This window comes from Streptomyces sp. NPDC096105 (assembly GCF_044763335.1).
GTDB lineage: Bacteria > Actinomycetota > Actinomycetes > Streptomycetales > Streptomycetaceae > Streptomyces.
In genome coordinates this window covers 336,980-393,113 of sequence record NZ_JBIWGC010000003.1, presented here as the reverse complement: position 1 = coordinate 393,113, position 56,134 = coordinate 336,980, and the positions used below count along the sequence as shown (strand labels likewise).

Genomic DNA, 56,134 nt, shown 5'->3' with positions numbered 1-56,134 from the left:
CGCTCCGGGTCCGCCCGCGGCACCTCGCCCTCGTACCCGGCCACCCCGACCAGCCGCAGCGCCCGCGCGGCCGCCACGGCGTCGGCGACGGCCGCGCACTCCGCCTCGGTCCGCACCCCGGTGCGCGCGCCCTCGCCGGCGGCCAGCTCGACCACCACGTCCACCGGCCGGGACGTCCCGTCCAGCGCCGCGTCCATCAGCTCCACCCCGCGCACGGAGTCCACGTAGCAGACGAACCGGAACGCGGGATCGGCGTCCTGCTCGGCGGCGATCCACCGCAGCGCCGCCGGGTCGACCAGCTCGTTGGCCAGGAACACCCGCTCGATCCCGAACTCCCGTGCCACCCGCACCTGGTGCGGCACCGCCAGCGTGATCCCCCACGCCCCCCGCTCGATCTGGCGGTGGAAGAGCCGCGGCGCCATGGAGGTCTTGCCGTGCGGCGCGAAGGCGAGCCCGTGCCGCTCGGCGTACGTCTCCAGCGCCGCCAGGTTGTGCTCCAGACGCTCGGCGGACAGCGCGAGCACGGGGGTCGTGAAACCCCCCGTGAAGAGGTTCCGGCACTGCGCGGCCAGCTCGCCCACGGTGAGGTCCGCGGCGTCCGGCGGGAGGCCCTTGAAACGGTGGCCGACCCGTTCCTCGGCGAGGCGGGCGAGAGCATCGAGGACCATGGAGCCTCCCTGATCAGCGGTGTTGCACTGGTTGCAACACTCGTTGCGTATATCGCTCACCGCTGTCTAACATCTCCGCCACACGCGGTCAACGGACACCGCACCCCCGCCCCGACGAGGAGCCCCGCCATCGTGACCGTCACCGGAAACGGCAACGCCCCCGACGTCGTGGACGTCGTCGCGCTCGGCGAGTCCATGGTGACGTTCCTGCCGTCCCGGCCCGGCCCCCTCGCCGACGTCCCCTCCTTCCACCGGTCGATCGGCGGCGCGGAGTCCAACGTGGCGTGCGCGCTCGCGGCGGCGGGCCACACCACCCGGTGGGTCAGCCGGGTCGGCGCCGACGGCTTCGGCGACCACCTCCTCGCCGCGATCGGCGGCCACGGCGTCGACGTGTCGTACGTCCGCCGCGACCCGGACCGCCCCACCGGCGTCTACTTCCGCACGGCCGGCGACAGGGCGGGCGCCTCGCACGAGGTCGCCTACTACCGGGCGGGCTCGGCGGCGTCGGCGATGACGCCGGCCGGCGTGGACCTGGACGCCGTACGCGCCGGACGCGTCCTGCACCTCTCCGGCATCACGGCGGCGCTCTCGCCCGGCTGCCTGGACCTGCTGCGGGAGCTGACGTCCCCGCACCCGGGGCGCCCCTTGATCTCCTTCGACGTGAACCACCGCCCGGGCCTGCGGCGGGACGGGTACGGCCCCGAGGTCCTGCTGGACCTGGCCCGCTCGGCAGACGTCGTCTTCGTCGGCGAGGACGAGGCGGAGGAAGCCTGGGGCATCACAGGCGGCCCGGCCGCCGTCCGGGAAGCCCTCCCCGAACCGGACACCCTGGTGGTGAAACAGGGCGCGGAGGGAGCGGTCGCCTTCTGCCCCTCCGCGGGCGCCGGGGGCGCCCCCTCCGGGGGAGGCGCCCCGCAGGCGCCGGGCTGCGACGACATCCCCCGCCCCGCCGCAACGGCCCCCGCCCTGAAAGTCGACGTGGTCGCGACGACCGGCGCAGGCGACGCCTTCGCGGCAGGCTTCCTCTCGGCCGCCTTGCGCGGCCTGCCGCTGAAAGCACGGCTCCGCCACGGCCACCTCATGGCGGCAGCCGCCCTCACCGCCCCCGGCGACCTCGCCGCGCCCCCCGGCCGCGCCCTCGCCGACCGCCTCGCCGCCCTCGACGACACCGCGTGGGGGACACTGCGACTCGGCCCCGGCTGGACAGCAGCCGACGCAGAGGCCGTAGAGGAGGCACGCACCCCATGAGCCAGACCGTAGACCGCGCCCTGAGCATCCTTCCGCTGCTCGCGGAGGGCCCCGCCGACCTCGGCCAGGTCGCCGACCGCCTCGGCGTGCACAAGTCCACGGCCCTCCGCCTCCTGCGCACCCTCCACGAACACGGCATGGTCTACCGCCAGTCCGACCAGCGCTACCGCCTCGGCGCGCGCCTCTTCGCCCTCGCGCAGGAGGCGATGGAGAACCTCGACGTCCGCGAGATCGCCCATTCCCACCTCGTCCGCCTCAACGAGACCTGCGGACACACCGTCCACCTCGCCGTGTACGAGGAGAACGAGGTCCTCTACATCGACAAGGTGGAGAGCCGCTACCCGGTGCGGATGTACTCCCGGATCGGCAAGCCCGTCGCCATCACCGTCGCCGCCGTGGCCAAGCTGCTCCTCGCCGACCTGCCCGAACCCGAGCGCCGCGCCCTCGCGGAGCAGCTCGACTACCCCATGTACACGCCCCGTTCGACACCCCACGCGGCCGCGTTCCTCCAGGAGCTGGCCAAGGTGCGCGAACAGGGCTGGGCCACCGACCTCGGCGGCCACGAGGAGTCCATCAACTGCGTCGCCGCGCCGATCCGCGGCGCCGACGGCCGGGTGGTCGCCGCGATGTCGGTCTCCGCGCCGAACGTCGTCGTCACCGCCGACGAACTCCTCACCCTGCTCCCGCTGGTGCGCCGCACCGCGGACGCCATCAGCGGCGAGTACTCCGGCCGGACCCCGGCAGAACCGAAGTGAAGGACACCCTCGCATGACCGAGAAAGTCGCGCTGACCCCGAAGACCCACACCACCCCGCCCGCGCAGTTCTCGCACGGCGTCCGCAAGGGCAACATCCTGCAGGTCGCCGGCCAGGTCGGGTTCCTGCCCGCCGAGGAGGGCAAGCCGCCCACGCCGGCCGGCCCCACCCTGCGCGAGCAGACCCTCCAGACCCTCGCCAACGTCAAGGCGATCCTCGAGGAGGGCGGCGCGAGCTGGGACGACGTGATGATGATCCGCGTCTACCTGACCGACGTGGACCACTTCGCCGAGATGAACGAGATCTACAACGCCTACTTCGAGGAGCAGGGCCTCACCCAGCCGCCCGCCGCCCGTACGACCGTCTACGTCGGTCTCCCCGCCGGCCTCCTCATCGAGATCGACGCGCTCGCCGTCCTCGGCTGAGCCGCCCCCTTCCGCAGCACACCCGCATGCCGCACGGCACGGCGTCCCGCACCCCGCGGGCGCCGTGCCGCGATCCCCCCTGCCCGAAAGCCCCATGCCCTTACCCAGAGGACCTCCGTATGTCCCACCCGTCCCTCCCGCTCGCCGCCTCCGCCCCGGCGGAGACGCCACCGCACACCGGAGGACTGCTCCTCCTCGTCGACGGCACCGCGGGTCTGCTCACCGTCGCCGCCCTCGGCATCGCGCTGCTGCTCTTCCTGATCATCAAGGTCCGGCTCCAGCCGTTCGTGGCGCTGCTCGGCGTCTCCATAGCCGTCGGCCTGCTGGCGGGCCTGTCGGTCACCGAACTCTTCGGCACGGTCCAGCGGTCGGACGCGGTGTCCACCATCGAGTCCGGTATGGGCGGCATCCTCGGCCATGTCGCGATCATCATCGGCCTGGGCACCATGCTCGGCGCGATCCTCGAAGTCAGCGGCGGCGCCGAGGTCCTCGCGGGCCGGCTGCTCGGGCTGTTCGGCGAGAAGCGGGCGCCCCTCGCGATGGGCCTGACGGGCCTCATCTTCGGCATCCCGGTCTTCTTCGACGTCGGCATCTTCGTCCTCGCGCCGATCGTCTACGCCGCCGCCAAGCGCTCGGGCAAGTCCGTCCTGCTGTACTGCCTGCCCCTGCTCGCCGGTCTCTCCGTCACCCACGCCTTCCTGCCCCCGCACCCGGGCCCGGTGGCCGCCGCCGGACTGCTGCACGTGGACCTCGGCTGGGTCATCCTCATGGGCGTCGTCTGCGGACTGCCCGCCGTCGTCGCCGCGTGGGTCTACTCCGCCTGGATCGGCAAGCGGATCTTCGTCCCCGTGCCGCAGGACATGGTCGAGGCCGCCCAGGAGGCCAGGGACGCCGTCGTCGCCGAGCAGCGCGCCTCCGGCGTCGAGCCGCGCGAGACTCCGGTGCCGCTCGGCACGGTCCTCGGCATCATCGGCACGCCGCTCCTCCTCATCCTCGCCGCGACCTTCTCCTCCATCGCGCTGGACGAGTCCACCCTGCGCTCGGTCATCGAGTTCTTCGGCCACCCGTTCGTGGCGCTCACCCTCGCCCTGTTCCTCGCCTACTACCTGCTGGGCGTCCGGCGCGGCTGGTCCCGCAAGTCCCTGGAGACCGTCTCCACGTCCTCCCTCAAGCCGGTCGGCAACATCCTGCTGGTGGTCGGCGCGGGCGGCGTCTTCGGCGCGGTCCTCAAGGGCAGCGGGGTCGCCCAGGCGCTGTCCGACACCTTCAACGACGTCGGCCTGCCGGTGATCGTGCTGTCGTACCTGATCTCCGTGGTGCTGCGGGTCGCGCAGGGCTCGGCGACGGTGGCGATCGTGACGACGGCGGGCATCGTGGCGCCGCTGCTGTCCGAGGGCGACCACTCGCAGGCGTTCGTGGCGCTCGTCATCATGGCCATTTCGGCGGGCTCGATCTTCGCCTCGCACGTGAACGACGGCGGGTTCTGGATGGTCGCCAAGTACTTCGGCATCAGCGAGCGGGACACCCTCAAGACGTGGACCGTGCTGGAGAGCGTGCTGTCCGTCGCCGGCTTCGTCGTCGCGGCGGCGCTGAGCCTGGTCGTGTGAGCCCGGAGGGGCCCGGTGGAGGGGCGGCGTCCGTGTAGGCGTCTGATAACGAAGTCGGGGCTGGCTGTGACGCGCACAGGATTGTCGACCATACTCCTGCGGTGTGGAGCAGCGCATAGGTTCGAGCAGCAGCAAGCCCCTGGAGGGCGCCGGGTTCGACCCGGCCTTCGTCCCCGGGCTCACCGCGCCCGCGACCGGCCGCGAGGAGGACGCGAAGGACACGAACGCGGCCGCCGAAGGCGTCCCGGGGACCGGGGAGTCGGAGAAGTCCGCCGGATCCCCGGCCGCCGAGTCCGCCGAGTCCGCCGAGTCCGCCGAGTCCGCCGGGGTCGCCGAGTCCGCCGAGGACACCGGGGGCGACGAGCCGGAGCCCGTCCCCGACGGCCCCGTCTTCGAGGCGTCCGACCGCCGTGCCGCCATCGTCGCCGACCACCGTGGCGTGCGGCTGAAGCTGGACGACCAGGAGTGCGAGTTCCGCTGGGACGAGATCGGCGCGGTGGAGACGGAGACGGCCCGCTTCGGCAAGCGGTACACCGTCACCGTCCACACCCCCGACCGGCGTTGGTACCCCATCGAGATCGACGCCGACTCACGCCGCCGGTTCGACGAGTGGGACGCCGCCCTGGACGAGGTCCTCGACGCGTACTTCGACGACGGCGCCGAGGGGACGGCCGGGTCCGGGGCGAGCGACGAGCCGGAGAAGGACAGGGCCGGGGCGGCCGACCGCGCCTAGCCGCAGTACTGGCCCTCCTTGCCGATCACCCGGTACATGCAGTCGGCGTTCTCCAGGAGCTGGAGGACGGCGTCGCGGTTGCGGGACGTCTCCCGCTCGATGACCTCGTCGGGCGGGTAGAAGCCGCCGCCCGACGCCGACCTCGGGTACATCTCGAAGGTGTAGCCGAAGATCTTGTGGGCGCCCCAGAGGTAGTCGTCGATCGACCCGTCGGTGATGTACAGGTCGCTGGACTGCTGGGCCGTGTAGCCGTTGCTGGCGGCCATCTTCTGGCCGACGGCCTTGAAGGCCGCGTGGTCGTCGGCCGTCATGCCGGTGGTGGTGTCGGCGTAGGTGTAGCCGAAGGGCCAGAGCACCAGCTCGCTGTAGGTGTGGAAGTCGATGCCGGCCTTGATCTGCTGCACCCCGCCGACGACCCGGCTGCGCACGAAGTCGGCGACCACCTTCACCTCGGGCGCGGACTCGGGCGCCGAACCCCGGTACGTGTCCGAGGACGTGCTGCCCGACGACCCGCCGCAGCAGCCCCAGCGGTAGTTCCAGTTGCGGTTCAGGTCCGTGCCGACGGCCGTGGAACCGGAGTTGGGCTGGCGGTTCTTGCGCCAGGAGCGGTAGGAGCCGGTGGCGATGTCGTACTCGCCGCCGTCCGGATTGAGGTCGGGGACGATCCAGATCTCCCGCTGCTGCACCATCCGGGTGATCCGGGCGTCGGTGCCGTAGCCGGCGCCGAGCTCGCGCAGCAGGTACAGCGCCATCTCGACGGTGAGGTGCTCGCGGGCGTGCTGGTGGTGGGTGAACAGGACCTCGGGCTCGGCCTCGTCGGTGCCGACGTTGTCGCTGACCTTGACGGCGACGATGTCCCGGCCCTGGTAGGACTTCCCGATCACCCGCTTGCTCATGATCGACGGGTACGCCGCGATCCGCTGGTCGATCTCCGCGGTCATCTCGGCGTAGTTGTGGTAGCGGGAGTCGGCCGAGGGGAAGTCGAACAGGCGCAGGCCGTCGGCGGCCGTCGAGCGGTCCGGGGCCGCGCCCAGCGGGGTGACCTCGTAACCCTGGCGGCGCAGTGCGCGGATCTGGTCCGCGCGGCCGGAGACGACCACGGTCTCCTCGTCGGCCTCGTCCACGGTGACGCCGGCCCGCTGGATCGCCGTGCGGGTGACGGGGGTGGTGCGCTGGTGGATCTCGTACTGGCGGATGTCGTCCGCCGAGGGGGCCGCCGGGCGTGCCCCGTCGGCGCCGGCCGGGGCGGCCGCCGTGAGCGACAGGGGCGCGGCCAGGGCGAGGGCGAGGAGTGCGGCGAGCGCGGCGGGGCGTCTGCCGCGGGAACGGAGTCGCATGAATGCTCCTTGTGGGGAGGTGGGGTGGTGCACGGCGACGTGCGGTGCGGTCATCGTCGAGAGATGGCATGATCAGGTCAAGGGTGCGAAGTCGCCGCGCGGCCAGGTGGAACCGGTGAAGATCCCGGCACGCCCTCTTGCCGGACCGGCACCCGTCCGCTTTCTTGACCCCATGGCGGACACCACGGGAAACACCCAGGACACCGGGGCGAAGGCCGGGCCCGGCCCCCACTCGCGCACGTCCAGTTGGCGCCACATCGGCCCCGGCATCGTCGTCGCCGCGACCGGCGTGGGCGCCGGCGACCTCGTGGCCACCCTCATCGCCGGCAGCAACTTCGGCTACACCCTGCTGTGGGCCGCGGTCGTCGGCTGCCTGGTGAAGATCTCCCTCGCGGAGGCCTGCGGACGGTGGCACCTGTCCACCGGACGCACCCTGTTCGACGGCTGGGCCGGCCTCGGCCGCTGGACCACCTGGTTCTTCGCCGTCTACGCCGTCATCTGGGGCTTCGTCTACGGCGCGGCCGCCATGTCGTCCAGCGCGCTGCCGCTCCAGGCGCTGTTCCCGGGCGTAATGGGCCTCAAGTACTGGGGCATCGCCTGCGGACTGGTGGGTCTGGCCTTCGTCTGGTTCAACAAGTACGCGGTGTTCGAGAAGGTCATGACCGTCCTGGTGGGCGTCATGTTCGTGGTGACCGTCTACCTGGCGTTCCGCGTCACCCCCAACCTGGGCGACGCCTTCGCCGGACTCCTCCCCGTGCTGCCCGACGAGGAGGACTCCGTCCTCAACACCCTCGGCCTGATCGGCGGCGTCGGCGGCACCATCACGCTGGCCGCCTACGGCTACTGGGTCAACGCCAAGGGCTGGACCGGCACCGGCTGGATGAAGGTCATGCGGCTGGACAACCGGGTCGCCTACCTCACCACCGGCGTCTTCGTCGTCGCGATGCTCTTCGTCGGCGCGGAGCTGCTGCACTCGGCCGGCATCGCCATCTCCAGCGGCGACCAGGGGCTGATCCAGCTCGGCGACATCCTGGAGGACCGGTACGGAGCGACCACCGGCACGCTGTTCCTGGTCGGCTTCTTCGCCGCCTCCTTCACCTCCCTGATCGGCGTCTGGCACGGCGTGAGCCTGATGTTCGCCGACTTCCTGGCCCGGCAGCGCGGCGAGCGGCAGGCGCGCGCCGACGAGCTGGCCTCCGGGCGCCGGGAACGCTCCTGGACCTTCCGCGCCTACCTGCTGTGGCTCACCTTCCCGCCGATGATCCTGCTGTTCCAGGACGAGCCGTTCCGCCTGATCATCATCTACGGCGTCCTCGGTGCGGCCTTCATGCCGTTCCTCGCCCTCACCCTGCTGTGGCTCCTCAACTCCTCCCGTACCCCGCGCGAATGGCGCAGCGGCCCCCTGAGCAACGGCATGCTGGCGGCCGCGGGCCTGCTCTTCCTGGTCCTGGCCGTCAAGCAGATCTGGGACCAGCCGTGGTCGGAGTTCTTCTGAGGCGACGGCCGGCCCGCCTCACGCCCCCGCGTCCCACTCCGTGCTCAGCGCGATCTCCCGCAGCTGCCCGAGGGTGAGCGCGGGGGCGTCACGAGTGGCGTCCTCGTGCTGGGCGGCCGTGTTGAAGGCGCTGACCACGACCCGCAGCCCGTCGGGACGCAGGGTGTCGGCGGTCCACATGACGACGCCCGCGCCGCCCTTCTCCCCGGGCGACTTCCGGGTGGTGACCAGGGTGCCGTCGGGCCGCGTCCCGGCGTCCCCGAAGAGAGCGCCGGCCACGTCGCCCATGCCGGGCTGCACGTTGATCTGGACGAGGCTCCCGCCCTTGCCGTCGTCGACGACGAGGTGGGCGTACCCGCTCTCCTGTCCGCCCTCGGCGATCACGGTGAGCCCGTCGGGCAGCAGACCGGCGAGCGTGTCGGCGATCGCCCTGCCCGGCATCCCCGCCGGAGGCGCCTGGCCGGTGACCGACGGCTTCGGGCTCCTCGGCATGGCGTCCACCACCCGCCGCCACACGTCGGCGGTGACGACCTCCTTCAACTGCTCGACGGTCAGCGGTGGCCGCGGGCGGGAGACCGGGGCGTCCTTCTGCGCCGGCGCGTTCCACTCGCTCAAGGACACGTGGTGCCCCTGGGGCGTGACCAGCTCGGCGTTCCACCACCTGGTCTCCACCCGCCGGTCCGGGTACTCGTAGCCGCGGAACAGCATCAGCCGGGAGCCGTCGGGCAGCTTGGCGGAGGTGCAGTCGTCGTGGGGGACGAGCGCCTCGTCCGGGCAGTTCGCCAGCTCGCGGGCCTGCTCGCTGCCGGGCTCCACCCGGTCCAGACTCAGGCCGACGGCCGCCGCGCCCCCGCCGTCGTCGAACACCACCCGCGCGTGCGGGGGCATCAGCGACTCCGTGCCCTGGGCCTCCTCCTCGAGGTACGTGCCCCTCGGCAGCAGCTCCTTGAGCGAGCGCAGGACGTCGTCGCCCGAGAAGGCCGTGGCGGGCGAGGGGCTCGCGGCCGAGGGGCTCGCGGTCGTGGCCGGGCCGGCGGCCGCGGAGGTCCGCCGGGGGTCAGCCGCGTCGGACGGCAGGAGCAGCGCCCCGCCCACGCCGACCAGGGCGACGCCGGCCGCCCCGCCCAGCACGGCCGTCCGCCGCAGCTGGGTCCGGCGCCCGCGCGCCCGGCCCCCGGTGACGAGGGCGGCGGGGTCGTCGGTGCGGAAGCTGTGGCCGGTGTCGCGCAGAGCTGCGGCGAACCGGTCCTCGAAGAGGTCGTGGTGCTGGTTCTCGGGCATGACGGACCACCCTTTCCGCGGGTGTGAGGCGTGAGGTCTGAGGTGGGGAGCCGGAAGCCGGAGGGAGGGCCGGGCGGCCGGGGTCAGGGGCGGGCGTACTCGTGGACGTCCTCACCCAGCAGCTCCCGCAGCCGGCCGAGCGCGCGGACGCACCGCGTGCGCACGGCCGCCGAGCTGACGTTCAGCACGTCGGCGGTCTGCTCCACCGAGCGGTCCTCCCAGTAGCGCAGGACGACGACGGCCCGGTCCTTGGCGGGCAGCCGGGCGAGCGCGGCCATCAGCGTCAGCCGCAGCGGCGCGTCCCCGTCGGCGGCGCCAGGCAGGTCGGGGAACGTGTCGGTCGCCCGCTCCCGGCTGCTGCGCAGCCGCCGGTGGGCGAGGAAGGTCCGGGTGAGCACGGTCTGCGCGTACGCGGCCGGGTTCTCGGCCCGGGACACGCGCCCCCAGCGGACGTACAGCCGGCCGAAGGTCTCCTGCACGAGGTCCTCGGCGAGGTGGGTGTCCCCGGCCGTCAGCAGGCATGCGGACCGGTACAGGTGTCCTGCCCGTGCGGAGGCGAACTCCGCGTAGTCCGCCGTGCGCTGCTGTCGCATTCCGCCGCCCCCGTCGCGCTCCCCGAACCGTTCCCACCTCATTGATGCGGTGGGCCCCGGGAAATGTTTCATGTGGCGCCGGACACAGCCCGCGCCGCCCGTTGTCAGCGGCCGCTGTCAGGATGACCGCGTCATCGGCGCGCACGGCCGCCGGCCTTCTGGGGAGCCGCCATGGGCATGATCGGGGAGTACGCGCGCCTGACGGCCGCCGAGTTCGGGCGCCGGCCGGCGCCCCGGACTGGGCGTACCAGCGTGTCCAGGACCTGATCGAGCGGGAGGGGGACGAGGAACCGCCGGGGGACCGGGCGCGCCGCTTCGACACGGACAAGAGGTGACACGCCCTCGACCTCCTGCTCCGCCGCACCGGCTTCCCCGTGGACGTCGTCCTCGGCGAGGAGGAGAGGACCGGAGCTACGGACCGCCCCGCTGCCTCACCCCGGAACAGGTCCGCACCGCCGCCGAGGCCCTCGCCGCCACGCCTCCCGCCCGGCTGACCGAGGGCGTCACCCCGTCCGGCCTGGCCGCGGCCGGGGTGACGCCCCACGATCGTCCGGGAGCGCGGGGAGCCGCTGGACGAGGTGACCGCCCACTACGACGCCCTGGCGACGTACCTGCGCGCGGCGGCCCGCGACGGGGACGGCGTCCTCGTCCGGATCGGCTGAGCGCGCGGACGCCGCCGCCCCTGCCCGGTGAGCCGGACAGGGGCGGTCGGGGTGGAGACAGGGTCGGTCACGGCAGGGCGTGGACGTGCGGGCCCACCGCGTTGGACCAGGCGTTGCCGGCCGTCGCGTCCCAGTTGGTGGACCAGGTCATCGCGCCGCGCAGGTCCGGGTAGGTCTTCGACGGCTTGAAGGAGCCGCAGTTGGTGCCGCGGGTCAGGCAGTCCAGGGCGGCGTTCACCACGGACGGCGCCACGTAGCCGCTGCCCGCGCCCCGCGTCGAGGCCGGCAGGCCGAGGCCCACCTGCGACGGGTCGAGGCCGTTCTCCAGCTGGATGCAGGCCAGCGCGGTGAGGAAGTCCACCGAGCCCTGGCTGTAGACCTTGCCGTCGCAGCCCAGCATGGAACCGCTGTTGTAGTACTGCATGTTGACGACCGTGAGGATGTCCTTCACGTTCAGCGCGGTCCGGAAGTAGGAGTTGGACGTCGACTGCATGTCGATGGTCTGCGGCGCCATCGTCAGGATCATCGACGGGCCCGCCTTCGCGGACAGCGCCCGCAGCGCCTGCGTCATGTAGGTCGCGTTGAGGCCGTTCTCCAGGTCGATGTCCACGCCGTCGAAGCCGTACTCCCGCATCAGCGCGTACACCGAGTTCGCGAAGTTCGTCGCGGAGGCCGAGTCGTTCACCGAGACGGTGCCCTTCTCGCCGCCCACCGAGATGATGACCTTCTTGCCGGCCGCCTGCTTGGCCCGGACGTCCGCCTTGAACTGGTCGACGGTGTAGCCGTCCAGACCCGCCGAGTCCAGGGTGAAGGTGACGGCGCCCGGGGTGCCGGTGGCGTCGGCGAAGGCGACCGCGATGATGTCGTACTGGTCCGGGACGTCCGAGATCCGCTGCACGGTCGCGCCGTTGTCGAAGTTCTGCCAGTAGCCGGTCACCGCGTGCCGGGGCAGGTCACCGCCCCCGCCGCCGCCGTTCTCCCGCGTCCGCACGGACACCGCCGCCGACTTCGCCGACTCGCCCGCCGCGTTGGTCGCCGCGACCTGGAAGGAGTACGACGTGGCGGCCGCCAGCCCGGTCACCGTCGCCGAGGTGCCGGTCACGGCGGTCACCCGGGCGCCGTCGCGGTAGACGGTGTAGCCGGTCGCGCCGGACACCGCGTTCCACGCCAGCGTCACCGAGGCCGCCGTCGTGCCGGAGACGGTCAGCCCGCCCGGCGTGCCCGGGACCGACGGCTCCGGGTCACCGCCGCCGCCCCCGTCGGGGCCGAGGACGGACACGTCGTCGACGTAGTAGGGCTGCTGGCCGTACCAGCCGTGCGTGTAGACCGTCACCGACGTGGTGCCGGCGCCCGTGGAGAAGCTGGTCGACAGCTGCTTCCAGCTGGTCGAGTCCGGCGTCCAGGTGGACACGTCCGTGGTGCCGGTGCCGGTCACGCCCAGGTAGGCGTACCCGCCCCGCACCCACCCGGACAGCCGGTACGTGGAGTCGGGCCGCACCGCGACCGTCTGGGAACAGCGGGCGTTGTCCTGCCCGGCGGGTGTGGCCTTCAGCGCGGCCGAACCGCCGTGCACCGGGGAGGGGACGACGCTGCCGCTGTTCGCGGAGCAGGTCCAGCCGCTCAGGCCCGACTCGAAGCCGGCGTTCTTCGCGTTGTTGACGTCGGCCGCGGTCGCCTGGCCCGCGCCGGCGAGCGGGAGGGCGAGGGCCATGGCGGAGACGAGGGCGGCCGCCCAGGGGCGTCTGCCGCGTCCGGACGTGCGTGGTGCGCGGTCCACTTGGGGCCTCCGGTGGGGGAGTTGGGGAGGGGAAGCGACGGTGGCCACCGTTGATGCCCCACACCGTGGTCCAGACCAATCGCCTTGTCAATAGGTCCAGACCGGAAACGGGGGCGTCCGTCCGCGCGTAGGGCGGCGGGCGGATGGGAAGCGTGGCCCGGAGGACCCGGGGCGGGTCCGGCGTCAAGCCGGTGCACGGAACCCACACCGTCGGTGTCGTGCCGAGACCGGCGAGATGATCGGCCTGTCCCGTTTTGGTGCACTGTGTGCCCGGGAGTTGCCGGCCGGCTGCTCAAAGGCTGTTCTCCGGCCACAGACCCGCGGATACAGTGCTGAGGTAGTCACGCAGTGAAGTCACGAGGGTGCGCCGGAGTAACACCCGGTGGGCCGACGGGCATGGGGAGATCGGGGAGCCGCGCGTGCCAACCGCCATTGCCGTGACCGGCGCCGACATGGCGCTGCCGGCGCAGGACGAACGGACCCTGCCCGCCGTCGTGCTGCGCGACGTCGGCACCCGCCCGCTCGACCAGGTGCTGGCCGAACTCCAGGCCGTCGTCGAGCTGCACGGCCATGTCGTCGTCGTGTGCTCCCCGGCCACCCCCGCCCCCGTGCTGCGGCGGCTGCACACCCTGCGCTCCCTCCTGGAGAGCGACCGGATAGCCCTGTTCCGCCCCGACCTGCCGCCGCTCGCCGTGGCCGTGCTGGCCCGCCAGTTGCGCCAGCTCGCCTCCTGCGACATCGGACCCGGCGTACTGGCCTCGGCCGGCCGTCTGCTCACCCACTACCTCCACGCCGGGGCGCTGCTGGGCTCCGTCGCCCGCCTCGACCGGGTGCCCGTCGACCTCAAGCAGCACGCCAAGTCCTGGATGCCCGGCAGCCAGTTCGCCGTCCTCGCCCACCCGCAGCCGCAGCTCGTCCGTCTCGGCCCCGGCACCGCGCTGGACGGACCCGAGTTCGGCACCTGGATGCTCGTCGCCCGCGGCCAGCTCCCGTCCGACTGGGTCACCACCACCCTCGCGCCCGCCTGGCGGGTGCAGGGCCTGCGCGAGGCCCCGCTGCCCGCCGAGTCGGGCACCTGGTGGGGCACCGGCAAGCTCGTCGAGTTCTGCACCTACCTGCCCGACCTGTCCGTGCTCTACCAACTGGTCACGTCCGTGCGGCGCGGCACCTGCCACTGGTGCGGCATCGACGTCATCGGCGACCGCTGCGTGTTCTGCTCGGCCACCCCGCCCGCCCCCGAGGGCAGACCGGCCCTCACCCGGGGCACCTGACCCGTCCGCCCACCGCACGAGCCCGCACCGCCCCGCCCGACCGCCCCACCCCAACGAGGTTGCACGGTTCATGAACTCCCGTCAGCGCCGCGGCGTGATACTCATCCTCCTGTCGGTCCTGTGCGCCCTCGGCGCGTTCGCCGGCGTGCTCTCCGTCATCGACGACGTGCGCTCCAAGGTCGGCCCCGAGGTCGCCGCGTACCGCCTGAAGACCGACATCGCGCCCTACACCACGCTCGGCGCCGACCAGTTCGAGCGGATCGAGATGCCCGAGCGGTGGCTGTCGGAGAACGCCGTCACCGACCTCGACGACCTCCGCGGCAAGATCGCCGTCACCACCCTGCGCAAGGGGTCGCTGTTGCAGAACGACATGATCGTGGACCGGCCCGCCCTCCAGCCGGGGCAGCAGGAGGTCGCCATCATGATCGACGCGGCGACCGGCGTGGCCGGCAAGATCACCCCCGGTTCCACGGTCAACGTGTACGCCACCTTCGAGGGACAGCGCGAGGGCGACCCCGACCAGTCGAAGATCATCGTCACGGGCGCCAAGGTCCTCGACGTGGGCCGGCTCACCGCCCTCCAGCCGGACGAGGACGACCGCCGCGGGCCCGCCGACGCCGTCCCGATCACCTTCGCGCTGTCCCCCCTCGACGCCCAGCGCATCACCTACGCCGAGTCGTTCGCCCAGCGGGTGCGGCTCGCGCTGGTCGGCCCCGGGGGCGGCACCGGCGTCCCCGAGAAGGACCGGACGTACGAACTCGCGCAGGACAAGTGAGAGGCCCGCATGTCCACCAGGATCCTCCCGGCAGCCGGCGACGCGGACGCGGTCCGGTCCCTCACCACACTGCTCAGCCAGCTCCCCGACGCCGAGCCGCTGGTCCCGGTGACCGACTCCACGCAGCTCGCCGACACCCTCTCCCGGCTGGCCGCCGAGTCCCTCGACGAACTGCCCGAGGTGGTCGTCGTCCACGAGGGGATCGGCCCCGTCCCCGCGCTGGAACTCATCCGCGAGGTCGCCCTCCGCTTCCCCGCCGTCGGCGTCGTCCTCGTCACCTCCGACGCGAGCCCCGGCCTCTTCCAGGCCGCCATGGACCACGGCGCCCGCGGCCTGGTCGCCCTCCCGCTCGGCTACGAGGAACTCGCCAGCCGGGTCCAGGCGGTCGCCCAGTGGTCGGCCGGCGTACGACGCCACCTGGGCGCCGCCGGCGACCCGTTCACCGGCGCGGGAGGCACCGTCGTCACCGTCAGCGGCGCCAAGGGCGGGGTCGGCGCCACCCTCACCGCCGTGCAGCTCGCGCTCGCCGCCCAGACCTCCGGACGGGCCACCGCCCTGGTCGACATGGACTTGCAGACCGGGGACGTCGCCTCCTACCTGGACGTCCAGTTCCGCCGGTCCGTCGTCGACCTGGCCGCGATCAACGACATCTCCCCGCGCGTCCTCGCCGACGCCGTCTTCCGCCACGACAGCGGCCTCGCCCTGCTCCTCGCCCCCGCCGAGGGCGAACGCGGCGAGGAGGTCACCGACCGGGCCGCCCGCCACATCGTCAGCGCCCTGCGCTCCCGCTACGAGGTCGTCGTCATCGACTGCGGCGCCCAGCTCGGCGGGGCGGGCGCGGCGGCCGTGGAGATGGCCGACCGGGCCCTCCTGGTCACCACCCCCGACGTCATCGCCGTACGGGGCGCCAAGCGGACGGTGCGGATGTGGGACCGGCTGCAGATCCGCAAGGCGGAGGAGACCACGGTCGTCGTCAACCGGCACACCCGGTCCACGGAGATCCAGCCGCCGCTCATCGCGCGGATCACCGGCACCGCGGTCGCCGCCACCACGGTCCCCGCCCACTTCAAGGAGCTCCAGGGCGTCGTGGACGCCGGGCGCGTGCACGAGCTGGAGGCCAAGAGCACCGTGAAGCGGGCGATGTGGGCGCTGGCCGGCGAACTCGGCCTGGTGCGGGCCGCGGAGACCGTCCACAAGGGCGGACGGCTGCGCGGCGACCGGGGCGCGGTCAGTTTCCGGCGGCGCAGGGACGGCACGGGATGAGCGGCGGCGGGCGGGCTGCGGGGACGACGGGACGCCGGCGGCCGGCCGCCGGCGCGGGACGGCCGTACGGCGACCGGGGACGGCCGTACGGCGACCGGGGACGGCCGTACGGCGACCGGGGGCAGGTCACCGTCGAGTTCCTCGGCATGACCCCGACGATCCTCGTCACGCTGGTCGTGCTGTGGCAGCTCGTGCTGGTCGGCTACACCTTCACGCTCGCCGGGAACGCCGCCGACGAGGCGGCGCGGGCCGGGACCGCCGCGTCCCCCGGCGCACGTCAGGGCGCCTGCCAGGAGGCCGGCCTGGACAAGCTGTCCGGGGCCTGGGGGAGCGGCGCGACGGTGACCTGCGCGACGGGCGGCGGCATGGTCACCGCCGACGTGAAGCTCACCGTGCCGATCCTCTTCCCCGGCACCCTGTCGTTCCCGTTCGACGTGACCGGTCACGCGGGCGCGGTCGAGGAGGAGACGGACTGACATGCCGTACCGACGCACTGACACGGCGTACCGGCACACCGACGGCCGCCGCCGCGATCACGGGCAGGTGGCGATCGAGTACCTGGGGTTCCTGCCGATCCTGCTGCTCGTGGCGATGGCCGGGGTGCAGCTCGGCCTGATCGCCTACACCGCCCAGCAGGCGGGCACCGCCGCCCGCGCGGGCGCCCGCAGCGCCTCCCTGGACCAGGGCGCCCAGACCGCCTGCGCGGCAGCCGTCAGCTCCTGGCTGGCCGACGGCACCTCCTGCGGCACGGCGGGGGGCGGCGACGAGGTCACCGTCACCGCCCGGATCGACATCCCGTCGATCGTGCCCGGCTGGGACTTCGGGTCGGCGGGGAGGAGCGCCACGATGCCCGTGGACCACTGAACCGAGCGGTGGCCGGCCGGACGACGACCGGAACGACCGACGACCGCCGACCGAGGGCCGCGTCGGACGGCGGCCGGGGACCGGCACGACCGACGGCGAACGACGACGACCGACGACCGACGACGAGGACCGGGAAGCGGACGGGGACCGGGACAAGGACGAGGAGCGAGCGACTCATGAGCCTGCGGGCACGCATCAACTCCCCCGAGGAGAGGACCGGACGGGGCGAGGACGGCCACCTCGTCGCGTCCTACCGCGCCAAGCTCCTGGAGGAGATCGACCTCGCGGAGATGAGCGCGCTGTCCCCGGCCGAGCGCCGGGCCCGGCTGGAACGCGTCCTCGGCCACATCATCAGCCGCGAGGGCCCCGTCCTGTCGACGGTCGAACGCTCCCAGCTGATCCGCCGGGTCGTCGACGAGGCCCTCGGCCTCGGCATCCTGGAACCGCTGCTGGAGGACCCGTCCGTCACCGAGATCATGGTGAACGGCCCGGACGCCATCTTCGTCGAGCGCGGCGGCCGGGTGGAGCAGCTGCCGCTGCGGTTCGCCTCCAACGACCAGCTCATGCAGACGATCGAACGCATCGTGTCCACCGTGAACCGCCGCGTCGACGAGTCCAACCCCATGGTCGACGCCCGGCTGCCGTCCGGCGAGCGCGTCAACGTGATCATCCCGCCGCTGTCCCTGACCGGCGCGGTCCTCACCATCCGCCGCTTCCCGCGCTCCTTCACCCTCCAGGAGCTGATCGGCCTCGGCTCGCTCGACGAACCCATGCTGTACCTGCTGGCCGGACTGGTGCAGGCCCGTTTCAACATCATCGTGTCCGGCGCCACCGGCACCGGAAAGACGACCCTGCTCAACGCCCTGTCCGGGCTGATCCCCGAGGGCGAACGCATCATCACCATCGAGGACTCCGCCGAACTCCAGCTCCAGCAGCCGCACGTCATCCGCCTGGAGTCCCGCCCGCCCAACGTCGAGGGCAAGGGCCGCGTCACCATCCGCGACCTGGTGCGCAACTCCCTGCGCATGCGGCCCGACCGCATCGTCGTCGGCGAGGTCCGCGGCGGCGAGTCCCTGGACATGCTCCAGGCCATGTCCACCGGCCACGACGGCTCCCTCGCCACCGTCCACGCCAACAGCGCCGAGGACGCCCTCACCCGGCTGCAGACCCTCGCCTCCATGTCCGACGTGGAGATCCCCTTCGTCGCCCTGCACGACCAGATCAACAGCGCCGTCGACGTGATCGTCCAGCTCACCCGGTTCGCCGACGGCGCCCGCCGCATCACCGAGATCGCCCTGCTGGAGAGCCACGGCGGGGAGCCGTACCGGCTGGCCACGGCCGCCCGCTTCGACGCGCTCCCGATGACCTCCGACGGCCGCGTCCACGGCTCCTACGTCCACCATCCCCTGCCCCGGCGGACCGCCGACCGCCTCTACATGGCGGGCCAGCCCGTCCCGCAGGCGTTCGGCATCGCCCACCACGCCGACCAGCTCGCCACCCGAGAAGCCAGGTAGGTACCACCCCCATGGAGCTGCAGAACCTGATCACGCTGACCACCGGCGTCACCCTACTGACCTGCGTCCTCGCGGTCGCCGGCGTGCACTTCTACGCGGCCGGCCGGGCGCAGCGGCAGGCGCTGGTGGACCGGCTGTCGGCCACCGGGGAGCTCCCGTCCGCCGGACGCCGGCGTCGCTTCCCCACGCTGGACCGCAGGCTGCGCCGTACCCGCCTCGGCCGCAAGCTGGAGCTCCGCCTGCTCGCCACCGGCCTGGACGTCACGCCCGGCGAGTTCTTCGTGGCGATGCTCGCCGCCGTCGCCGGGCTGTGGCTGGTCGGCCAGGCCGCCCTCGCCCCCTTCTTCGGCCCCATCGCGGGACTGCTCGGCGTCTGGGCGGCCGTGCAGTTCCTCAACTGGCAGCGGCAGAAGCGCATCGAGCGGTTCATCAACCAGCTTCCCGAGCTGGCCCGCATCCTCGCCAACGCCACGCAGGCGGGCCTCGCCCTGCGCACCGCCATCGGCATCGCCGCCGAGGAGCTGGAGGCCCCGGCCGGCGAGGAACTGGCCAAGGTGGCCAACCAGCTCGCGATGGGCGCCTCGATGGAGGACGCCCTCGGCGAACTGTCCGACCGGCTCCCCTCCCGCGAACTCGTCGTCCTCGTCACCACGCTGGTGCTGTCCCACCGGGCGGGCGGCCAGGTCGTGAGCGCCCTGCGGAACCTCACCGAGACGCTGGAGGAACGCAAGGAGACCCGGCGCGAGGTCCGCACCCAGCTCTCCCAGGTCAGCCTGACCTCGTACGCCGTGCCCGTGCTCGGCGTCGGCTCGCTGTTCCTGATGAACGGCGTGAAGGACGGCGCCCTGGAGCGCATGACCGGCTCACCGGCCGGACAGATCGCCGTCCTCGTCGCCTTCGGCCTGTACGCCGTCGGCTTCCTGCTCATCCGCCGCCTGTCCCGCATCGACGTCTGAGCCGGGAAGGGGACGACGACATGGCACTGCTGCTCGCCGCGCTCATGGCCCTCGCCGTGTGCGGCATCTTCGCCGGCATCCGCATGTACCGGGCGGAGGCGAAACTCCCCGGCGACCTGATGCTCGCCCTGGAGGTCGGCTCCACCCGCACCGGCGCGGTCGACTCCCTCATCGACCGCATGGGCATGCGCTACGCCCCCGCCGTGCTGCGCCTCATGGGCCCGACGCTGGTCGCCAAGTACCGCCGCAAGATCGACCTGGCGGGCAACCCCGGCGGTCTCACCATCCACCGCTACGCCGCCCGCCGCGCCGTCTACGGCGCCCTCGGCGGCTTCGGCTTCCTGGTGTTCCTGATGCGCGGCCAGCTCCTCGTGGCCCTGCTCCTGCTCGCGTTCGGCGCGTTCTGGACGGAGGTCGGCATCTGGTCGGCGATCCGCGTCCGCAGGGACGTCATCGAGCGCACCCTGCCCGACTTCCTGGACGTCCTCGCGGTCGTGGTCAGCGCCGGCCTCGGCTTCCGTCAGGCCCTGGAGCGCGTCGCGTCCCAGTACGAGGGCCCCTGGGCGGACGAACTGCGCATCACCCTGCGCCAGATGGACCTCGGGATGAGCCGCAGGCAGGCCTTCGCCGAGCTGCGCCGGCGCAACGACTCCGAGCAGGTCGCCATGTTCGTCACCGCGCTCCAGCAGGGCGAGGAGCTGGGCGCGCCGATCGTCGACACGCTGGTGGCGCTCGCCAAGGACATGCGCCGCACGGACGCGCAGCACGCCCGCCGCAAGGCGGCCCGCGCGGTCCCCAAGGCCACCATGATGATCACCACCTTCATGGTTCCGGCCACGATGATCCTCCTCGGAGCCGGCCTGATCCTCGGCTCCGGCACCGACTTCGGCTCGCTCACGGGCGAGTGACGTGGGGCGGGGTGCGATGACGACGACGAGGTCACGAACGTGGCGGCGAGGGCGCCGCCGTCCGGCTCAGCGGCGGGCGGGGACGCCGGCAGCGGTGCGCGCCCGGACCCCGCAGGGACTCACGGGAACACCCCCGGTCCCCGGCCCCGCCCGGTGGTACGCGCCCGCGCCCGCGGCTCCCCAAGAGCCGGCCGTCCCACCGGTCACGGACACCCAGCTCCAGGTGAACGCCCTCCAGGCGCTCTGCCGCCAGGCCTTCGGCTTCCGGCTCGCGATGATCGCCGTCGCCGCCCCGTCCGCCCTCCTCAACGCGGGCCCCGGCTGGGGCGTACGCCTGGTCGGCATCGCGGTCGTCGTCACCTTCATGGTGTCGTACGCCCTCTTCCGCGACTGGGAGCGCTTCGGGCCCCTCCTCCTGCGCCACCCCACCCTCCTCGCGGCCGACACCCTCTTCGGCGCCCTGCTGCTGGTCTCCGCCGGCCCCGACACCACCCTCGCCTACGTCAGCGTCTGCACCCCGCTGCTCGCGGGCCTCATCTACGGCTGGCGCGGCGCCGCCGTCTTCGCCTCGCTCCAGGGCCTGATCCTGCTGCTGGTCCACGCGGCGCTGGACAACCCGCACACGGAACCCGCCGAGACACTGATCCTGCCCGGCCTGTGCGTGATCGCGGGGGCGGTCGGTTCCAGCCTGCGCAAGCTGATGCTCCACCTCGGCGAGGCGACCCGCGCCCTGGCCGCCGTCCGGGCCCGGCTCGCCGTCACCGAGGCGGTCAGCGCCGAACGCGCGCGGCTGGCACGGGAGATGCACGACTCGGTCGCCAAGACGCTGCACGGGGTCGCCCTCGCGGCGGACGGCCTGGCCTGCTCGGCAGGCGCGGCCCGCATGGACCCGGCCCTGGTCAGACGCCAGGCGGGACTCGTGGCCCGGTCCGCGCGGAGGGCCGCGGCCGAGTCGCGCGAGCTGCTGACGGACCTGCGGAGGGAGGGGGACCCGGGCCGGGAGGTGGACGTCCTGTCCGAACTGGCGTGCGCGGTGCGGGGTTTCAGGGAACGCGGTGAGGTGCCGGTGTCGTACGGGAGGACAGGTGAAGCACCCGCCCCGCCCGTCCCCCCGACGGTGGCCCGCCAGCTCCTCTCCATCACCTCGGAGGCGCTGGAGAACGCCCACCGCCACGCACGGGCGAGCAGCATCGACGTCCGGGCCGGTGTCCAGGGCGACCTGCTGACCGTCACCGTCCGCGACGACGGCACCGGCCTCCCCGCCGACACCGACCTCGCCCGCTTACGCCGCTCGGGCCACTTCGGCCTGGTCGGCATGGCGGAACGGGCGGCCTCGGTCGGCGCACGCATCAGCTTCGGGCGGGGCGAACGGGGACGCGGCACGGAGGTCCGCCTGGAACTGCCGCTCGCGGCGGTGACGACGAGCAGTGTCCTTGGAGGCCCGCCATGACCGGTGAACCGAACCCCTTCGGGGAGGTTCCGCCCCCGGAGCCCGTCCGCGTGGTCGTGGCCGACGACAACCCCGTGGTCCGCGCGGGGCTGGCGGCGCTCCTCACCGGCCGCGAGAACGTCGAGGTGGTGGCGGAGGCGGCGGACGGCAGGGAGGCGTACGGGGCGACGCTCGCCCACGGTCCCGACGTGGTGCTCCTGGACGTCCGCATGCCAGGGGTGGACGGCCTCGCGGCCCTCCCGCACCTGGTGCCGCTGACGGCGGTCCTGATGCTGACGTACAGCGGGGAGTCGGACATCGTCCACGAGGCACTGCGGCGAGGCGCGAACGGGTACTTGGTGCACGGTGAGTTCACGCCCGACGAGCTGGTGGCGGCGGTACGGGACGCCCGGCGAGGGAGACCGCACCTGACGCCGACGGCGGCGGACACATTGCTTGCGCAACTGCGTGCGGGGAGCGCGGGAAGTGCCGTACCCGTGGCTGGTTCTGGCGGGAGTTGGTCCACCGAAGGGCGTACTTCTATGGAAAACCTTTCGCAGCTGCAACCGGATGTGGCACAGTCGGTGTCTGACAGGTCGGCATACGGGCTGAGCGCGAGGGAGGCGGAGATCATGGAGCTCATCGCGTCCGGCATGACCAACCAGCAGATCGCCGCCACCTGCTTCATCAGCGAGAAGACGGTCAAGAACCACATCAACCGCATCTTCGCGAAGCTGCACAGCACGAGCCGTTCCGAGGCCATCGCGAAGTGGCTGGGGACGGGGCGTAATTCGGCCGAGGAGGGGGTTGGCCGGTGGTGAGGCGCACGCGCACAATGCGATGGGCCCGCATTTGGGTCCGGAATTGGGCCTCGGGACCCTTCAGGGGCCTCGCCGCCCACGCGTACGGTGCCGAGGTCGACAGCGGCCCCGGGACCCAGGCCGCCACCGCGTCAGCCGGAGGGGAACACCATGGGCAACTGGATCAACACGACGGTCAGGCACCTCCAGTCCCGAGCGGCCCGTCGCGACGACCGGGGCCAGACGGCGGTGGAGTACCTGGGCATCATCGCGGTGGTGGTGGCCATTGTGCTGGCGATCACGGGGACGAATATCGGACAGACGATTTACGACGCCATCGTGAACAAGATCGACGAGCTGGTCGGCTGACCCGCCGTTGCTCTTCGACTGACGCAGGGCAGGCATTCCCCATCTACATCACGGTGGTGGGAGGCCTGCTCTTCCTGGCGTTCGCCTACCTGGCAGTCGGTCAAGCCGCAGCGAACAGAAACGGTGCCCAGACCGCCGCCGATGCGGCGGCACTCGCGGCCGCTCAGGAAAGGCGGGACCAACTGTCCGGGGCGTGGGTGGAGAACCTTCTCGACCCTGAAAAGTGGCAGGACATCTTCGACGGCATGGCGGAGGGGCTGACGCCGTCCTGCTGGCGGGCCGAGCAACTGGCCGCCAGTAACGAGGCCACGGTCCTGAGCTGCAATGCGGACGGTCTCCTCAGCTACACGGTCGAAGTGCAGACGAACAAGACAGTCGGGGACTCCATCGTGCCCGGCACCGAGACGAAGAAGTCACGGGCGACGGCCACCGCGGTGATCGAGCCGCGCTGCGGCTTTGAGCTCCCCACTGAGGAAGAGGAATCGGACGCAGAGGAAGAGCTCCCCACGCTCAGCTGCAAGGGCGGGGTCGACTGGGAGCTGGTCCCTGAGACGCCCGAGGATCTGCTGCCGAAGCCCGAGGATCTCTTCGACGTGCATCTGGCCGACTGACAGGCAAACGACGAGTGACTGAGGATGCAGGGTATGAGCGTTCGGTTCACAACGAAGGCCCGGACGGGGGCCATCGCGCTGGTTGTTGCGGCCGGACTGGCCCTCGGTCTCACCGGCTGCGGCGGAGGCGGTGACGGTGACGGTGAGGACGGAAAGCCGAAGACGTCGGCCTCTGCTTCGAAGGGTAACGCCCCCAACCCGAGTACCCAGGAGGGAACCGATGAGGCCCTGACGGAACTCCGCGGTGAGGGTGGTTTGATCCTCAAGATCACGTCGGCGACGAGAGATGCAGGTGGCTTCGTCACCGTGAGCGGGGAGTTGAAGAACGACAGCTCCGAGCCCGCGCGTGTCTCGCTCCGGGCCGCGGGAGTCGAGACGGAGATCCTCAGGCACGGGCCGTCGCTCGGCGGTGCCACGCTCGTCGACAGCGCGAGCAAGAAGCGCTACTACGTTCTGCGGGACACCGAGGGGCGTCCGCTCACCACGACGAACATGCCGCGTCTGAAGGCCGGCGAGTCGATCCCGGTGTTCATGCAGTTCCCGGCCCCACCGGCCAACTCGTCGGAGGTCACCTTCCAGTTGCCGACGTTCGCCAGCGGCACCATCCAGATCTCTGGGTGAGGCAGAGGATGACACACACGCGCCTTCTTCTCATCGGCACGCTGGCCACCCTGCTGGCCACCGGTCCGGCCGTGGCCCACGCCGACGACGGACCGAGCGTCCCCCCGGGCACGGAAGCCAGCGCCTCCGCGCCCGTGGAGCTGGACTCCAACGACCCCGACCTGAAGCTCCCGGACGGTGCCACCCTCGCGGAGCCGAAGGTGCTGGACATCAAGTCCGTCGTCGAGGACCAGAGCGGGGACGAGCGACGCGAGGACACGAACACGGATGTGAAGTTCGCCCTCCAGGCGGAAGTCCTCTTCGGCAAGGACAGCGCCAAGATCTCCGCACAGGCGAGGGCCCGCATCAGCGTCATCGCGAACGAGATCAAGACGCAGAACGCGACCCGCATCCGCGTCTTCGGCTTCACGGACGACCTGGGCTCGTCCGCCCACGGCGACGTGTTGTCCCGCAAGCGGGCCAACGCGGTGCACGGCATCCTCGAACAGGAGTTGAGCGACGCGAACATCACGTACGAGGTGCGCGGTTACGGCGAGGACTACCCGATCGCCGACAACTCGACGGAGGCCGGCCGGAAGAAGAACCGAAGGGTGGAGATCTCCTTCCCGCGAGGAGAGAACTAAGACGACTCAACCACCCTCTTGCCCCGCCACCTCCACCACGGCCCCCACGACCAGCCCCCACCGCTCCATCGCCCCCGCCTCGGCCTCGATCACATGCCGTGCCCGGACGCGTGGCCGCCCCAGCCGTCCGGGCGGCATGGTGCGCACGGCGAGGACGCGGAGCCGGCGGTCCAGGTAGGCGACGTCGATGGGCATGCGCATACGGAAGGTGTGGATGCTGTTCGCGGGGGAGAGCAACAGAGCGCCCTCCAGGCTGTCCCGCCCCAGCAGTCCCCGGGTCCGCGCCCGATAGGAGGCGGCGATCTCCAACGGCACGCGTGCGCTGACGGCTCCGTGCCGCTCCCGCACGACCAACTCCCCACGCCCGTCCCGCCACCGCACGACCGTGCCTCCCCTCACTCCCGGCGAACGTACCCCGCAGCTGGATAACGTGACCCCACGAAAGCGACGCCTCGCCCCACCGGGAGCTTCCTTGAATTGCCGTTCCGCCTTCCTCACGACCCTTGCGGTGACCACAGCCCTGACTCTGACCGCGTGCGGAAGCGACGACACCGACGCCTCGGTGAAGGGCAGCGACAAGCAGACAGAAGACGGGTCGGCCTCCCCGGCCCCGGCACCGACCGCCTCGGCTTCGAGCGGGCGCCCGACCATCACGTTCCCGTCCGACGCGAAGAACATTTTCGAGTACGAGAAGACGGGGGATGTGGCAAAGGACGCGGCGCTGCGTGACAGCACGCTGAGCGTGAACGCCGTGGACGAGGCCATTTTCAAGGGGTCGACGGATACCGAGGCCCTGGGCTTCTACAACGTGGACCGGGCGTTGAGCGGCGCGATCGACTTTGTGCTCCGGTACATCAAGGCGAACGACACATGGGTCGGGGAGACCCGGTACTTCGACTACGAGGTGAAGCTTTCCGGTGACAACAAGGCATACGTCACCTATTGCTCGGATGAGAGCAAGTCCTTCTTGAAGAACAGGAAGACCGGCAAGGTGGACGACAACCCGGCGACAGCCGACAGTTATGTGCTCTACCGCGCCGCACTCGCCAGGAACACCGAAAACGTCTGGCAGACGACGGACGTCGTCTCCGACCGAGGCAGCGAAAAGTGCCAGCCGTGAAATCACCCTGCCGGGAGCCGAACGTGAACCGCCGTCCCACCCTGCTCGCAGCGCTTGCGCTGACCGCCGCCACGGCCCTGACGTTGTCCGCGTGCGGAAGCGACGACGACAAGGCCGCGGGTGCTGACACCGGAGGCGGCAAACAGCCGGCGTCCCCGAGCACGTCGGCCGCCTCGCCCACGCAGCGCCCCCAGATCGAGCTGCCGGCGGACCTCAAGCTGACTTTCGAGGGCGGCGAGACGGGGGACCCCGTCAAGGACGCGATCCTCGCGGACAGCGCGGAACGCATGCGCGCCGTCGACGCGGTGATCACCGGGACGGACCCCGAGGGCAAGGCGCTCGCCTTCTACAACACGGGCGAAGCGCTGGAGGCCGCGCGGGACTGGGTCGACCAGTTCGAGGAGGCCGGGGCCACCCTGACGGGCGAGGCCCGCTACTACGACCGCGAAGTGACGTTGAAGGGCGAGGATTCCGCTGCCCTGGTTTTCTGTGCGGACGAGAGCAAGGGCTTCAGCAAGGACAAGGAGACCAACGAAGTCCACAAGACGCCGGTCACCAGGAACAGTTACGTGCTGTACCACACGAGGCTCGACAAGAACACCGAAGGCGTCTGGCAGACGTCCCAGATCATCTCGACCAGGGGCGCGGCTCAATGCCAGCCGTAGATAACGTGACCCCGTCAAAGCGACGCCTCGCCCCACCGGGAGCTTCCTTGAACCGCCGTTCCGCCTTCCTCACGACCCTTGCCGTGATCGCAGCCGTGCCCTTGACCGGGTGCGGCGGCGAGGGCACCGACGCTCCGGCGAAGGGCAGCGACAAGGCGGCGGAAGTTGAGGAACCGACTCCACCGGCAACGTCGGCGGCTCCGGCGTCGGACGGCCGCCCGGAGATCAAACTTCCCGACGACCTCTCCTACACCTTCGACTGGCCGAAGACCGGTGACAAGGAGAAGGACGCGGTTCTGTCGGACAGTGAGCAGTCCATCAAGGCGGTGGACTTGGCGATCGTCAACCAGAACGCGCTCGACGAGGCGTACCTCTACTACTACGAGGGCGAAGCCGCCGCCACCACGCAGCAATTCGTCCAGAACTACGTGGACCACAAGGCCAGCCTCACTGGCTCCTACCGCTTCTACGTGCCCGAAGTGAACGTCGACCAGGATGGCACGGCATCCCTCAGCTACTGCGAGGACCAGGGCAGGGCTTATGCGAAGTACCTCAAGACCGGCAAGGTCGAGAAGACCGAGGTGACGGCCAAGAGCTACGTGGTCTACCACACGTTGTTGAAGAAGGACGAAGCCAAGGGCGTGTGGGTGGTCCAGAAGATCGCCTCGCAGGCCGGAAGCGCCAGGTGTCAGTCCTGACGTAGAGCGGCCGTGTCCCAATTCGGTATTGGCTGTGTTGCAGTTGACCCGTTCGCTCTGGTGCCGCACTGCGTGCGCTGGGTAGCGTTGGCGCGCTGATGTAGACGCCTCGCCCCACCGGGAGCCGACTGTGAACCGCCGTCCTACCCTGCTCGCAGCGCTCGCGCTGACCGCCACCGCGGCCCTGACGCTGTCCGCGTGCGGAAGCGACGACGACTCTCCCGCGAAGGACAGCGACAAGATCGCGGGAGCCGACACAGGCGACAAGAAGTCGGCGTCGCCGAGTGCTTCGACTTCCGCTTCGGCGGATCGACCGAAGATTCAGCTGCCGTCGGACGTGACTTACAAGTTCGAGTGGCCGAAAACGGGTGACGAGGACAAGGACGCCATCCTTAGCGACTCGGAGCAGCGGATCAAAGCTGTTGACATGGCCATCGCAGAGCAGGACCCGCTCCACGAGGCCTACCGTTTCTACACCGAGGGAACGGCTGCCGCGGGCAGCGAGGAGTTCATTCAGGAGTTCGTCGACCACAAGGCCCGCACGACAGGCTTCACACGCTTTTACGATGCGAGCGTGACGGTCAACAAGGACGGTACAGCCGCGCTGGTGTACTGCGAGGACCAGGGCAAGGCGTTCAACAAGTTCCTCGAGACCGGCAAGATCAACGTGACACCGGTGACCAAGAACTCCTACGTCATCTATGCAGCCACGCTGCGCAAGAACAAGAACGGTGTGTGGGTAACTGAGCGTCTGACCTCGCAGAGGGGGAGCGAGAAGTGTCAGCCTTGATCAAGGGCAAGCATCTGCTGATAGCCGGGGGACTCGCCACTGCGATTCTCGCCGGCACCACGCCCGCGTACGCCGAGACGGGGTTCGGCGGAAGTACGAACGGAGGCGGGGACGCCAACCTCAGCGACGACGGCACCCTCTCCGTCTCCGCCGGAGGCGTCCGTTTCGACCACTCCAAGAACGGCAAGGGCGGCAAGGTCGGCGCGCTCACGTCGAGTACCTCGTGGTCGCCTCCGCCCTGCTGGTACGCGCCCAAGTACTCCCCGGAGGAACTGCAGGCCTACCTGGAGCCGATCTGGGAGGCCGGGTCGACCGGGCACGAGTGGGACAACGAGCAGCGGAAGAAGTACACGGACCCCGACGACCCCGAGAAGGACTTCAACAAGCACAAGTCCGGCAAGGGCTACTGGTGGGGCTCGTACGTCGACAAGAGCTTCCCGCCGGGCTGGGACTCCTGCAAGAGGGACTACTTCTGGGTGGACCAGGGCGACCCGCCGCCCGCGAACATCGAGAACGCCGTCACGCCCGAGCTCCTCGCCGAACTCGCCTACTCCGAGATCCGCGTCCCCGGCACCGAGGTGACCCTCGCCCCCGCGCAGGCGACCAAGGTGAACCTCCCGACCTGGTCGTGGCTGGACGGCGCCGAGTTCCAGCCGGTGTCGGTCACCGCGTCCGTGCCGGAGATCGGCATCTACGCGACCGCCACGGCGGAGCCGGTCTCGCTGAAGATCCAGCCCGGCACTCCGGACGCCGAGACGTACCCCGCCTCCGGCGTCTGCGAGATCGACAACGGCCGCATCGGTGAGCCCTACGCCAAGGGCAAGGCGAACCGGACGCCCCCGTGCGGCGTGAAGTACCTCCGTTCCTCGGGCGACGGCACCTTCCCGCTGCAGGCGACGGTCACGTGGGAGGTCCACTGGACCGGCTCCGGTGGCGCGGGCGGCGACCTGCCCGACGGTGAGTTCGGAGCGACCCAGGACGTCGTCGTCCAGGAGATCCAGGCCGTCAACCGCTGACCACACCCCCACGTGCGGGCTCGCCCCGGCAAAGGTTTGCCGGGGCGGGCCGGCGTGGGTAGGTACACCCGCATGACCACGACACTCGGTGCGGTGTTCCGCCCCCAGCTCGCCCCCGAGCGGCTTCGCTCCGTCGTGCGGGCGGCCGACACAGCCGGGCTCGACGAGCTCTGGCTGTGGGAGGACTGCTTCCGGGAGGGCGGCATCTCCACCGGCGCCGCCGCCCTCGCGTGGAGCGAGCGCCTGCGCGTCGGCATCGGGCTGTTGCCCGTCCCGCTGCGGAACGTCGCCGTCACCGCCATGGAGGCCGCCTCCCTGCACCGGATGTTCCCGGGCCGGCCGGTCCTCGGTGTCGGGCACGGCGTGCAGGACTGGATGGGGCAGGTCGGCGCGCGCGCCGCGTCGCCCCTCACCCTGCTCCGGGAGCATCTGCTCGCCCTCCGCGCCCTGCTGGCCGGCGAGACGGTCACGGCCAAGGGCCGGTACGTCACCCTCGACGGCGTCGCGCTCGACTGGCCCCCGCCCGGCCCCGTCGACGTCCTGGCCGGCGGTATGGGCCCCCGTACCGTACGGCTCACCGGGGAGGCCGCCGACGGCACCATCCTCACCGCCGACACCTCCGCCGACGGCGTCCGGCAGGCACGCCGGCTCATCGAGGAGGGACGGGTCGCGGCGGGGCGTGACCCGGCCGGTCACCGGGTCGTCGTCTATCTGCTGACCGCGACCGGCGACGGCGCGCGCGAGCGGCTGCGGGCCGAGCTGGTCGCCGAGGGGCACGGCGCCGACGCCGAGCTCGGGGTTGCCGGGGACGCCCGCGCCGTCGCCGAGGCTGTGCGGCGGCTGGCCGAGGCGGGCGCCGACTCGGTCGTCCTCCAGCCGACCGGCGACGAACCCGACCCGGAGGGCTTCGTGCGCTTCGCCGCAGAGGAGGTACGGCCCCTCGTGGTATGAACCCACGGGCGCGCGGGGCGGGGCGGCGCGGGGCGGGGCGGGAAAAGCGCGCGACGGCCGGCCCCGCGTTCGGGCATCCTCGCCACATGCCCCGTCCCCGGCCCCGGCCACGACCCCGTACCCGCCCCCGCACGTTCGACGAACTCCTCGCCGAGGGCGCCTCCGTGCCCACCGAGGGGTGGGACTTCTCCTGGTTCGAGGGGCGCGCCGTCGAGGCGCGTCCCTCCTGGGGGTACGCCACCACCCTGGCCGGCCGGCTGGGCTCGGTGGACGGGCCCGTGCTCGACGTGCAGACCGGCGGGGGAGAGGTCCTCGCGTTCGCCCTCGGCCGGGCTCGGGGACGGCCCCCGCTCGTCGTCGCCACCGAGGGCTGGCCGCCCAACGTCCGCAAGGCCGCGCGGACGCTCCGGCCGTACGGCGCCGCCCTCGTCGCGGCGGCCGAGGCCGCGCCGCTGCCGTTCGCCGACGGTTCGTTCTCCCTCGTCGTCAGTCGGCACCCCGTCCGGCCGCACTGGCACGAGATCGCCCGGGTGCTCGAGCCCGGCGGCGCCTACCTCGCCCAGCACGTGGGGCCCGCCAGCGCCTTCGAACTCGTCGACTTCTTCCTCGGTCCGCAGCCCGAGGAGAGCCGTACCGCGCGCGATCCGGAGCGGGAGCGGCGGGACGCCGAGGCGGCCGGGCTCGAGGTCGTGGAGCTGCGGGCCGAGCGGCTGCGCATGGAGTTCTTCGACATCGCCGCGGTGGTGCACTTCCTGCGCAAGGTGATCTGGATGGTCCCCGGCTTCACCGTCGAGGAGTACCGGCCGAGGCTGCGGGAGCTGCACGAGCGGATCGAGGCCGAGGGCTCCTTCGCGGCCCACAGCTCGCGTCACCTCGTCGAGGCGCGCAGGCCGGGCGGTCCGGGCGGTGCGGAGGCCGCCGCATCCGGTCGACGCGCGTAGTTGCCGCATCGTTATGGGTGGGGGTCTGGTTCCGGCAACGGCCCATCACTTAGGTTCGGACCAAGTTGATTCGCGTCAGCAAAGCTGCGCGGAAGGGTCACCGCGCAGTGGAGGGGGCTGCGCGGCGCCCGCACCACCCGCATCGCCCGTCTCTCCTTTTCCGTCGCCCGCCTCCCCTCCCGTCGCCCCGCCTCCCCTCCCGTCGCCCCGCCTCCGGGTCAAGCCGGAGCCGCCGCCGGGGTCACCCGTCGGGGGGACAGCCGGAAGAGTGACCGGAAAGGTGCGGGGTTGGTGTCACACCCTGCACAGAGTCCCCACAGCGCTCCCTCAGCGCTCGTTCTCCGCGTGTTTTCGCTGGGTTCCGGCCAGGAGAGACCCCTGAAACGGCCCCTCCGAGGGCATCCAGGCGTCGCCGGGCGGTTCCGGAGAGTAGTTGTGCCGCGCCGATGCACGCAGCATCACTTACGAAGGGTTATGGTGGAAACCCCCCCTCGGGCCGGTCCGTCTCCCCCCCACGGACCGGCCCGTTTCTCTTGCCCGCCGTCTCGCGCCGGCGCACCCCGCCCGCGACGGCTCCCTCGGGCTCCTCCGGCTCCTCCGGCTCCTTCCGGCCTCTTCGCCCCCTCCGCGGTCTCCTCCGGCCCCTCCCGCAGCCCGCTGGCCAGAGTCCCGGCATGTCGAACGAGCATCCGACACCGTCCCCTCAGCAGCCTCCTGGCGGCCCCGGCCCCTACGGACCGCCGCCCGCTCAGCCCCTGGGGGCAGTCGCCCGGCCCGGCGTACCCGTCGTGTCCGTACCCGTCGTACCCCTCCTCCTCCACGCCCCCCGGCCCCCGGCCGCCGTACCCCGCGCAGCCCGGAGCCCCGTCGCCCTACGGCCAACCCGTCGCCCAGCCGTACGCGCAGCCCGGCGCCCACCCCTACGGCCACCCCGGCGCTCACCCCTACGGATGGCCCGGCGTCGCGCCTTGGCCGGGGAGCGCCGGGCCCGTCGGCATGCCCGGCCCCGTCCGCGCCGCGCAGATCGTGATCTTCGTGACGTTCGGCATCGCCGTGCTGCTGACCGTCCTGGTCGCCGCCGGTGCGGGAGCGGAGGAGGCGGGGCGGTTCTTCAGCACGTACCTGATGACCGCCGTGCTGTTCGTGCTGGCGTTCCGGTTCCCGAAGGCGGGCAGCGGCGTGCGCGTGGCCTCGTTGGCGCTGGCCTCCGCGCAGATCCTCTTCGCGCTCGGCGCGGCGGGACGGGGTGTCCCGCTCGGCATCCTGCCGCTCGGTTCCGCCGTCGCCGTCCTGGTGCTGCTCTGCGGGAAGCCCGCGCAGTACTGGTTCCGGCGGCACCAGGCAAACGGCGTGCCACCGCAGTACAGCTGACAAAGCGCCCCACCCCGGACGTTGGGGACCCCCGCCCCGGCGGGGGTACGCTTCGCCTCTGGGGACCGCCATCCGGGCAGGGACCGCCCGCGGCCGAGACCGGGCCGCTTGCCGCGCGACGCGGCGGGGTGCCGCGCCTGTCCGATCCGCACGGAGGGGCTGACGATCACGTGAACCTGCGCGACAAGCTGCGGAGCCTGCTGGTCAGGCTGTACGCACGCCGGGTGGAAGGTCACCTGGACACCGCTCAGGTGCCCAAGCACATCGGCGTCATCATGGACGGCAACCGCCGCTGGGCGAAGGCCGCGGGGTCCAGCACCGTGCACGGCCACCGGGCCGGCGCCGACAAGATCGAGGAGTTCCTCGGCTGGTGCAGCGAGACGGACGTCGAGGTGGTCACCCTGTGGCTGCTGTCGACGGACAACTTCGACCGGCCCGAGGAGGAACTCGTCCCGCTCCTCGGCATCATCGAGGACGTGGTGCGCACGCTCGCCGCCGACGGCCGCTGGCGGGTCCACCACGTGGGCACCCTCGATCTGCTGCCCTCCGGGATGCAGACCGTCCTGAAGGAGGCCGAGGCGGCCACCGCGCACGTCGACGGGATAGTCGTCAACGTGGCCATCGGGTACGGCGGACGCCAGGAGATCGCCGACGCCGTGCGCTCCATGCTCCTCGAGGCCCACGACAAGGGCGTTTCGATGGATGAGCTCGCCGAGTCCGTGGACGTCGACATGATCGGACGTCACCTCTACACCAAGGCGCAGCCCGATCCGGACCTCGTCATCCGCACCAGCGGCGAACAGCGGCTGTCCGGATTCATGCTGTGGCAGACGGCCCATTCGGAGTACTACTTCTGCGAGGTCTTCTGGCCGGCCTTCCGCAAGGTGGACTTCCTGCGCGCGCTGCGCGACTACGCCGCACGCCACCGGCGCTTCGGCGGCTGACCGCCGTACCCGCCGTACCCGCTCCACCGGGCGCCACCGCGTACGGTCATCGCGCGCCGGCGCGTATCACCCCGCATCACCCTGACACGCCCCCCCACCACTTCCGCACCATCCTTGGGTCACCGGGCGTCACGCGCCGTTCACCTGCGTGCCGTCAGGGGTCGTGGCATGGCGGCGCTTGTTCAAGGGCATAACTGAGTCAGGTCGACGCCCGAACCACGGGTGTCGTATCTCAGCGGACGGCACGGGTGCCGTCCGCCCGGGAGGCCCTTTGCACCAGCCCGACCGTGCGGTCACGGCACGGAAGAAGCGGCGGAGGGCCGGTTCTCGGCCCGCTGTGCATCGCGGCCGTCGACCGGTCCAGCTCCGCCTCGTCGCTCCCCGACCTCATCCGAGGGGGTTCGTCCTTCCGTGGTGACCAGCGCAAAGCGCCACAAGCCCGACCGGCGCACCTACGTTCTCGACACCAGCGTCCTGCTGGCCGACCCCCATGCCCCGTCCCGCTTCGACGAGCACGAGGTCGTGCTCCCCGTCGTCGTGGTGACCGAGCTGGAGGCCAAGCGGAACCATCCCGAGCTCGGCTACTTCGCCCGCCAGGCCCTGCGCCTGCTGGACGACTACCGGGTGCGGTACGGCCGTCTCGACGCCCCCATCCCGACCGGGGACCTCGGCGGAACCCTGCGGGTCGAGCTCAACCACTCGGACCCCAGCGTGCTGCCCAGCGGCTACCGCCTGGGGGACAACGACTCCCGCATCCTCGCGGTCGCCCGCAATCTGCAGGCCGAGGGGTTCGACGTCACCGTGGTGTCGAAGGACCTCCCGCTCAGGATCAAGGCGTCCTCCGTCGGCCTCCTCGCCGAGGAGTACCGCGCGGAGCTCGCCATCACCGACTCCTCCGGCTGGACCGGAATGTCCGAGCTGACCCTGCCCGGCGAGCAGGTGGACATCCTCTTCGAGGAAGGCCACGTGTACGTGCCCGAGGCCGCGGACCTGCCCGTGCACACCGGTCTGACCATCCAGTCCGAGCGCGGTAAGGCCCTCGGCCGGGTCACCGCCGAGGGCAACGTCCGCCTGGTGCGCGGCGACCGGGAGGCGTTCGGCATCAAGGGCCGCAGCGCCGAGCAGCGGATCGCGCTCGACCTGCTGCTCGACCCGGATGTCGGGATCGTGTCCATGGGCGGCCGGGCCGGCACCGGCAAGTCGGCGCTCGCGCTGTGCGCGGGCCTGGAGGCCGTGCTGGAGCGGCGGCAGCACCAGAAGGTGATGGTCTTCCGGCCGCTGTACGCGGTGGGCGGACAGGAGCTGGGCTATCTGCCCGGCACCGAGGCCGAGAAGATGAGCCCCTGGGCCCAGGCCGTGTTCGACACGCTGTCGGCGGTCACCAGCCGGGAGGTCATCGAGGAGGTCACCGCGCGCGGCATGCTGGAGGTCCTGCCGCTCACCCACATCCGGGGCCGCTCGCTGCACGACGCGTTCGTCATCGTGGACGAGGCCCAGTCCCTCGAGCGGAACGTCCTGTTGACCGTTCTGTCCCGGATCGGGGCCAATTCCCGGGTCGTCCTGACGCACGACGTGGCGCAGCGGGACAACCTGCGGGTCGGCCGGTACGACGGTGTGGTCGCCGTCGTCGAGAAACTGAAGGGGCATCCGCTGTTCGCCCACGTGACCCTGAACCGGTCCGAGAGGTCCCAGATCGCGGCCCTCGTGACCGAAATGCTCGAAGACGGTCACATCTGACCCTCGCGTCCCGACGCGAGTCGGTGACGCGGTAGTTGGCGCCGTCCGGGAAAGGCGTAGAGCCTAGCCGGGCGGCGTCGGCGCGTGTGCGGCTTTCCGGTGATCCCTGGGGGCGAACGACATGTGAGCTTTCACACGCGACAGAGAATTGCCTCGCGCCACTCGGTTACGGCAGAGTCTCACTCCTGTCAGGCCCCGCATACGACACAGTTGTGCCCCTCGGGGGTGCCCCCCGGGCCGTCAAGGCGGCGGGGGAGGCACACAACCGCACAGGAACACCCTTTCAACTCCATAGCGTCGTCGTATGCCGCCCGAGCACCACGCGGCGCTCCTGCCGAAGGAGTTGCCCACCGGGCCCGTGCCTTCCGTGACCCGTAGTTGGGGAGGCCAGTGTCAGGGGCACGATTGCGTCCGCGAGGGTCACCGAAGCGGGCGATGCTGGAAGGAAACCGTGTGAGCCGGATCTCGGTCCGGGGATTCGCAGTGGCCTCGGCCACGGCGGTCACCGCTGTCGGAAGCGTCGTCGGCGTTGCCTCGGGCAGCACCGCAGCGCAGAACAACGACGCCGAAGCGACGGCAGCCGGCACCACGCTGCTCGCGGACATCCCCGCGGGGGAGCAGGCGCAGGTGCAGACCGCGTCGCTGACGCAGCAGGCCCAGACGATGGCCATCGCCGCGGACGCGACCGCCAAGAAGGACGCGGAGGAGGCAGCCCGCAAGGCCGCCGCCAAGACCGCGATCGCGAAGAAGAAGGCAGCCGAGAAGGCCGAGCAGGCCAAGCGCGACGCCCAGGAGCGCGAGCAGGCCGAGAAGGCCGCCAGCCGTTCCGCCGCGCGTGACGCGTCCTCCTTCGCGGTCCAGGCCTCCTACTCGGTCGCCGAGGTCCAGGCCATGGCCCGCCAGATGGTGCCCGCCGACCAGTTCCAGTGCTTCAGCAACATCGTGGAGCGCGAGTCCACCTGGAACTACCAGGCCACCAACCCCTCCTCCGGCGCCTACGGCCTCGTGCAGGCCCTGCCGGGCTCCAAGATGGCCTCCGCCGGCGCCGACTGGCAGACCAACCCGGCCACCCAGATCAAGTGGGGCCTCAACTACATGGACAGCCGCTACGGCAGCCCGTGCGGCGCCTGGGAGTTCTGGCAGGCCAACCACTGGTACTAGGTCCGCGGACCCGTCCGTCGCCACGAGGCGCGCTCGACTCCGGCACAGCCCCGCACCGTCCTACGGTGCGGGGCTTTCGCCCTGTACCGTCTGACCGACGGCTCCAGGGGGACTGGTGGGGAGAAACGGGGGAAGAGGACGGATCATGTCGCGACTGCCAGGGTGGCTCGGCCGGGTCGGAGCCGGACTGACGAAGGTCGGCAAGCGGCTGGAGGAGCGCCGCGCCGAAGTCACGGGCGAGCGGGGGCCGGACGACGACTTCGCGCGCCCCGCCGCCGACCCTGACCGGCCGCCCCCGCCTCCTGAGTACACCCAGGTCGTCCTCCCGGTGCGCCCCGACCCGGCGCAGGCCGTGCCCTGGGGCGTCCGGGTCGCCGCCGAGGCCGGCTGGCGCCTGCTGGTGCTCGCGGGCACCGTCTGGGTGCTGATGCGCATCATCAGCGCCGTCCAACTGGTGGTGCTGGCGTTCGTCGCCTCGCTGCTCATCACCGCGCTGCTCCAGCCCACGGTCGCCCGGCTGCGGCGGCTCGGGGTGCCGCGCGGACCGGCCACCGTGCTGACCGCGCTGTTCGGCTTCGTCGTCATGGGACTCATCGGCTGGTTCGTGACCTGGCAGGTCATGGAGAACATCGACACCCTCGCCGACCAGATCCAGGACGGCATCGACGAACTGCGCAACTGGCTGCTCAACAGCCCGTTCCACGTCACCGACAAGCAGATCAACGAGATCGCCAAGAACCTGCGCGAGGCGGTCGGCGCCAACACCGAGCAGATCACCTCGGCGGGCCTGGAGGGCGTGACGGTCGTCGTCGAGGCGCTCACCGGCCTGCTGCTGGCGCTCTTCTCGACGCTGTTCCTGCTCTACGACGGCAAGCGGATCTGGCAGTGGTCGCTCAAGCTGGTCCCGGCCGTGGCCCGTCCGGGCGTCGCCGGTGCCGGCCCGGTCGCCTGGCGCACGCTCACCGCGTACGTGCGCGGCACGGTGGTCGTGGCACTGATCGACGCCATCTTCATCGGCCTCGGCATCTACTTCCTCGACGTGCCGCTGGCGGTGCCGCTCGCCGTCTTCATCTTCCTGTTCTCGTTCATCCCCCTCGTGGGCGCGGTGGTGTCCGGCGCGCTGGCCGTGGTCGTCGCGCTGGTCACCCAGGGCGTGTTCACCGGTGTGATGACGCTCGTGGTGGTGCTGGCGGTCCAGCAGATCGAGGGCCACATCCTGCAGCCGTTCATCCTCGGGCGCGCGGTGCGGGTCCATCCGCTCGCGGTGGTGCTGGCCGTCGCCACCGGCGGCCTCGTCGCGGGCATCGGGGGCGCGGTGGTCGCCGTGCCGCTCGTCGCGGTCGCCAACACCGTCGTGGGCTATCTGCGGGCGTACTCCCACGAGGCGGCCCTCGTGCAGTCGCCCCGGCCGCGTGGCGCCACGGCCATGTCCGCGCCGGACGCCCCGCCCCCGGCGCATCCCGAACCGCTGCCCACGGAAGCGGAGTCCGACCGGCCCCAGGGACCCGCGGACTGACGTCCGTTCCGCGCGGGGTCCCGGAACGGCGACGGGCCCGTCCACCCCCGGAGGGTGGACGGGCCCGTGGCACGCGGGTGACGGGGCGGACGCGGAGGCGTTACTCCGCGAGCACCGCCTCGGCGTCGAGGGTCGCGGCGACGGCCTGGACCACCGCGGCGATCTTGAACGCCTCCTGGATGACGTCACGGTCCACGCCGGCCTTGCGCAGCACCTGCTCGTGCGAGTCCAGGCACATGCCGCAGCCGTTGATCGCGGACACGGCGAAGGACCAGTACTCGAAGTCGACCTTGTCGACGCCCGGGTTGCCGATGACGTTCATCCGCAGGCCGGCCCGCAGGTTGCCGTACTCGTGGTCCGACAGCAGGTGGCGGGTGCGGTAGAAGACGTTGTTCATCGCCATCACCGCGGCGGCGGCCTTGGCGGCCGTGTACGCCTCCGGCGACAGGTTCGCCTTCGCCTCCGGCTCCAGCTCGCGCAGCACGATCGGGGAGCGCGAGGCGATGGCGGTCGCCAGCACCGTGCCCCAGAGCTGCTGGGCGGACAGGTCGGAGTTGCCGATGACCGAACCCAGGTTGAGCTTCAGGTCCTTGGCGTAGTCCGGTATGCGGGACTTCAGGGAGTCGAGGGACACGTCAGCTCACTCCCCGGCCAGCAGCGCGACCGGGTCCAGGGTCTCGTCGCCCTTGGACCAGTTGCACGGGCAGAGCTCGTCGGTCTGCAGGGCGTCCAGGACCCGCAGGACCTCCTTCGGGTTACGGCCGACGGAGCCGGCGGTCACCATGGAGAACTGGATCTCGTTGTTCTGGTCCACGATGAACACGGCGCGCTTGGCATAGCCGTCCTCGCCCTCGATGCCGAGGGCGCGCATCAGCTCGTGCTTCGGGTCCGCCATCATCGGGAACGGCAGGTCGCGCAGGTCGTCGTGGTCCTTGCGCCAGGCGTGGTGGACGAACTCCGAGTCACCGGAGAAGCCGAGCACCTGGGCGTCGCGGTCGGCGAACTCGTCGTTCAGCTTGCCGAACGCGGCGATCTCGGTCGGGCACACGAAGGTGAAGTCCTTGGGCCACGCGAACACGACCTTCCACTTGCCCTCGTAGGTCTTGTGGTCGATCGTCTCGAACTCCTTGCCCTTCTCCAGCGAGACACAGGCGGTCAGTTCGAACTCGGGGAACTTGTCACCGACAGTGAGCACAGGCTCTCCTTGCAGCGAAGAAACACCCCGATTATGGGTGTTTCCCAACGGTTGGACCGAGTTGATGTTGGCACAGAGTGCATTGATCAAAGAAATAGCTACACTCGGTCGTGTTGATCGGAGGGACCTATCAGTGACTGTGGGTGATCGGCGTCGGCAGCCGAGCCTGGCGCAGCTCCGGGCGTTCGCGGCGGTGGCCGAGCATCTGCACTTCCGCGACGCGGCCGCGGCCCTGGGGATGAGTCAGCCCGCGCTGTCCGGCGCGCTGTCGGCGCTGGAGGAGACGCTCGGCATGACGCTCGTGGAGCGTACGACACGCAGGGTGCTGCTCACCCCGGCCGGGGAGCGGCTCGCCGCCCGCGCCAAGGGCGTGCTCGCGGAGGTCGGCGCGCTCATGGAGGAGACGGACGCGCTGCGGGCGCCGTTCACCGGGGCGCTGCGGCTCGGCGTCATCCCGACCGTCGCGCCGTATCTGCTGCCCACGGTGCTCCGGCTGGTCCACGACCGCTATCCGCGCCTCGACCTCCAGGTGCACGAGGAGCACACCGCCAGCCTGCTCGACGGGCTGGCCGCGGGCCGGCTCGACCTGCTGCTGCTCGCCGTGCCCCTCGGGGTCCCCGGGGTGACCGAACTGCCGTTGTTCGACGAGGACTTCGTTCTGGTCACCCCGCCCGGTCACCCGCTCGGCGGACGCTGCGGCATCCCCCGCACGGTGCTGCGCGAGCTGAACCTGCTGCTGCTCGACGAGGGGCACTGCCTGCGCGACCAGGCCCTCGACATCTGCCGCGAGGCCGGCAGCGCGGGGGTGGCCGCCACCACCACGGCGGCCGGACTGTCCACGCTGGTGCAGCTCGTGGCGGGCGGGCTCGGCGTCACGCTGCTGCCGCACACCGCCGTCGAGGTGGAGACCAGCCGCGCCGACCGCCTCCTCACCGCGCGCTTCGCCGACCCCGCCCCGAAACGCCGCATCGCCCTCGCCATGCGCACGGGCGCGGCGAGGGCGGCGGAGTACGAACAGCTTGCGGTCGCGCTGCGCGAGGCGCTGCGCGACCTGCCGGTCCGCACGGTGGAGGACCGGCGTCCCGTCACTCGGTCCGCAGACCGTCCGGGCGCATCATCCGTAGCAGCGGCGGCAGGCTGAGCAGGGTGACCAGGGCGACCACGCCCGCGCCGACACCCGTCATCCCGAGCACGGTTCCCCAGTCCACCCGGACCGGAGTCGCGGTCATCCGCAGCAGCACCGCGCCGAGGGCCGTGCCCACCAGCGCGGAGAGCGCGAGGCCCAGACCGATCGGGACCGCCGTCTGCCACAGCACCGACAGACTCAGCGTGCGGCGCCGGGTGCCGAACGCGACCAGGGCCGACAGCAGCTTGCGGCGCTCCCGCAACTGCTCCAGCTGCGAGACCAGCAGGCTCACCCCGATGAGCACCAGCACGGCGGTGGCGCCGACGAACAGGCCGGTGCGGAGGGAGTCGAACCGGGCGGTGCGCTCGGTGGCGACCCAGGTGGAGGCGTGGGCCAGCGGGTCGACGGCGGCGGCCGTGTTGCGCACCAGTTCCTGCACGTCGGGCACCGACTCGTCGATGGCGAGCCACAGCCTTCCGGACACCCGCTTCCCGACGTCGGGCGTCACGGCGCCCGGCGTCAGCAGGAAGCCGCTGCTCAGCATCCCGGTGGGGTCCTGCACGGAGACGGCGCGCTTCACGCCCCGGGGCACGGTCCAGAGGGCGTCGCCCCGCGTACCGGGCGTGCTGCCCTGGTCCAGGTGCAGTGCGCGGCCCGGCTTGTTCAGGACCTGGGTGTCCGTGTCGTAGTCGGCGCCGGTCAGCGCGAAGACGTCACCGTCCGCGCAGCCGGTCAGCTTCGCGACCATGCGCAGGGCCTCGCAGTCGCCGACGGTCAGCTGGGCGCCGCGGCCCGGTTCCTCGGAGTCGGCGGGCTTCTCGTGGAGGTATCCGTAGGAGAGCGCGTGGACGTCGCGCACGCCCTCGGTCTTCTCGAAGTCCGCCGCGGCCGGGGCCACCGGGACGCCGTCGGGCAGGTCGACCTGCATCTGCGCGCGGGAGACGTCCTGTCCCGTGTCGCGGGTGTACTGGTCGTCGATGCCGGCGAACAGCATCTGCAGGGCGATCGCGCCGGCCACCGCCACGGCGATGCCGTTGACCATGCGGGCCGCCGTGCCGCTGCTCAGCTGGAGCCGGCGCACGGCGAGCTGCCAGGCCAGACCGCCCGCGCCGAGCCGGGCGACCACCGTCTCCACGACCCACGGCAGCAGGGCGGTGATGCCGACGAGGAGGCACAGCACACCGCCGACGACCAGGTACTGGTTGAAGTCGCCGTGGTCGCGGCCCTGGCCGGTCATCGGAAGGAGCATGCCGATCCCGGCGAGCGGCAGCAGCAGCCGCCACCACAGCCGGCGGCGGGCCGGCCGTGCCGTGCGGACCACGCCCAGCGGCTCGATCACCACGCCGCGCAGCGCGAACAGGGTGACCAGCACCGCGGCGGCCGGGACCGCGACCGCGACCAGCAGCACCAGCAGCGGCGAGGGGTCGAGGTCGCTCGGGAAGACGCTGACGTGGAACAGCTCGACGGACCCCGCGAACTCGCGTCCGGCCAGGAAGAACCCGGTGCCGAGGACCAGCCCGAGCACCGCGCCGGCGAGCGCCTCGCCCGCGGCGATCCTCCGGGTCATCCGGCTGTCGGAGCCGACCAGCCGCAGCGCGGCGAGCCTGCGGTCGCGCCGCTCGCCGCCGAACCGCACGGCGGTGGCGATGAACACGGCGACCGGTACCAGCAGCACCACGAAGACGACCAGCGTCAGCATCACGAGGACCGGGTCCGGCGGCTCGGCCGATTCGGTCCCGTTCGTGCCGAAGGCGTCGATCCGCATGACCAACGGGTGGTCCAGCTGTTCGGCGAGGCCGGTGCCGCCCGCGTACCAGGCGAGTTCCTGGGAGCCGATCAGCCCCGGCTTGCCGATGGTGCCCACGATGTCGTACGGCAGCCGCTCGCGCAGCAGCGCGCCCTCGTCGGAGGCGAGGAGCTCCTTCAGGGCGGGGGAGACCACCATCGAACCGGGCTCGGGGAGTTCGCTCACGCCGGGCGGCACCGGGGCGTCCGGCCCCTCGGGCTCGACCAGGCGGCCGCGGAGGTCGCGCTCCTGGAAGTCGCTGTTGGCGTGCGCGATGAGCAGGGTGTCGTCCGACGGGCGCAGGGTGTCCGGAATGTACGCGTTGTCCTGGCGGGCCTCCTCCCGCCGGTCGCGTCCGTCGAGCAGGTTCGGCACGGCGGTGGTGAGCAGCAGCAGCGCCACCCCCAGCCCGACGCCCACGGCGGTGAGCAGGGCCCGGGTCCAGCCCTCGCGGCCGCCGGTGACGGCGAAGCGGACGCCCAGGGCGAGGTCCCGCGCCGTCCCCCAGGCTCTCGGCTCCGCCCGGGCGGGGCGCTTCCCCCCTCGCGCGCTCATACGACCCGCTCCATGTCGCGGGCCTTGCCGTCCCGGACGACGATCTCGCGGTCGGAGTACGCGGCGACGCGCGCCTCGTGCGTCACGAGGACGACGGCGGCGTCGGTGGACCGGGCGGCCTCGGTGAGCAGCTCCATCACCCGCTCGCCGTTCAGCGAGTCCAGCGCGCCGGTCGGCTCGTCGGCGAACACCACGCGCGGTCCCGTGACCAGCGCGCGGGCCACCGCGACCCGCTGGCCCTGACCGCCGGACACCTCGCCGGGCCGCTTCTTGCGGACGTCGTCGACCTCCAGGCGCTCCATCCAGGACAGGGCGGTGCGCTCGGCCTCCTTGCGGGGCGTGCCGTTCAGCCGCAGCGGCAGCGCGACGTTCTCCACGCAGGTCAGCTCCGGCACGAGCTGGCCGAACTGGAACACGAAGCCGAACTCGGAGCGGCGCAGGGCGCTGCGCTCGGAGTCGTTCATCGCGGTCAGCTCACGGCCGTGGTACATGATCGACCCGGCGTCGGGGGTGACGATGCCGGCGAGGCAGTGCAGCAGGGTGGACTTGCCGGAGCCGGAAGGACCCATCACGGCGACGACCTCGCCCGGGTGGATCGAGAACGCGGCCCCGTCGAGGGCCTTGGTCGGGCCGTAGACCTTCTGCAGGTCCCTCGCGGCGAGCAGGGAACCGGCGGGTGCGGACGTGGTCATCGGGCCACCGCCTCACGGAGTTTGTCGAGGCGTGCGGCGGTCAGCTCCAGCCAGCGCAGATCGGCCTCGAGGTGGAAGAGTGCGTGGTCGCAGATGAGCTGGTCGGCGAGGTCGCCCTTGCGTTTGCGGTCGGTGAGGATGCGCATGCTGCGCAGGTGTTCCGAGCGCTGGGTGTCGAGGACGTCGGCGGCGTCGCGCTCGGTGAGGAGGGCGAGGACGACCTTGGTGTAGAGCGTCGACTGGAGGTACGGCTCGGGCTTCTCCGGCGTGGCGAGCCACTGGGCGACGTCGGTGACGCCGGCCTCGGTGATGGCGTACCGCTTGCGCTCGGGCCCGCCGCCGGCCTCGATGCCGTCGACCTCGACGAGGCCGTTCTTCAACAGCCGGGACATCGTCGAGTAGACCTGGCCGTAGTGCAGTGGCCGGTTGTGACCGAACTTCTCGTCGAAGGCCCGCTTCAGGTCGTAACCATGACGCGGTCCCGACTCCAGGAGCCCCAGGAGGGTGTGACCGATGGACATGCGGAGCACTCTACACACCGTGTATACGCGGTATGTATACACGCGGTGCAGAGTTCGTTCGGGAGAGGGGAACGCCCCTGGTGAGGGGCCATTGTCACGGTTGTGTCACCGGCCCCGGCCTGCTGCGGGCATGCGTGCGGCCCTCGCCCGGGTGGCGGCGAGGGCCGGTTCAGCCCCCGGGCCGTCCGGGGGGCGAGGCGCCGCCCGGGGGCGGCCCGTCGGGGGGAGCCGGGGGCGCGGAGGCCGGGCCGGGGCCCGGGGCCGGACCCGGCCCCGGGGGCCGTGCCGGTCCCGGGCGTCCGCCGCCCGCCGTCGTGCCGGAGCCGGGGGGCCGCCCCCGCCGGGGCAGGGGCCCCGTCTCGCCGGGGAGGCGGCCGGCTTCCGCCAGGGCCCGGCGGAGCAGGAACTCGATCTGCGCGTTCGCCGAGCGCAGTTCGTCGCCCGCCCAGCGGGCCAGTGCCTCGTACACCGCCGGGTCCAGCCGCAGCAGCACCTGCTTGCGCTGCGGCCGGCGCTGCGGGGCCGGGTCCCCGGACGGCGCGGTCACTGGTAGAGCGTCCCGGTGTTGAGGACCGGCTGCGCCGAGCGGTCACCGCACAGCACGACCATCAGGTTGGACACCATGGCCGCCTTGCGCTCCGGGTCGAGGTCCACGATGTCCTGCTCCTGGATCCGGGCCAGAGCCGTCTCGACCATGCCCACGGCGCCCTCCACGATCAGCTGCCGCGCCGCGACGACCGCGCCCGCCTGCTGCCGCTGGAGCATCGCCGAGGCGATCTCGGGGGCGTAGGCGAGGTGCGTGAAGCGGGACTCGATGATCTGCACGCCGGCCGCCTCGACGCGCGCGTGCAGCTCGACCGCCAGCTTCTCGGTGATCTCCTCCGCGTTGCCGCGCAGCGACAGGCCGCCCTCGTCGTGGGCGTCGTAGGGGTACTCGATGGCGATGTGCCGCACGGCCGCCTCGGTCTGGGTGGAGACGAACTCGACGTAGTCGTCCACCTCGAAGGTGGCCTGCGCGGTGTCCTCGACCCGCCACACCACGACCGCGGCCAGCTCGATCGGGTTGCCGTAGGCGTCGTTCACCTTCAGCACCGCGGTCTCGTGGTTGCGCACCCGGGTGGAGATCTTGGTGCGGGAGGTGAAGGGGTTCACCCAGCGCAGGCCGTCCTGGCGGAGGGTGCCCCGGTAACGGCCGAAGAGCTGCACCACCCGGGCCTCGCCCGGCGCGACCATGTTCAGCCCGCACATCGCGATGAACGCGGCGAGCGCGACGACGACGCCGCCGACGATGAGCCCGGCCTTGGCGCCGGTGCCGTCCACCGCCGTGGCGGTGACGATCATCGCCGCGCCGGCCAGCAGTCCGAGCAGTCCGAGCAGCAGTGCCAGCCCGCCGCCAATGCTGTGCGCCGGGATCTCCCGGACGCGCGGGGCCGGCATCTCGGGCACGTCGGCCGTGACCTGCGGGTCGTGTGTGGTCATGGGTGCTCCCCCGATTCCCCGTGCGTCTCGCACGGCGTCCGATCGTCTAGCTCTTTCCTAGCTAAGTGATATCACATTATCGGCTCGCGGCAACCTCAGGCCTCTCTCGTACGTCGGTTCCGTTGGGGCGGGTGCTGATTGTCACGTCCGTAAAGACCGGATCGGCGGCCCTTTGTCATAGCTCCCGGTGTTAGCTTGCTGAGCTGACCTGAGCGGCGAACTCGTGTGCCACCTGGGCACGCAGATACGAAGCGGAGCGGAACAGGCGTATGGGACGAGCGGAAGAAAGACGCGCACGGCAGCGCGGCGGGCGCCGTGCGGCACCCAAGGGCCGCGCCGCCGGTGCGGGCGGCCGCACCGGCATACGCCGCCTCTTCACCTTGAAGAGGATCGCCGGGACCTTCATCGGCCTGTGCCTGCTCGGCATGGGCGCCTTCATCGTGCTGTACATGGTGATCGACATCCCGGAGGGCAACGCCGACGCCGAGCTGCAGAGCAACGTCTACGAGTACAGCGACGGCAGCCTGCTGGCCCGCGACGGCGACCGCAACCGCGAGATCGTCGACCTGGCCCGGGTCCCCAAGCCCGTGCAGCGCACGTTCGTCGCCGCCGAGAACAAGACGTTCTACAAGGACGCCGGCGTCGACCTGAAGGGCACCGCCCGCGGTGTCCTCAACACCCTGTCCGGCAAGGGCGCGCAGGGCGGCTCGACGATCACCCAGCAGTACGTCAAGAACTACTACCTGACGCAGGAGCAGACCGTCTCCCGCAAGCTCAAGGAGCTGGTCATCTCCCTGAAGCTGGACCGGGAGAAGTCCAAGGACTACATCCTCGCCGGGTACATCAACACCAGCTACTACGGCCGCGGCGCCTACGGCATCCAGGCCGCAGCCCAGGCCTACTACCGCGTCGACGCCGAGGACCTCACCGTCGAACAGGGCGCCTACCTCGCCGCGCTGCTCCAGGCGCCCAACCAGTACGACTGGGCGATCGCCGGCGACACCGGCAAGAAGCTCGTCCGGGAGCGCTGGGACTACGTCCTGGACAACATGGTCGAGCAGAAGTGGCTGGACGCCGGCGAGCGGGCCGGCATGAGATTCCCGGTGCCGAAGGAGCCCAAGGCCGCCCCCGGCATGGAGGGCCAGACCGGTTACCTGGTCGAGGCGGCCAACGCGGCGGTCAAGAAGCAGCTCGTCGAGCAGGGCGCCGCCGAGGACCTGGAACAGGCCAAGGCGCTGCTGGACCGCGGCGGCTACACCATCACGCTGAACATCGACAAGAAGAAGCAGAAGGCGCTGGAGAAGGCGGTCGAGGAGCGGCTCACCGGCAAGCTCGACCCCGAGAAGCGGGACGTCGACGCCGACGTCCAGGCCGGCGCCGTCTCCGTGAACCCGAAGACCGGCAAGGTCGTGGCGATGTACGGCGGCGTGGACTACGTGAAGCACTACACCAACAACGCCACCCGCCAGGACTACCAGCCGGCCTCCACCTTCAAGCCGGTGATCCTCGCCGCGGCCGTCGACCGGGGCGCCGAGACCCAGGACGGCGAGCCGATCACGGCCGACACCGTCTACGACGGCGACAGCGAGCGCCCCGTCGTCGACGGCGGCGAGGAGGTCGGCTTCGCCCCGCCCAACGAGGACGACAAGGACTACGGTGACATCACCGTCCAGGAGGCGATGAACAAGTCCGTCAACTCCGTCTTCGCGCAGATGGGCGTCGACGTCGGCATGACGGACGTGATGGAGACCGCGACCGCGCTCGGCATGAGCGAGGACCTGGACCCGTTCCCCGCACAGACCCTGGGCACCATGGGAGCCAGCCCCCTGCAGATGGCCGGCGTCTACGCCACCCTCGCCAACCACGGCAAGCAGGTCACGCCGTCGATCGTGAAGTCGGTCGAGCACAAGGACCGCACCGTCGAGATGCCCGACCCGGTCGGCCAGTCGGTCATCAGCCGCCGGGCCGCCGACACGGTCACCTCGGTGCTCACCGGAGTGGTCGACGACGGCACCGCCCGCGCCTCCGTGCGCGACAACCCGCTGCGCGACGGCCAGCAGGTGGCGGGCAAGACCGGTACCTCCGACGACAACAAGTCGGCCTGGTTCACCGGTTACACGCCCGAACTGGTCACCTCCGTCGGCCTGTTCGGCGAGGACCCGCAGAACGGCAAGCAGGTCCCGATGTACGGGGCGGGCGGCGTCGACCACCGCGTCAACGGCGGTGGCTTCCCCGCCGAGATCTGGGCCGCGTACACCTTCGGCGTGACGGACGAGGTCTCCGAGTTCGACCTGGAGACCGAGCAGGGCGCGGCCGTGACGCCCCCTCCGAGCCCGTCGCGGTCCGAGACGCCGTCGCGGACCCCGAGCCAGGAGCCGACGACGGAGGAGCCGACCACCTCGGCGCCGCCGTCCACCACGACCGCGCCGCCGACGACGGAGCCGCCGACGCAGACGCCGACGAGCCCGTCGCAGTCCGAGACGACGACGACCTCCCCGCCGCCGACCCTCGACCTGCCGGAGGGCCCGGAGGACCCGCCCGACGATCGCGAGTAGGCCGCCGCGCCCCGCGCCCCCGAGGGGCGCGGGGAACTGCGCGAGCAGCCCACGACCCGCCGCGCCCGGCCCAGGCCGAAACCCCCGCGGCCGGGCGGGCCGTACTCACGGAGGGAGAACGGCGCCGGCGCCCCCGCGTGCGCTCAGCCGTGGTTCAGCTCGAACCACACCACCTTGCCGGTGCTCAGCCGGGTCGCTCCCCAGCGCCGGGCCAGCCGGTTCACCAGGTACAGCCCGCGCCCGCCCTCGTCCGTGGCGCGTGCCTGCCGCAGCCGCGGCAGCTGCGGCACGTCGTCGCCGACCTCGCAGCGCAGCACGTCGGTGCGCAGCAGCCGCAGCGTCACCGGCCGGGACGCGTACCGCACGGCGTTGGTCACGACCTCGCTGACCAGCAGCTCCACCGAGTCGCTCAGCTCGTCCAGGCCCCAGCGGGACAGCTGCCGCCGGGCCAGCCGGCGGGCCCGGCCGGGCGCGGCGTCCTCCGGCTCCAGGAACCAGTACGCCACGTCGCTCGGCGCGATCCCGTCGAAGCGGGCGGCGAGCAGCGCGATGTCGTCGTCCCGGTCGCCCGGGCCGAGCATGTCGAGCACCTCGTCGCACAGCGCCTCCAGCGGCGGCGGATGGTCCGGGCCGGTGAGCTGCGCGGTCGCGGCGAGCTTCTCGCGCAGCTGCTCGATGCCGGTCCACACGTCCCGCAGCCGGGACTCCACCAGGCCGTCGGTGTAGAGCAGCAGGGTCGCCCCGGCGGGCGCCTCCAGCTCCACGGCCTCGAAGTCCACCCCGCCCACGCCGATCGGGGCGCCCGCGGGCACCCGCAGCACCTCCGCGCGCCCGCCCAGGTGCAGCAGCACGGGCGGCGGATGGCCGGCGTTGGCGATGGTGATGCGGTGCGCGACCGGGTCGTACACCGCGTACAGGCAGGTCGCCATGCGGTCCACGCCGAGCCGCTGCGCCTGCTCGTCGAGGTGGTGCAGCACCTCCTGCGGCGGCAGGTCGAGCCCGGCGAGCGTCTGGGCGGTGGTGCGCAGCTGGCCCATGATCGCCGCCGACGTCATGGAGTGCCCCATCACGTCGCCGACCACCAGCGCCACCCGGCTGCCGGGCAGCGGGATCGCGTCGTACCAGTCACCGCCCACCCGGGCGGTCTCCGCGGCCGGCAGATACCGCGACGCCAGCCGTACGCCGGTGCAGCGCGGCAGGGTCTCCGGCAGCATCGTGCGCTGCAGCTCGTCCGCGATGTACGCCTCGCGCCCGTACAGCACGGCCTTGTCGATGCCGAGGGCGCTGTGCGTGGCGAGCTGCGCCGCCACCAGCAGGTCGTCGGCCTCGAACGGGATGCGCTCGGGGCGGCGCAGGAACAGCGCCGCGCCGATCACCCGGCGGCGGCCGCGCAGCGGTGCGAGGACGGCCCGCTGGCCGTCCGGGACCGCCGCCGCGCCCTCCTCGCCGAGGAGTTCGGGCAGCGCCGCCCGCGCGGCGGGGGCGTCCGTGAACACCGGGCGGACCCCGCGCAGCACCTCGGCGAGCGCGCTGCCGGGCCGCACCGTGCACAGCTCCTCGCCGACCGCGTCCAGCTCGGACGGCTCCGGCGGCGCGATCGGCATGAACCCGCCGCCCTCGGTGTCCCGCTCCGCCGGGATCCGGTCGGTGCGGCGCAGCCGCAGCACCAGCGGGCCCGTCGGCCGCTCGTCGCCGACCGGCAGCGGGTCCCGGAGGTACACCAGGATCGCGTCGGAGAAGGTGGGCACGGTCGCCCGGCACAGCCCCATCACGATCTCGTCCAGGTCGATGCCGCGGGCGATCCGCCGGGTAGCCGCGCCGACGAAGCGCAGCCGGTCCCCGTCCCGCCGCATCGGCGTGGGACGGCCCGGCCGTGCCACCTGGCCCGTGCGGCGCTCGGCGCCGCCCGGGGGCTGGGCCACCCGGTCCTGCCCGTCGGCGGGCTGCACCGGGATGCCGTCCGGTGCGGGCCGCGGACGGTGGGCGTCCGGCTCCGCGTCCGGGCCGGCGCCCGGCTGGGAGTGCTCGGAGGCGGGACCGTCCGCCGCGTCGGAGCCGGAGCCGCCGGACGCGACCGTGCCGGGCGCGGGCGGCTCACCGCCGGAGCGGCCCTGTGCCGGTAAGGCGGCCCCGGTGCCGGCCGCCCGCTCCGGGGCGGGGGAACACGGGAACGCCCCGCGGGGATCCGCGGGGTCCACGCCCGGCTGGGGGCGCTCGAAGGAGATCGGCTGCTCCGTCACGCGTGTCGAGTCCATCCGTCCGGCGCACGCCGTGCGCGCGGTTCGCTCCGCCGGAACTCCGATACCCGGAACAGGTGCCCCCGGAACGGATTCCGCGTGTGGTCAGAGGTTGTTCCTGCGACGCCGGCCGGCCGTCCTCGGCCCGTACCGGTGTTTCCGTACCCCTCGCTCACGTCCTGCCGCCCCTCGGTGACGTCCGGTCAAGCCTCGCGCGCGCTCCGGTGGTTGCTGCTCCGCGCCCTTGCGGACGACGATCCTACGTTTTCCGCCCGGGGGCGCAGCAAGGGTCTCACGAGGACGCGTGCGCCGGTGTGCGGTCCCAGTCCTGTGGCAGTGACGGTACCGTCCACGCCGGATCCGGACGCCAGTTCTCCCAGCCGTCCGAGAACGGCGGCCCCCAGGCGTCGATCACCGCGACCGCGGCGCGCCCGGCCACACGCACCCGCCGGGCCAGCGCGGAGTCCATCAGACCGTCCCGCTGGGCCTGCGCGAACTCGTCCTCGTCCCGCCAGTGCCAGCCGCGGTCCGGCCGCACCGAGATGTCCAGGAAGTGGTCCTCGGAGTCCACCCCGCCCGCCCAGCGGGCGAGCGGCTCCTCCAGGTTCACGTACCAGTTCTTGAACCGCCAGCCCGGCTCCCAGAACAGCCACACCGACCAGGGCTCGCCGGGCCGGGCCAGCTTCAGCACGCCGGTGCCGAACCAGCGGTCCCGCTGCACCGTGCGCGGCTTGGTGTAGCGGGTGGGGAGGGGTTCCCGGTGGACCGGGGTGCCGTCGGCGAGGACGGGTCTCACGCACTCGGTGCCGGGCGCCATCCACACGGCCAGCAGCTCCGGGTCGTCGCGCACGACCGTGACGGGGCGCGCGATGTGGATGCGCGCGCCGCCGTTCTCCCGGTACCGCCACAGGATCTGCGTCCCGGGCTCCCAGTGGCGGGCCGCCCCGCCCGCGCGGCCGTGCGTCGTGGTTCCACCCTCTGTCATGCGCAGATATTAGGTGGCCTGGCCACGCGACGCTGCGGCCCCGGTCACGGTCCACCCCCGGCGCGCCGGGCTCTACGGGCGTGTCATCCGCAGGACGTCCAGCGCCTCGTCCAGCTGTTCCACGGTCAGGTCGCCGCGCTCGACGTAGCCGTTCTCCAGCACCACCTGCCGGATGGTCTTGCGCTCCTCGAGTGACTTCTTGGCGACCTTCGCGGCCTCCTCGTAGCCGATGTACTTGTTCAGCGGGGTGACCACGGACAGCGAGGACTCGGCGTACTCGCGGGCCCGCTCCCGGTCGGCGACGATCCCGTCGACCGTGCGGTCGGCGAGCAGCCGGGAGACGTTGGCGAGCAGCCGCACCGATTCCAGCACGTTCTTGGCGATCACCGGGAGCATCACGTTGAGCTCGAAGTTGCCGGACGCGCCGGCCACGGCGACGGTCGCGTCGTTGCCCATGACCTGGGCGCACACCATCAGCACGGCCTCCGGGATCACCGGGTTGACCTTGCCGGGCATGATCGAGGAGCCGGGCTGGAGGTCGGGCAGGACGATCTCGGCGAGGCCGGTGCGCGGCCCCGACGCCATCCACCGCAGATCGTTGGCGATCTTCGTCAGGCCGACGGCGACGGTGCGCAGCTGCCCGCTGGTCTCCACCACGCCGTCCCGGGCGCCCTGCGCCTCGAAGTGGTCCCGCGCCTCGGTCAGCGGCAGCCCGGTCGCCCGCGCCACCTCCTCGATCACGGCGGCGGAGAACCCGGGCGGGGTGTTGATGCCGGTGCCGACGGCGGTGCCGCCCAGCGGCAGCTCGGCCAGCCGGGGCAGGGAGGCGTGCAGCCGCTCCACGCCGTACCGCACCTGGGCGGCGTACCCGCCGAACTCCTGGCCCAGGGTGACGGGCGTGGCGTCCATCAGGTGGGTGCGTCCGGACTTCACCACGTCGGCGAACTCCTCCGCCTTGCGCTCCAGGGCGGCGGCGAGGTGCTCCAGGGCCGGGATCAGGTCCCGGGTGACCGCGGCGGTGGCGGCGATGTGCAGCGACGAGGGGAAGACGTCGTTGGACGACTGGGAGGCGTTGACGTGGTCGTTGGGGTGCACGTCCCGGCCCAGCCGCTCGGTGGCGAGGGTGGCGATGACCTCGTTGGCGTTCATGTTGGACGAGGTCCCGGACCCGGTCTGGAACACGTCCACCGGGAAGTGCTCGTCCCACCGGCCCTCGGCGACCTCCGCGGCCGCCTCCTGGATCGCCTCGGCGATGTCCTCGTCCAGCACCCCGAGCCGGGCGTTCACCTTGGCGGCGGCGCCCTTGACGCGGGCCAGCGCCTCGATGTGGGCGCGCTCCAGGCGCTGCCCGGAGACGGGGAAGTTCTCCACCGCCCGTTGGGTCTGCGCCCGCCACTTGGCGTCGGCGGGGACTCGCACCTCCCCCATGGAGTCGTGCTCGATGCGGTGGTTCCGGGCGTCGTCCGTGGTCGTCATCGTGTGTACCTCCGTGGAGCACAGCAGCGGTGTCGGACGAGCGTATTCCCCGGAAAGGCCGTCCGCCCCGCCGCGACGGCACGCGGCGGGGCGGAGCACCCGTGGGGGGCGTCAGTCGCTCTGCAGACTCACGTCGTCCAGCAGGAAGCCGGTCTGCAGGCTGCGGTCCTCGGTGGCGGTGAACGTCACGGTCACCGTCTGCCCGGCGTACGCGGACAGGTCGGCCGAGCGCTGCGTCCAGCCGCCGCCCGCGTGCACGTTGGACCAGGTGGCGAGCGTGGTGCCGTTCACCCGGACGGTGAACGTGTCGTACGCCCGGGTGCCGGACTCGGCGGTCTCGACGCGCAGCCAGAAGCCCAGCGACGCGCCCGTGCAGCCGGCGGGCACGGTCACCGTCTGGCTGATCGACTCGGTGCCGGCGGAGCCGTTGCCGCCGAGCCAGGCGAAGCGGGTGCCGCCGTGCGCGGGCCGGCCCGTGTGGGCGGCGATGGCCGCGGTGGTCCCGGTCCACGGCGCGGTCCCGCTCTCGAACCCGCCGTTGCCGATGACGCCGGCGGTGTCGCAGACGCCGCCGCCGGTGCCGACGGCCTGCTGCCACAGGGTGTACGCGATGCCGTCGGCCGCGCGGTCGAGGCCGGTGGTGTTGATGTTGGAGAGGGTGTCGCACGCCCGGTGGTAGCAGGGGTCGTACGACGCGCCGGAGGTGCCGCCCCACTTGGCGGCCTGCGCGGCGGTCTTCCGGGCGCTCGCCCCCATCGCGTAGCCGGACGTGGGGATGCCGTACCGCTCGAAGGAGTAGTCGTCGCTGCGGCCGGCGCCCTCGGTGTTCTCCTCGGGCCGGAGGCCGAGGGAGTCCCAGTACGCCTTCATCGGAGCGGCGGCCGCGGAGGTGATGCGGTTGATGAAGTAGCCGCCGTTGACCGAGGCGATCATGTCGAAGTTGTAGTACGCCTTGATCCGGGAGCGTTCCGCCGACGACAGCGAACGGACGTAGAAGTAGCTGCCGTTGAGGCCCTGCTCCTCGTCGGTCCACCAGGCGAAGCGGACCCGGTTGCGCAGGTCCGGGTTCTCCCGGGCGAGCGCCAGGGCGTTCTCCAGCAGGGCGGCGGAGCCGGAGGCGTTGTCGTTCATGCCGGGTCCTGCGGAGACGCCGTCGAGGTGGGCGCCGAACATGTACACGTTGTCGGCGTCGCCCCGGGGCCACTCGGCGATCAGGTTGGGTCCGGCGCCGCTGGTGCAGCCGGAGGTGCAGGGCTGCTCGGTGACGGTGTAGCCGGCGGCCTGCAGCCTGCCCTTCACGTAGGCGACGGAGTCGCGGTAACCCTGGGTCGTGGACCGGCGGTTGCCGCCGTTGCGGGCGGCGACGGCGCTGAGTTCCTCGAGGTGGGCCCGTACCGCGGTGACGCTGATGTCGGGGGCGGCGAGGGCGGTGGTGGTGGAGGCGGGGGACGTGCCGGACGGGGTGGCCGCGGCGGGGAGTGCGCCGAAGCCGAGCACGAGGGCGAGCAGGGTGCCCGCCAGGGCGAATCTTCGTTTCACCTGGACTCCTCCGGACGGTGGCTGTGGGGTCGCCACGCGAGGGACCCGGCATGGCATGTGCATGCCGGGCTGCCAGGAAGAGTCACAGCAAGTTGTTGATCGGGTCAACGGCGTCGGACCGGGCGGGGCCAGGTTGTCCGAAAGCGGCACAGGAAATCCGCTATGCGGACACGGGGCTCCGCCCCGGATCCCGCTCCTCGGATGCCGGAGGGGCCGCGCGCGGCCCCTCCGGCATCCGAGGACGAGGCCCGCAAGGGCCGATGAAGGCTCAGGCGAGCCCGGGTCCCCGCACCGGGATCGACGTGAACGTCGGCTGGGGCGCCGGATCCTGGAAGAAGTCGTTCCCCTTGTCGTCCACGACGATGAACGCGGGGAAGTCCTCGACCTCGATCCTCCAGACCGCCTCCATCCCCAGCTCCTCGTACTCGACGACCTCCACCTTCTTGATGCAGTCCTGCGCGAGCCGCGCCGCCGGACCGCCGATGGAGCCGAGGTAGAAGCCGCCGTGCGCGGCGCACGCGTCGGTGACCTGCTTGCTGCGGTTGCCCTTCGCCAGCATCACCAGCGACCCGCCGGCCGCCTGGAACTGCTCCACGTAGGAGTCCATCCGCCCGGCCGTGGTGGGCCCGAAGGACCCGGACGCGTAACCCTCCGGCGTCTTCGCGGGGCCGGCGTAGTACACCGGGTGGTCCTTGAGGTACTGCGGCATCTCCTGGCCCGCGTCCAGCCGCTCCTTGATCTTCGCGTGCGCGATGTCGCGCGCCACGACCAGCGGGCCGGACAGCGAGAGCCGGGTCTTCACCGGGTACTTGGACAGCTCGGCGAGGATCGCCTTCATCGGCTGGTTGAGGTCGATCCTCACGACGTCGCCGGAGTCGTCGAGCTGCTCGTCCGTGGTCTCCGGCAGGAAGCGCGCCGGGTCGGTCTCCAGCTGCTCCAGGAACACGCCCTCGGCCGTGATCTTCGCGACCGCCTGGCGGTCGGCCGAGCAGGAGACCGCGATGGCGACGGGGCACGACGCGCCGTGCCGCGGCAGGCGCACCACGCGCACGTCGTGGCAGAAGTACTTGCCGCCGAACTGGGCGCCGATGCCGATCCTCTGGGTCAGCTCGAAGACCTTCTCCTCGAGCTCCTTGTCCCGGAAGCCGTGCCCGAGCGGCGAGCCCTCGCTCGGGATCTCGTCCAGGTAGTGCGCGGAGGCGTACTTCGCCGTCTTCAGCGCGTACTCGGCCGAGGTGCCGCCGACCACGATCGCCAGGTGGTACGGCGGACAGGCGGCCGTGCCCAGCGAACGGATCTTCTCCTCCAGGAACTTCATCATGGAGGCCTCGTTCAGGACGGCCTTGGTCTCCTGGTACAGGAAGCTCTTGTTGGCGGAGCCGCCGCCCTTGGCCATGAAGAGGAACTTGTACGCGTCGCCGTCCGTCGCGTACAGCTCGATCTGCGCGGGGAGGTTGGAACCGGTGTTCTTCTCCTCCCACATGGTGAGCGGCGCCATCTGCGAGTAGCGCAGGTTGAGCTTCTGGTAGGCGTCGTAGATGCCCCGGGACAGGGCCTCCTCGTCGCCGCCCTCGGTCAGCACGTTCTGCCCGCGCTTGCCCATGACGATCGCCGTGCCGGTGTCCTGGCACATCGGCAGCACGCCCGCCGCCGCGATGTTCGCGTTCTTCAGCAGGTCCAGGGCGACGAACTTGTCGTTGCCGGACGCCTCGGGGTCGTCGATGATGCGGCGCAGCTGGGCGAGGTGCGCGGGGCGCAGGTAGTGCTGGATGTCGCGGATGGCCTCCTCGGCGAGCTTGCGCAGCGCCTCCGGCTCGACCTTGAGGAACGTCCGGCCGTCGGCCTCGAAGGTGGACACACCTTCGGAGGTCACCAGCCGGTAGGGGGTGGTGTCCTCTCCCATGGGGAGCAGATCGGCGTACTCGAACTCAGGCATCTCGCCCATTCCTCACTCGATGGAAGACCGCCCGCCTCCGTCGGCGGGCCTTCCCAGCCTAGGACCTGCCCCGGACACCGGTCCCGTGAGGTCGTCCTCAGTCGTCCGCCCCGCGGGGTAGTCGCGATCTATCGCGTTTGGGTACGCTGCTGCCGTGGACCTTCAGAAGCACGCCCAGCAGCCGGATCCGGCGCCTCGGAGCACCGAGCTGCGCGCCTCCGACGCCGACCGTGACCGTATCGCCGAACTCCTGCACGAGGCGCACGCCGAGGGCCGGCTGACCGCCGACGAGCACGCCGAGCGTGTCGAGGGCGTGCTGTCCGCCAAGACGCTGGGCGAGCTGGAGGGGTTCATCCAGGACCTGCCCGTCGCCCACCGGCGGCACGCGGCCCCCGCCTCCGCGCCCGGCCGCCCCGCCGCGGGCGTCTTCCCGGTGGACCCCGACGACAACGTGGTCGCGGTATTCAGCGCCGCCGCCCGCAAGGGCCGCTGGCGCACCGGCCGCCGCATCCACGCGTACGCGGTCTTCGGCAGTGTGGAGATAGACCTCAGCGAAGC

53 protein-coding genes and 1 pseudogene (2 of these 54 cut by a window edge) are annotated in these 56,134 nt (G+C 71.9%); 36 read left to right on the top strand and 18 right to left on the bottom strand.

Features of this window, described 5'->3' with window-relative positions; translation table 11 throughout:
* A protein-coding gene (locus ACIQ8B_RS07325; RefSeq protein WP_403545910.1) for an alanine racemase crosses the window boundary here: on the bottom strand, positions 1-668 show its 5' portion. It extends 598 nt beyond the left edge of the window; 668 of the gene's 1,266 nt are visible here — the first part of the coding sequence; it begins with the start codon at positions 666-668; the stop codon falls past the left edge of the window.
* Between the two features lie 168 nt (positions 669-836).
* Between ACIQ8B_RS07325 and ACIQ8B_RS07320 the strand changes: the two genes are divergently transcribed.
* The 5 genes from ACIQ8B_RS07320 to ACIQ8B_RS07300 all read left to right on the top strand — a co-directional run bounded on the left by ACIQ8B_RS07320 (position 837) and on the right by ACIQ8B_RS07300 (position 5,435).
* Positions 837-1,916: a sugar kinase gene (locus tag ACIQ8B_RS07320; protein WP_403546038.1), complete on the top strand. Its 1,080-nt coding sequence runs from the start codon at positions 837-839 to the stop codon at positions 1,914-1,916.
* On the top strand, positions 1,913-2,671 hold the full coding sequence (locus ACIQ8B_RS07315; RefSeq protein WP_106412691.1) for an IclR family transcriptional regulator: 759 nt from the start codon (positions 1,913-1,915) through the stop codon (positions 2,669-2,671). The genes ACIQ8B_RS07320 and ACIQ8B_RS07315 overlap by 4 nt, the downstream gene beginning before the upstream one ends.
* 13 nt (positions 2,672-2,684) lie before the next feature.
* Positions 2,685-3,095, top strand: a complete 411-nt coding sequence (locus ACIQ8B_RS07310; RefSeq protein ID WP_106412690.1) for a RidA family protein — start codon at positions 2,685-2,687, stop codon at positions 3,093-3,095.
* A gap of 119 nt (positions 3,096-3,214) precedes the next feature.
* Positions 3,215-4,702, top strand: a complete 1,488-nt coding sequence (locus ACIQ8B_RS07305) for a GntP family permease (protein ID WP_403545907.1) — start codon at positions 3,215-3,217, stop codon at positions 4,700-4,702.
* 103 nt (positions 4,703-4,805) lie between these two features.
* Positions 4,806-5,435 carry a hypothetical protein gene (locus ACIQ8B_RS07300; protein WP_403545905.1) on the top strand — a complete coding sequence of 210 codons (630 nt, stop codon included), beginning with the start codon at positions 4,806-4,808 and terminating at the stop codon, positions 5,433-5,435.
* Here the strand turns inward: ACIQ8B_RS07300 and ACIQ8B_RS07295 are convergent.
* A complete protein-coding gene (locus ACIQ8B_RS07295; RefSeq protein WP_290008035.1) occupies positions 5,432-6,772 on the bottom strand; it encodes a M14 family metallopeptidase in 1,341 nt (446 codons plus the stop codon). The two genes, ACIQ8B_RS07300 and ACIQ8B_RS07295, sit on opposite strands and share 4 nt — an antisense overlap.
* A 172-nt stretch (positions 6,773-6,944) precedes the next feature.
* On the opposite strand from ACIQ8B_RS07295, the gene ACIQ8B_RS07290 reads away from it, so the two are divergent.
* Positions 6,945-8,267 (top strand): Nramp family divalent metal transporter, encoded by a 1,323-nt coding sequence (locus ACIQ8B_RS07290; protein ID WP_403545903.1) that lies wholly within the window; start codon positions 6,945-6,947, stop codon positions 8,265-8,267.
* 18 nt (positions 8,268-8,285) lie between these two features.
* Here the strand turns inward: ACIQ8B_RS07290 and ACIQ8B_RS07285 are convergent, their stop codons facing one another.
* Positions 8,286-9,548, bottom strand: coding sequence for a hypothetical protein (locus ACIQ8B_RS07285; protein ID WP_403545901.1), 1,263 nt, complete (start codon positions 9,546-9,548; stop codon positions 8,286-8,288).
* Positions 9,549-9,631: 83 nt separating this feature from the next.
* Entirely contained in the window at positions 9,632-10,141 is a 510-nt protein-coding gene (locus tag ACIQ8B_RS07280; RefSeq protein ID WP_290008040.1) for a SigE family RNA polymerase sigma factor, read from the bottom strand.
* Positions 10,142-10,472: 331 nt separating this feature from the next.
* On the opposite strand from ACIQ8B_RS07280, the gene ACIQ8B_RS07275 reads away from it, so the two are divergent.
* A complete protein-coding gene (locus ACIQ8B_RS07275; RefSeq protein ID WP_403545899.1) occupies positions 10,473-10,976 on the top strand; it encodes a DUF1877 family protein in 504 nt (167 codons plus the stop codon).
* Here ACIQ8B_RS07275 and ACIQ8B_RS07270 read toward each other — a convergent pair.
* The gene (locus ACIQ8B_RS07270; RefSeq protein WP_403545898.1) at positions 10,871-12,580 is read right to left on the bottom strand and encodes a chitinase; all 1,710 of its coding nucleotides are present in this window, start codon (positions 12,578-12,580) and stop codon (positions 10,871-10,873) included. The genes ACIQ8B_RS07275 and ACIQ8B_RS07270 overlap by 106 nt on opposite strands.
* A gap of 437 nt (positions 12,581-13,017) precedes the next feature.
* On the opposite strand from ACIQ8B_RS07270, the gene ACIQ8B_RS07265 reads away from it, so the two are divergent.
* The 14 genes from ACIQ8B_RS07265 to ACIQ8B_RS07200 all read left to right on the top strand — a co-directional run bounded on the left by ACIQ8B_RS07265 (position 13,018) and on the right by ACIQ8B_RS07200 (position 24,584).
* On the top strand, positions 13,018-13,851 hold the full coding sequence (locus tag ACIQ8B_RS07265) for a hypothetical protein (RefSeq protein ID WP_403546036.1): 834 nt from the start codon (positions 13,018-13,020) through the stop codon (positions 13,849-13,851).
* 70 nt (positions 13,852-13,921) lie between these two features.
* Positions 13,922-14,626: a Flp pilus assembly protein CpaB gene (cpaB, locus tag ACIQ8B_RS07260; RefSeq protein WP_403545896.1), complete on the top strand. Its 705-nt coding sequence runs from the start codon at positions 13,922-13,924 to the stop codon at positions 14,624-14,626.
* Between the two features lie 9 nt (positions 14,627-14,635).
* Positions 14,636-15,889: a CpaE family protein gene (locus ACIQ8B_RS07255; RefSeq protein WP_403545894.1), complete on the top strand. Its 1,254-nt coding sequence runs from the start codon at positions 14,636-14,638 to the stop codon at positions 15,887-15,889.
* On the top strand, positions 15,886-16,365 hold the full coding sequence (locus tag ACIQ8B_RS07250) for a TadE/TadG family type IV pilus assembly protein (protein ID WP_354671004.1): 480 nt from the start codon (positions 15,886-15,888) through the stop codon (positions 16,363-16,365). Before ACIQ8B_RS07255 ends, ACIQ8B_RS07250 begins: the two co-directional genes overlap by 4 nt.
* Position 16,366: 1 nt before the next feature.
* Positions 16,367-16,753, top strand: coding sequence for a TadE/TadG family type IV pilus assembly protein (locus tag ACIQ8B_RS07245; protein WP_403545892.1), 387 nt, complete (start codon positions 16,367-16,369; stop codon positions 16,751-16,753).
* A gap of 176 nt (positions 16,754-16,929) precedes the next feature.
* Entirely contained in the window at positions 16,930-18,267 is a 1,338-nt protein-coding gene (locus ACIQ8B_RS07240; RefSeq protein ID WP_403545890.1) for a CpaF family protein, read from the top strand.
* Between the two features lie 11 nt (positions 18,268-18,278).
* On the top strand, positions 18,279-19,223 hold the full coding sequence (locus ACIQ8B_RS07235; RefSeq protein ID WP_290008053.1) for a type II secretion system F family protein: 945 nt from the start codon (positions 18,279-18,281) through the stop codon (positions 19,221-19,223).
* A 20-nt stretch (positions 19,224-19,243) separates the two neighbouring features.
* The gene (locus ACIQ8B_RS07230; RefSeq protein WP_290008054.1) at positions 19,244-20,131 is read left to right on the top strand and encodes a DUF5936 domain-containing protein; all 888 of its coding nucleotides are present in this window, start codon (positions 19,244-19,246) and stop codon (positions 20,129-20,131) included.
* 16 nt (positions 20,132-20,147) lie between these two features.
* Complete coding sequence (locus ACIQ8B_RS07225) at positions 20,148-21,581, top strand: sensor histidine kinase (RefSeq protein ID WP_403545887.1); 1,434 nt, start codon at positions 20,148-20,150, stop codon at positions 21,579-21,581.
* The gene (locus ACIQ8B_RS07220) at positions 21,578-22,381 is read left to right on the top strand and encodes a response regulator (protein ID WP_403545885.1); all 804 of its coding nucleotides are present in this window, start codon (positions 21,578-21,580) and stop codon (positions 22,379-22,381) included. The genes ACIQ8B_RS07225 and ACIQ8B_RS07220 overlap by 4 nt, the downstream gene beginning before the upstream one ends.
* A 150-nt stretch (positions 22,382-22,531) precedes the next feature.
* Positions 22,532-22,729: a Flp family type IVb pilin gene (locus ACIQ8B_RS07215; protein WP_403545883.1), complete on the top strand. Its 198-nt coding sequence runs from the start codon at positions 22,532-22,534 to the stop codon at positions 22,727-22,729.
* Complete coding sequence (locus ACIQ8B_RS07210; protein WP_403546034.1) at positions 22,726-23,340, top strand: pilus assembly protein TadG-related protein; 615 nt, start codon at positions 22,726-22,728, stop codon at positions 23,338-23,340. Before ACIQ8B_RS07215 ends, ACIQ8B_RS07210 begins: the two co-directional genes overlap by 4 nt.
* A 33-nt stretch (positions 23,341-23,373) precedes the next feature.
* On the top strand, positions 23,374-23,961 hold the full coding sequence (locus tag ACIQ8B_RS07205; protein ID WP_403545881.1) for a hypothetical protein: 588 nt from the start codon (positions 23,374-23,376) through the stop codon (positions 23,959-23,961).
* Between the two features lie 8 nt (positions 23,962-23,969).
* Positions 23,970-24,584, top strand: coding sequence for an OmpA family protein (locus ACIQ8B_RS07200; RefSeq protein ID WP_290008061.1), 615 nt, complete (start codon positions 23,970-23,972; stop codon positions 24,582-24,584).
* Positions 24,585-24,590: 6 nt separating this feature from the next.
* Here the strand turns inward: ACIQ8B_RS07200 and ACIQ8B_RS07195 are convergent, their stop codons facing one another.
* Entirely contained in the window at positions 24,591-24,983 is a 393-nt protein-coding gene (locus ACIQ8B_RS07195; protein ID WP_403545879.1) for a DUF192 domain-containing protein, read from the bottom strand.
* 109 nt (positions 24,984-25,092) lie between these two features.
* Between ACIQ8B_RS07195 and ACIQ8B_RS07190 the strand changes: the two genes are divergently transcribed.
* The 12 genes from ACIQ8B_RS07190 (at position 25,093) to ACIQ8B_RS07135 (ending at position 37,494) form a co-directional block, all read left to right on the top strand.
* Entirely contained in the window at positions 25,093-25,704 is a 612-nt protein-coding gene (locus ACIQ8B_RS07190; protein WP_403545877.1) for a hypothetical protein, read from the top strand.
* 23 nt (positions 25,705-25,727) lie between these two features.
* Entirely contained in the window at positions 25,728-26,369 is a 642-nt protein-coding gene (locus ACIQ8B_RS07185; RefSeq protein ID WP_403545875.1) for a hypothetical protein, read from the top strand.
* Between the two features lie 47 nt (positions 26,370-26,416).
* Positions 26,417-27,067, top strand: a complete 651-nt coding sequence (locus ACIQ8B_RS07180) for a hypothetical protein (protein WP_403545873.1) — start codon at positions 26,417-26,419, stop codon at positions 27,065-27,067.
* 130 nt (positions 27,068-27,197) lie between these two features.
* A complete protein-coding gene (locus ACIQ8B_RS07175) occupies positions 27,198-27,857 on the top strand; it encodes a hypothetical protein (protein ID WP_403545871.1) in 660 nt (219 codons plus the stop codon).
* Between the two features lie 14 nt (positions 27,858-27,871).
* The gene (locus ACIQ8B_RS07170) at positions 27,872-28,873 is read left to right on the top strand and encodes a hypothetical protein (protein WP_403546032.1); all 1,002 of its coding nucleotides are present in this window, start codon (positions 27,872-27,874) and stop codon (positions 28,871-28,873) included.
* 72 nt (positions 28,874-28,945) lie between these two features.
* Complete coding sequence (locus ACIQ8B_RS07165) at positions 28,946-29,824, top strand: LLM class flavin-dependent oxidoreductase (RefSeq protein WP_403545869.1); 879 nt, start codon at positions 28,946-28,948, stop codon at positions 29,822-29,824.
* A gap of 86 nt (positions 29,825-29,910) precedes the next feature.
* Entirely contained in the window at positions 29,911-30,765 is an 855-nt protein-coding gene (locus ACIQ8B_RS07160; RefSeq protein ID WP_403545867.1) for a methyltransferase domain-containing protein, read from the top strand.
* Between the two features lie 996 nt (positions 30,766-31,761).
* Positions 31,762-32,136, top strand: coding sequence for a hypothetical protein (locus tag ACIQ8B_RS07155; protein WP_403545865.1), 375 nt, complete (start codon positions 31,762-31,764; stop codon positions 32,134-32,136).
* A 170-nt stretch (positions 32,137-32,306) separates the two neighbouring features.
* Complete coding sequence (locus ACIQ8B_RS07150; RefSeq protein WP_106412664.1) at positions 32,307-33,080, top strand: isoprenyl transferase; 774 nt, start codon at positions 32,307-32,309, stop codon at positions 33,078-33,080.
* A 411-nt stretch (positions 33,081-33,491) separates the two neighbouring features.
* A complete protein-coding gene (locus ACIQ8B_RS07145; RefSeq protein ID WP_365414868.1) occupies positions 33,492-34,817 on the top strand; it encodes a PhoH family protein in 1,326 nt (441 codons plus the stop codon).
* Positions 34,818-35,252: 435 nt separating this feature from the next.
* Positions 35,253-35,978: a transglycosylase SLT domain-containing protein gene (locus ACIQ8B_RS07140; RefSeq protein WP_106412662.1), complete on the top strand. Its 726-nt coding sequence runs from the start codon at positions 35,253-35,255 to the stop codon at positions 35,976-35,978.
* A 145-nt stretch (positions 35,979-36,123) separates the two neighbouring features.
* Complete coding sequence (locus tag ACIQ8B_RS07135; protein ID WP_403545862.1) at positions 36,124-37,494, top strand: AI-2E family transporter; 1,371 nt, start codon at positions 36,124-36,126, stop codon at positions 37,492-37,494.
* A gap of 100 nt (positions 37,495-37,594) precedes the next feature.
* Here ACIQ8B_RS07135 and ACIQ8B_RS07130 read toward each other — a convergent pair whose 3' ends face one another.
* Both ACIQ8B_RS07130 and ACIQ8B_RS07125 read right to left on the bottom strand, forming a co-directional pair.
* Positions 37,595-38,128: an alkyl hydroperoxide reductase gene (locus ACIQ8B_RS07130; protein WP_106412660.1), complete on the bottom strand. Its 534-nt coding sequence runs from the start codon at positions 38,126-38,128 to the stop codon at positions 37,595-37,597.
* A gap of 6 nt (positions 38,129-38,134) precedes the next feature.
* The gene (locus ACIQ8B_RS07125) at positions 38,135-38,689 is read right to left on the bottom strand and encodes a peroxiredoxin (RefSeq protein ID WP_106412659.1); all 555 of its coding nucleotides are present in this window, start codon (positions 38,687-38,689) and stop codon (positions 38,135-38,137) included.
* Positions 38,690-38,828: 139 nt separating this feature from the next.
* Here ACIQ8B_RS07125 and ACIQ8B_RS07120 point away from each other — a divergent pair, with 139 nt between their 5' ends.
* Positions 38,829-39,830, top strand: a complete 1,002-nt coding sequence (locus ACIQ8B_RS07120) for a LysR substrate-binding domain-containing protein (protein WP_403545859.1) — start codon at positions 38,829-38,831, stop codon at positions 39,828-39,830.
* Here the strand turns inward: ACIQ8B_RS07120 and ACIQ8B_RS07115 are convergent.
* From ACIQ8B_RS07115 to ACIQ8B_RS07095, 5 genes and pseudogenes are all read right to left on the bottom strand, one after another.
* Entirely contained in the window at positions 39,775-42,156 is a 2,382-nt protein-coding gene (locus ACIQ8B_RS07115; protein ID WP_403545857.1) for an ABC transporter permease, read from the bottom strand. The two genes, ACIQ8B_RS07120 and ACIQ8B_RS07115, sit on opposite strands and share 56 nt — an antisense overlap.
* Positions 42,153-42,848 (bottom strand): ABC transporter ATP-binding protein, encoded by a 696-nt coding sequence (locus ACIQ8B_RS07110; RefSeq protein ID WP_403545855.1) that lies wholly within the window; start codon positions 42,846-42,848, stop codon positions 42,153-42,155. The genes ACIQ8B_RS07115 and ACIQ8B_RS07110 overlap by 4 nt, the downstream gene beginning before the upstream one ends.
* The gene (locus ACIQ8B_RS07105) at positions 42,845-43,369 is read right to left on the bottom strand and encodes a PadR family transcriptional regulator (protein ID WP_290008093.1); all 525 of its coding nucleotides are present in this window, start codon (positions 43,367-43,369) and stop codon (positions 42,845-42,847) included. Before ACIQ8B_RS07105 ends, ACIQ8B_RS07110 begins: the two co-directional genes overlap by 4 nt.
* A gap of 283 nt (positions 43,370-43,652) precedes the next feature.
* Positions 43,653-43,916 (bottom strand): annotated as a pseudogene (locus tag ACIQ8B_RS07100) (hypothetical protein); the annotation flags it as partial.
* Complete coding sequence (locus tag ACIQ8B_RS07095) at positions 43,913-44,848, bottom strand: SPFH domain-containing protein (protein ID WP_403545853.1); 936 nt, start codon at positions 44,846-44,848, stop codon at positions 43,913-43,915. The pseudogene ACIQ8B_RS07100 and the gene ACIQ8B_RS07095, both read right to left, overlap by 4 nt.
* Before the next feature lie 269 nt (positions 44,849-45,117).
* Between ACIQ8B_RS07095 and ACIQ8B_RS07090 the strand changes: the two genes are divergently transcribed.
* A complete protein-coding gene (locus ACIQ8B_RS07090) occupies positions 45,118-47,403 on the top strand; it encodes a transglycosylase domain-containing protein (protein WP_403545851.1) in 2,286 nt (761 codons plus the stop codon).
* 143 nt (positions 47,404-47,546) lie between these two features.
* Here the strand turns inward: ACIQ8B_RS07090 and ACIQ8B_RS07085 are convergent, their stop codons facing one another.
* From ACIQ8B_RS07085 to ACIQ8B_RS07065, 5 genes are all read right to left on the bottom strand, one after another.
* Positions 47,547-49,658: a SpoIIE family protein phosphatase gene (locus ACIQ8B_RS07085; protein WP_403545849.1), complete on the bottom strand. Its 2,112-nt coding sequence runs from the start codon at positions 49,656-49,658 to the stop codon at positions 47,547-47,549.
* 274 nt (positions 49,659-49,932) lie between these two features.
* Positions 49,933-50,625, bottom strand: coding sequence for a DUF402 domain-containing protein (locus tag ACIQ8B_RS07080; protein ID WP_403545847.1), 693 nt, complete (start codon positions 50,623-50,625; stop codon positions 49,933-49,935).
* A gap of 72 nt (positions 50,626-50,697) precedes the next feature.
* Entirely contained in the window at positions 50,698-52,101 is a 1,404-nt protein-coding gene (locus tag ACIQ8B_RS07075; RefSeq protein ID WP_403545845.1) for a class II fumarate hydratase, read from the bottom strand.
* 111 nt (positions 52,102-52,212) lie between these two features.
* Positions 52,213-53,640, bottom strand: coding sequence for a M20/M25/M40 family metallo-hydrolase (locus tag ACIQ8B_RS07070; RefSeq protein WP_403545843.1), 1,428 nt, complete (start codon positions 53,638-53,640; stop codon positions 52,213-52,215).
* A 268-nt stretch (positions 53,641-53,908) separates the two neighbouring features.
* Complete coding sequence (locus ACIQ8B_RS07065; RefSeq protein ID WP_106412651.1) at positions 53,909-55,585, bottom strand: fumarate hydratase; 1,677 nt, start codon at positions 55,583-55,585, stop codon at positions 53,909-53,911.
* A 145-nt stretch (positions 55,586-55,730) separates the two neighbouring features.
* Here ACIQ8B_RS07065 and ACIQ8B_RS07060 point away from each other — a divergent pair, with 145 nt between their 5' ends.
* Positions 55,731-56,134: the 5' portion of a DUF1707 domain-containing protein gene (locus ACIQ8B_RS07060; RefSeq protein ID WP_290008111.1), read on the top strand. Its footprint extends 292 nt past the window's final position; the window shows 404 of its 696 coding nt (coding positions 1-404); the start codon lies at positions 55,731-55,733; its stop codon lies beyond the right edge, outside the window.

Bases quoted from the DNA above. Each gene is read 5' to 3' on its own strand.
- ACIQ8B_RS07315 (WP_106412691.1), top strand. From the start codon at position 1,913: ATGAGCCAGACCGTAGACCGCGCCCTGAGCATCCTTCCGCTGCTCGCG.
- ACIQ8B_RS07310 (WP_106412690.1), top strand. From the start codon at position 2,685: ATGACCGAGAAAGTCGCGCTGACCCCGAAGACCCACACCACCCCGCCC.
- ACIQ8B_RS07305 (WP_403545907.1), top strand. From the start codon at position 3,215: ATGTCCCACCCGTCCCTCCCGCTCGCCGCCTCCGCCCCGGCGGAGACG.
- ACIQ8B_RS07295 (WP_290008035.1), bottom strand. From the start codon at position 6,772: ATGCGACTCCGTTCCCGCGGCAGACGCCCCGCCGCGCTCGCCGCACTC.
- ACIQ8B_RS07290 (WP_403545903.1), top strand. From the start codon at position 6,945: ATGGCGGACACCACGGGAAACACCCAGGACACCGGGGCGAAGGCCGGG.
- ACIQ8B_RS07285 (WP_403545901.1), bottom strand. From the start codon at position 9,548: ATGCCCGAGAACCAGCACCACGACCTCTTCGAGGACCGGTTCGCCGCA.
- ACIQ8B_RS07280 (WP_290008040.1), bottom strand. From the start codon at position 10,141: ATGCGACAGCAGCGCACGGCGGACTACGCGGAGTTCGCCTCCGCACGG.
- cpaB (WP_403545896.1), top strand. From the start codon at position 13,922: ATGAACTCCCGTCAGCGCCGCGGCGTGATACTCATCCTCCTGTCGGTC.
- ACIQ8B_RS07255 (WP_403545894.1), top strand. From the start codon at position 14,636: ATGTCCACCAGGATCCTCCCGGCAGCCGGCGACGCGGACGCGGTCCGG.
- ACIQ8B_RS07250 (WP_354671004.1), top strand. From the start codon at position 15,886: ATGAGCGGCGGCGGGCGGGCTGCGGGGACGACGGGACGCCGGCGGCCG.
- ACIQ8B_RS07245 (WP_403545892.1), top strand. From the start codon at position 16,367: ATGCCGTACCGACGCACTGACACGGCGTACCGGCACACCGACGGCCGC.
- ACIQ8B_RS07240 (WP_403545890.1), top strand. From the start codon at position 16,930: ATGAGCCTGCGGGCACGCATCAACTCCCCCGAGGAGAGGACCGGACGG.
- ACIQ8B_RS07235 (WP_290008053.1), top strand. From the start codon at position 18,279: ATGGAGCTGCAGAACCTGATCACGCTGACCACCGGCGTCACCCTACTG.
- ACIQ8B_RS07230 (WP_290008054.1), top strand. From the start codon at position 19,244: ATGGCACTGCTGCTCGCCGCGCTCATGGCCCTCGCCGTGTGCGGCATC.
- ACIQ8B_RS07225 (WP_403545887.1), top strand. From the start codon at position 20,148: ATGACGACGACGAGGTCACGAACGTGGCGGCGAGGGCGCCGCCGTCCG.
- ACIQ8B_RS07220 (WP_403545885.1), top strand. From the start codon at position 21,578: ATGACCGGTGAACCGAACCCCTTCGGGGAGGTTCCGCCCCCGGAGCCC.
- ACIQ8B_RS07215 (WP_403545883.1), top strand. From the start codon at position 22,532: ATGGGCAACTGGATCAACACGACGGTCAGGCACCTCCAGTCCCGAGCG.
- ACIQ8B_RS07205 (WP_403545881.1), top strand. From the start codon at position 23,374: ATGAGCGTTCGGTTCACAACGAAGGCCCGGACGGGGGCCATCGCGCTG.
- ACIQ8B_RS07200 (WP_290008061.1), top strand. From the start codon at position 23,970: ATGACACACACGCGCCTTCTTCTCATCGGCACGCTGGCCACCCTGCTG.
- ACIQ8B_RS07165 (WP_403545869.1), top strand. From the start codon at position 28,946: ATGACCACGACACTCGGTGCGGTGTTCCGCCCCCAGCTCGCCCCCGAG.
- ACIQ8B_RS07160 (WP_403545867.1), top strand. From the start codon at position 29,911: ATGCCCCGTCCCCGGCCCCGGCCACGACCCCGTACCCGCCCCCGCACG.
- ACIQ8B_RS07155 (WP_403545865.1), top strand. From the start codon at position 31,762: ATGCCCGGCCCCGTCCGCGCCGCGCAGATCGTGATCTTCGTGACGTTC.
- ACIQ8B_RS07140 (WP_106412662.1), top strand. From the start codon at position 35,253: ATGCTGGAAGGAAACCGTGTGAGCCGGATCTCGGTCCGGGGATTCGCA.
- ACIQ8B_RS07135 (WP_403545862.1), top strand. From the start codon at position 36,124: ATGTCGCGACTGCCAGGGTGGCTCGGCCGGGTCGGAGCCGGACTGACG.
- ACIQ8B_RS07115 (WP_403545857.1), bottom strand. From the start codon at position 42,156: ATGAGCGCGCGAGGGGGGAAGCGCCCCGCCCGGGCGGAGCCGAGAGCC.
- ACIQ8B_RS07110 (WP_403545855.1), bottom strand. From the start codon at position 42,848: ATGACCACGTCCGCACCCGCCGGTTCCCTGCTCGCCGCGAGGGACCTG.
- ACIQ8B_RS07105 (WP_290008093.1), bottom strand. From the start codon at position 43,369: ATGTCCATCGGTCACACCCTCCTGGGGCTCCTGGAGTCGGGACCGCGT.
- ACIQ8B_RS07095 (WP_403545853.1), bottom strand. From the start codon at position 44,848: ATGACCACACACGACCCGCAGGTCACGGCCGACGTGCCCGAGATGCCG.
- ACIQ8B_RS07090 (WP_403545851.1), top strand. From the start codon at position 45,118: ATGGGACGAGCGGAAGAAAGACGCGCACGGCAGCGCGGCGGGCGCCGT.
- ACIQ8B_RS07085 (WP_403545849.1), bottom strand. From the start codon at position 49,658: ATGGACTCGACACGCGTGACGGAGCAGCCGATCTCCTTCGAGCGCCCC.
- ACIQ8B_RS07080 (WP_403545847.1), bottom strand. From the start codon at position 50,625: ATGACAGAGGGTGGAACCACGACGCACGGCCGCGCGGGCGGGGCGGCC.
- ACIQ8B_RS07075 (WP_403545845.1), bottom strand. From the start codon at position 52,101: ATGACGACCACGGACGACGCCCGGAACCACCGCATCGAGCACGACTCC.
- ACIQ8B_RS07065 (WP_106412651.1), bottom strand. From the start codon at position 55,585: ATGGGCGAGATGCCTGAGTTCGAGTACGCCGATCTGCTCCCCATGGGA.